Origin of the sequence: Pseudomonas sp. NFACC08-1 (assembly GCF_900106735.1) — a bacterium.
In the GTDB taxonomy this organism is placed as follows: domain Bacteria; phylum Pseudomonadota; class Gammaproteobacteria; order Pseudomonadales; family Pseudomonadaceae; genus Aquipseudomonas; species Aquipseudomonas fluorescens_Q.
On sequence record NZ_FNNL01000016.1, the window covers coordinates 1 to 56,099 of the forward strand.

Consider the following 56,099-nt stretch of genomic DNA (forward strand, 5'->3'; position numbering starts at 1 on the left):
CCCATGAACATCGCGATCGGGATGGTCGCCATTACCGTGAAGATGCCCCACGGGCTCTCGGCCAGGGCCTTGACCACGATCAGCGCCAACACCGCGAGGATGATGATCATGATCAGGAAGCAGCCGAACAGAGCGATGGTGCCAGGGACACGGCCCATTTCTTCACGGACCATGTCACCCAGGGACCGACCGTTGCGGCGGGTGGACAGGAACAGGACCATGAAGTCCTGCACCGCACCGGCCAGCACCACGCCGGCGATCAGCCAGAGCGTGCCGGGCAGGTAGCCCATCTGCGCCGCCAGCACCGGCCCGACCAGCGGCCCCGCGCCGGCAATGGCCGCGAAGTGGTGGCCGAAGAGAATGTGTTTGTTGGTCGGGACGTAGTCCAGGCCATCGTTGTTGAGCACGGCGGGGGTGGCCCGGCGCGCATCGAGTTGCATCACGTTGTTGGCAATGAAGAGGCTGTAGTAGCGGTAGGCGACCAGGTAGATGGCCACGGCTGCGACGACGATCCATAAGGCGTTGATCGCCTCGCCTCGACGCAATGCCACGACGCCCAGGGCGCACGCTCCTACGACGGCCAGCAGTAGCCAGGGTAGATGGCGCAGCAGGCTATTATTGTTTTTCATTTTTATATTCCAGCCAGGGTGACAAGAAAGACAGCCATTGGAGTTTAGCGCTAACCCGGGCAAAGGCCATACCCGACATTCGTCTGTCGGCGGCCGAACGGTGACGATGTCCCGTCAGTTGGGTCTATAGTCAGTGAATCTCCAGAGGGAATGCGTAATGAGCGAACGTCGCCGCTTCGTACGAGTTGACTTCAATGCCAGGACCGAGCTGAGCCAGGGCCCGTTCATCTGGCCGGTAGAGTTGCTGGATCTGTCCCTGAAGGGGTTGCTGATCAAGAAACCCGAACCCTGGCTTGGCGATATCGAGCGCCCCTTCATGGCCGATATTCATTTGAGCCCTGATGCTGAGATCAAAATGGAAGTTCGTTTGGCCCATGATGACCATGGTCACCTGGGCTTCGCCTGCGAGCACATTGACCTGGACTCCATCGCACACCTACGCCGGCTGGTAGCGCTGAACGTGGGCGATCAGGACGAGTTGGAGCGGGAGTTGGCGGCGTTGATCCATATCTGAATCAACGCCGATCCCTTGTGGCGAGGGGATTTATCCCCGCTGGGCTGCGCAGCAGTCCCCAAACAAGCGACGGCAATCGACCTGACACACCGAGTTGTTAGGTTTTAGGGCTGCTGCGCAGCCCAACGGGGATAAATCCCCTCGCCTCAGATAAGTCCATTCTCCACAAAGGGCCTTGTACAGCCTTTAGGGTTATTCGAACAACGCATCCAACGCCTGTTCCAGGCGTGTCACGGCAATGATCTGCAACCCCGGTGGTGCTTCCTTCGGCGCATTGCCCTTGGGCACGATGGCGCGCTTGAAGCCGTGCTTGGCCGCTTCCTTGAGCCGCTCCTGGCCACTGGGCACCGGCCGTACTTCCCCCGACAACCCCACTTCACCGAACACCAGTAGATCATGGGGCAGCGGCCGGTTGCGCAGGCTGGACATGACCGCCGCCATCAGCGCCAGGTCGGAGGCGGTCTCCAGTACCTTGACCCCACCGACCACGTTGAGAAAAACGTCCTGGTCGTGAGTCGGAATCCCACCGTGTCGATGCAGGACGGCCAACAGCATCGCGAGCCGATTCTGGTCCAGGCCCAAGGTGACCCGGCGCGGGTTCGCCAGGTGGCTGTCGTCCACCAGCGCTTGCACTTCGACCAGCATCGGCCGGGTGCCTTCCCACGTTGCCATGACCACGCTACCAGGGACTTCTTCCTGGGCACGCGTCAGAAAGATCGCCGAAGGGTTGGAGACTTCTTTAAGACCCCTGTCGGTCATGCCGAACACACCCAGTTCGTTGACAGCGCCAAAGCGGTTTTTCACGGCCCGCAACAAACGCAGGCGTCCGTCGGATTCGCCTTCGAAATACAACACGGTATCGACCATGTGTTCCAGCACACGTGGTCCCGCCAGTGCGCCTTCCTTGGTGACGTGGCCTACCAGGAAAATCGCCGTGCCGCTCTGCTTGGCGTAGCGCACCAGCAACGCCGCGCTTTCGCGCACCTGGGACACGCCGCCCGGGGCCGATTGCAGCTGTTCGGTAAAAATGGTCTGGATCGAGTCGATCACCATCACCTTGGGTTTTTCCAGGCGCGCCGTGGCGATGATGGTCTCGATGCAGGTCTCGGTCATGACCCGCAACTGGTCCTGGGGCAAGCCCAGGCGCCGGGCGCGCATGGCGACCTGTTGCTGGGATTCTTCGCCAGTGACGTACAGCGCCGGCATGCGGGTGGCGAGGTTGCACAAGGTTTGCAACAAGATGGTGGACTTGCCGATGCCCGGATCGCCGCCGATCAGCACCACCGAACCGTCTACCAGGCCGCCGCCGAGCACGCGGTCCAGTTCACCGGACGCGGTGGAGAAACGCGGGATTTCCTCAACGCTGACTTCGGCCAGGGTCTTGATCTGCGCCTGCTGGCCGGCCCAGCCCGTGCGACCGGTGGGTGCCGCCGCACCGCCGCTTTCCACCATGGTTTCGGTCAGGGTGTTCCAGGCCCCGCATTCGCTACACTGGCCGGCCCATTTGGGAAAGGTCGAGCCGCACTCGGTGCAGCCGTACATGCGCTTTGCCTTGGCCATCTGAACTCCCGGAGAAAAACCGCGATGATAGCCCAGGCAGTGGCTAGCGCGGGGCCGGCATTCTGATTTCACCCTTCGCCAGACCCACCGGGGTATTGCCCAACGGGTCCTGGGCCTGCAGATCCGCCCCCTTGGCCTTCAAGGCATCGAGCAATTCATCACGCTTGAACAGACCGGCGTACATCGCTGCGGTCTGCCCGGCACCGTTGCGTTGGTCCGGGCTGCATTCGGTGGACAGCAAACGACGCGCAATCTGCACTTCACCCTTGAAAATCGCCCCCATCAGCGCCGTGTTACCGCGTTTGTCCTGGGCACAGGCATCGGCGCCAGCGGCCAGCAGCCGCTCCACCGCTGGGCCGTGGCCGTGATAAGCCGCCAAGATCAGCGCGGTGTAGCCCTTTTCATCCTGGGTATTGAGCGAATAACCGGCCTCGATAAAAGTCTCGAGCATCGGCACATCGCCGCGGCGAGCGGCGTCGAAGTAATAGTTTTGCAACTGTTCCTGGACCGCAGCCGGCTCCGTGGGCATTGGTTGATCGGCCAGTACACTGACAGACCAGATCGCAAGCATCGATAAAAGTAATTTACCCATCGTGACGTCTCCTCTGGCATATGACTGCAGGGCCATGGTTGTGGGAGCAAGGCTTGCCCGCGATGCAGACAACGCAGTCTGGTTTCAGCCCCCTGCGCCTGCTTCGCGAGCAAGCTTTGCTCCCACAGGTTGTGCACCTGCCGGCGGTGGTCAGTCGCTCAGTTTTTCCGCCAGAGCCTTGACCCGGGCCAAGTCACCTTTGGCGACACGAGCCACGCCGGTGCCGTACTCAGGGTCAGCCTTGTAGAGGAACGACAGGATGATGTGCTTGCTCTCGTCATCGGTGGTCGCCAAAGAACCGCCGAAGCTGTCGATCAGGTCATCACGCTCTTTCTTGCTGAACGAACGATACAAATCACCGGCCTGCTTGAAGTTCTGCTCACGCTGGATCTTCGCCTGCTGGGTGCTACCGCCCAGCGCGGCCTGGCTGTAGCGTGCCGATTGCGGTTCTTCACGCGGCGTCAGGCGGCTCGGCTGATAATTCACGCCGGTGCTGGTGCTGCCTGGGTTCATCGCGCCGTCCTGGTTACCGTTGTTCACCGCCACTTTGGGGGCATTGATCGGCAGTTGCAGGGCATTGGCGCCTATGCGGTACATCTGCGTATCGGCATAGGAAAACACCCGTCCTTGGAGCAGGCGGTCCTCGGAAGGCTCGATGCCTGGCACCAGATTCGCTGGCGCCATCGCCACCTGCTCGGTTTCCTGGAAGACATTCGCCGGATTGCGGTTCAAGACCATTTGCCCGACTTTGCGCTCAGGCACACCCGGCCAGATCTTGGTCGCGTCCAGTGGGTCGAAGTCAAACTTGGCAAGGTCCTGTGGATTGAGCACCTGGACGTACAAGTCCCACTTCGGGAAGTCGCCCTTATTAATATGATTCACCAGATCATTTGTCATATGGCTGTAATCTTGACCCTGAACTTTCACAACTTCTTTCGGATCGAGATTTTTCAGGCCCTGCAAACTTTTCCAATGAAACTTCACGTAGTGAACTTCACCCTTGGCGTTAACCAGTTTGTAGGCATGTACACCGTTACCGTCCATCTCGCGGTAACTGGCCGGTGTCCCGAAGTTGGAATACAACTCGGTCAGGGTGCGGGTCGATTCTGGAACATGGGAGAAGAAATCGAAGCGACGTGAATCATCGTCCAGATTGGTCCGAGGGTCGGGTTTGAAGGCGTGGACCATGTCCGGAAACTTGATGGCATCGCGGATGAAGAAGGTCGGAAAGTTGTTACCTACCAAGTCCCAATTACCGTCGGCGGTGTAGAACTTCGTGGCGAAACCACGGGGGTCGCGCAGGGTTTCCGGCGAATGATTGCCGTGCACCACGGCAGAAAAACGTACGAACACTGGCGTGACCTGGCCTGCGGCAAAGACCTTGGCCTTGGTCAGATCGCTGAGATCGTCGGAAACCGTGAAGGTACCGTGGGCGCCGGTCCCGCGGGCATGCACCACGCGCTCGGGAATGCGCTCACGGTCAAAGCGCTGGAGCTTCTGGATCAACTGCACGTCTTGCAGCAAGGTCGGGCCGTTGGGGCCTGCCGTTTGCGAGTTCTGGTTGTCGCCGACAGCCGCGCCGTTGTCCCGGGTCAGGGTGGCCGCGTTGACAGACAAGGACAAAAGGCTCGCGGTCAGCACAAAAAAAGCGCGGCGATGGGAATAAGCCCCGTGGCCAAGGGAAGTGTTCATAGGCGTGTTCCTCTGATGTTATAGAGCGCATCCATGTGCGCCATCCAGAGGCTAGTGCCCGAAAAAGGAAAACCTAAATAGAAATGCCGTACCGCGTCGATAGAAAAAACGTTGTGGGGTGCCAGGCTGAAACCGCGTATCACGCGCGATTGATGGCACTTTGAAAACTTTTCACCCAGGACCAGGTCGATAATTGAAGCTTTGTAGGCAGGCGTTTCGAGCAGGACTCGTTGGGCTGATTTACACTGCCAGTCATCTTTCATTTGTTACAAGGAATAGCTCATGGGCGTGCTAAGCGAGTTCAAGGCCTTCGCGGTCAAAGGCAATGTCGTCGACATGGCCGTCGGGATCATCATCGGTGCCGCTTTCGGCAAAATCGTTTCGTCATTCGTTGGCGACGTGGTCATGCCTCCCATCGGCCTGCTGATTGGTGGAGTGGATTTCAGTGACCTGGCCATCACCCTCAAGGCCGCCCAGGGTGATGCGCCTGCCGTGGTACTGGCCTACGGTAAATTCATCCAGAGCACCATCGACTTCATCATCGTGGCGTTCGCCATTTTCATGGGCGTCAAGGCGATCAACCGCCTCAAGCGCGAAGAAGCCGTAGCCCCCAGCGCGCCTCCTGTCCCGACCAAGGAAGAACTGCTGCTGAGTGAGATTCGCGATCTGCTCAAGGCCCAGAGCGAGCGGCCCTGAGGCAGTCAGTCACTGACAGCCTACCAGTAGTTTTCCACCGCTACCTGGCCCGGCCGACGGGTCAGGCTCAGTTGCAGCCCCCTGGCCTTGAGCAACTTGCGCGTGTCATCAATCATCTGCGGATTGCCGCACAGCATCACTCGCGAATGCTCCGGCGCCAGCGCTGCGCCGGCCGCCCGCTCCAGCTCGCCATTTTCGATCAGCGTGGTGATCCGCCCATTGAGCGCCCCCGGATGCTGCTCACGGGTGACGGTCGCAATGAAACGAAACTTGTGAGCGTACTCGGCCAGGTAGTCGCGCTGGGGCAGTTCCTTGATCAGCGCCTGATACGCCAGCTCCTGCGCCTCGCGCACGCTGTACACCAGGATGATCCGCTCGAATTTTTCCCAGGCCTCGAAATCCTGGAGGATAGAAAGAAACGGCGCCACACCCGTCCCAGTAGACAGCAACCACAAATCCCGACCATCGACAAAGCGATCCAGCGTCAGGTAGCCGAAAGCCTGGCGATCCACCAACAGTTCGTCACCCGGCTGCAGGCGGCTGAGCTCACTGGTGAACTCGCCATCGGGAACCACGATGGAAAAGAATTCGAGGAACTCGTCGAACGGCGAAGACACCATGGAATACGCCCGCCAGACGGTGGTTCCGTCCGCCCTGACGACCCCCAGCCGGGCAAACTGACCCGCCCGAAAGCGAAAGCCTCGATCCCGGGTCGTGCGCAAAGTAAACAAATGAGACGTCAACGGCTGGACATCGAGCAGGGTTTGGCGGGTGAACTTCTCTGCGCTGTCGGTCATGAGCCACTCCAATGGGACAAGACTTGCAGTGTCCCGCAAAGCGAGCGTCTTCACCACCGATGACGAGTAATGGCACTTTAACCACAAACAGCGTCTGACCATCAAAATCTTTTACTTAACTTATACAAAACTCACAAAACTGTAAAAAAACCAACTAAAAAGTTTAGCTTCTTAAACATTTCAAAATGTAAGCAAACTAAAAAAAACTCACTACCAATTAAGAATAGTCCTACACTCAAATTTCGCATCATGGATTGGATCCGCATGGACGAATCAAACCCAGGAGAGAGCGATGGACAAGTGGAAGGACTTGTTATTGAGGAAGTTATCCTACGAGAAGGACCTGCAGACGGCCTATCGTCTGGTCCTGAATTTCTTTAACAATCAGGGATTTGAATATTGCGCATTTGCAACCTATCAAGGAAGCCCCGACAAGCACACTAGCAAGGTGAACCTGAATAACTACCCTTATGGATGGGACAGACTTTATGAACAAAATGGCTATGCGTCGAACGATCCATTAGTAGCACATTGCAATCAATCACCACTCCCCATCTTGTGGGATGAGACTGTTTTTGCTCAAGCCCCCAAGTTATGGAGAGAACTTAATCGACAGGGACTCAAGTATGGCTGGACCCAAGCCGTTCATGATGACAAAGGGGCACGTTGCAGCCTGTTCAGCCTGGCTCGGTCCCATTGTCCCATTGATATCGAGGAGCACTATGCAAATCTCGGCTACGCCATCTTCGCCAGTCAAAAGCTGCACGCACTCGCCAGCAAAAAACTGTCTGACGCCCTGGCAGTCCAGCCCAAATGCCACCTGTCACCCAGGGAGATCGAAGTGTTGAGGTGGTCTGCCGAAGGCAAGACCGCGTCGGAAGTGGGCAGGATTCTCTGTCTTTCCGAACGAACCGTGAATTTCCATGTATGCAGTTGCATGCGGAAACTGAACGTCAGCAATAAAATTTCAGCGGTGGCAAAAGCAGCCCAAATCCATGTGATCTGAACAGTGGAGTGACACCACCCGGCTGAAAAACCCGCGAGTAATGTGCAACAAAAAAACGTACCATTTACGGTCCCACTTGAATGATGCCGCTTCCTGCACGCGACGCCGTTCATTCAGGCGGTCCCGCACAGACACCTACCTCCAGGCAGCGGGACATTCGTTGATTTCCAGAGTCCCCAACCATGCCCCTGCTCGACAGCCCCTTCGCCCAACTCGACCTGATCCGCCAACCCGAACAGCAGAACGAACCACTGCAAGCCTTCGATGCGGCCGATGAATACCTGCTCGCGTACCTGGCCGAACAACAGCCAAGCAAGCAGACTCGGGTCCTGGTGCTCAATGATGGCTTCGGTGCCCTGGCGGCCAGCCTGGCCGGCAAGGTCGATGTCACCAGCAGCGGTGACTCCTTCCTCGCGTTGCAAGCACTGGAGAAAAACCTGGTGCGCAACGGCCGCCCCTTCGATGCGGTGCCGACGTTGCCCGCCAGCGCGCCACTGACTGGCCCATTCGATCGTGTCCTGGTCAAAGTACCAAAAACCCTGGCCCTGCTGGAGGAACAGCTGATTCGCCTGCAAGGCCAACTGGCACCAGGTGCCCAGGTGATCGCCGGGGCCATGATCAAGCACCTGCCCCGGGCCGCTGGCGATTTATTGGAGCGGTATATCGGCCCGGTGCAGGCCTCCCTGGCGGTAAAAAAAGCGCGGCTGTTGATTGCTACGCCACAACCCGGCGCTTCACAAGGCAGTGCGCCGATCGTATCGCCCTACCCCACGCGTTACTGGCTGGACGAGCCCAAGATCGAGCTGCTCAACCACGCCAATGTGTTCTGCCGCGAAGGCCTGGACATCGGCACCCGCGCGTTCCTGCCACATCTGCCGAAAAACCTCGGGACGGCCCGGGTCGCGGACTTGGGGTGCGGCAACGGTGTGCTGGCCATCGCCAGTGCCCTGCAAAACCCCGAGGCCCATTACACCCTGGTGGACGAGTCGTACATGGCCGTGCAATCGGCCGCCGAGAACTGGCGTGCGGCCCTGGGCGAGCGCGAAGTGACCCTGCGGGCCGGTGATGGCCTGGCCGGACAAGAGGCGCAGTCACTGGACGTGGTGCTGTGCAATCCGCCCTTCCACCAGCAGCAAGTGGTGGGCGATTTCCTCGCCTGGCGGATGTTCCAGCAGGCTCGCGAAGCACTGGTTGTGGGCGGCGCGCTGTACATCGTCGGCAACCGGCACCTGGGTTACCACAGCAAACTGGCGCGATTGTTCCGCGGTGTCGAGCAAGTGGCCGCCACGCCGAAGTTCGTGATCCTCAAAGCCCGTAAATAAATCGTCCCTGCGCAAGCAAAGCTGGCTCGCGATGCAAGCACCTCGGCTCCCACAGGGCAATCAGTGAGTGGTCAGGCCCGCGGCATTCATGAACATCCGCATCAGGCTGGCGACGATGAACAGCGCCAGCACACTGCCGGCCCAGATCAGCGCCAGCCAACCGAGCCGCTGCCAGAGTGGCTTGCGCTCGGCGGCCTCGATGTCTTTCAAGTCAGGTTTGCCCATGCTCGACGCCCTCAATGGTAACCGTCGTCATGGGTCACCTTGCCGCGGAACACGTAGTAACTCCAGAAGGTGTACACCAGGATCAACGGAATGATGAACAGTGTGCCTACCAACATGAAACCCTGGCTCTGGGGCGGTGACGAGGCGTCCCAGATCGAGATGGACGGCGGCACAATGTTCGGCCACAGACTGATGCCCAAGCCGCTGTAGCCGAGGAAGATCAGCACCAGCGTCAGGATAAAGGGCATGTAATTGGCGTTGCGCGCCACGGCGCGGAACAATCCATACAGGGTCACCAGCACCAGGATCGGCACCGGCAGGAACCAGAACAGGTTCGGCAGGGTGAACCAGCGGGCCGCGATGTCCGCATGGGCCAGCGGCGTCCAGATGCTGACGATGCCGATCACCGCCAGCACCACGAACGCCAGCGGCCGGGCCAGGTCATGCATCTGCTCTTGCAATTTGCCCTCGGTCTTCATGATCAGCCAGGTGCAGCCGAGCAGCGCATAGGCGGCGATCAACGCCAGGCCACAGAACATCGCGAATGGCGTGAACCAGCCCAGGGAGCCGCCGACGAACTGGCGATTGACCACCTCGAATCCGTCGATGAACGCCCCCAGCGCCACACCCTGGAAGAAGGTGGCCGTCAGCGAGCCACCAATGAATGCCTTATCCCAGAGGTGACGCTTCTCAGCCTTGGCCTTGAAGCGGAATTCGAAGGCCACGCCGCGGAAGATCAGGCCGATGAGCATCAGGATCAACGGCAGGTACAGCGCCGAAAGCACCACCGAGTAGGCCAGCGGAAACGCTCCGAACAGCCCGGCACCGCCCAGCACCAGCCAGGTTTCGTTACCGTCCCAGACCGGTGCCACGGTGTTCATCATCACGTCGCGATCGCGCTCGCCCTTGACGAAGGGGAAGAGAATGCCGATCCCCAGGTCGAAGCCGTCCATGATCACGTACATCATGATGCCGAAGATGATGACCACGGCCCAGATCAGCGGAAGATCAATACCCATGATTCAATTCCCCTTGTTCGAGCGTTGGTTATGGTCCATGTCGTCGCCGTCATCGGCGGCCGACAATGGCCGGGCCGGCGTACGTTTCTGACCCGGGCCACCGTCGCTCGGCTCGGTTTCGTGGGCCTCCGGCCCCTTGCGCACCAGACGCATCATGTAACTCAGGCCGGCGCCGAACAGCGCGAAATACACCACGACGAACAGCACCAGGGTGATGCTCATCTGCGCGAAGCTGTGGCCGGACGAAGCATCGGCCGTGCGCATCAAGCCATAGACCACCCACGGCTGGCGGCCGATCTCCGTGGTAAACCAGCCGGCCAGGATCGCGACCAGACCGGACGGCCCCATCCACAGCACCATGTAGAGAAACGGCCGGGATTGATAGATCCGATCGTTGCGGCGCAGCCACAGGCTGCACAGCCCAGTGAAAATCATCAGCAAGCCGAGGCCGACCATGACCCGGAACGACCAGAACACGATGGTCGAGTTCGGTCGGTCCTCAGGCGGGAATTCCTTGAGGGCCGGCACCTGCTTGTCCAGGCTGTGGGTCAGGATCAGGCTGCCCAGGTAAGGAATTTCCACGGCGAACTTGGTTTTTTCCGCTTGCATGTCGGGCCAGCCGAACAGGATCAGCGGGGTCGGTTCATTACCGACGTTTTCCCAGTGGCCTTCGATGGCGGCGATTTTCGCCGGTTGATGCTTGAGGGTGTTCAGGCCATGGAAGTCGCCGATGACCGCCTGTATCGGCGCCACCAGCAAGGCCATCCACATCGCCATCGACAGCATCCGGCGGATGGCCGGGGTATCGCGACCGCGCAGCAAATGCCAGGCCGCCGACGAGCCAACGAAGAACGCTGTGGCCACGAACGCCGCCGTGGACATGTGCAGCAATCGATAAGGAAACGAAGGGTTGAACACCACCGCCAGCCAGTCCACCGGGATCACCCGGCCGTCGATGATTTCGTAACCCTGGGGGGTTTGCATCCAGCTATTGGAGGACAGGATCCAGAAGGTCGAGATCAAGGTGCCGATCGCCACCATGACCGTGGAAAAGAAATGCAAACCGCGGCCGACGCGATTCCAGCCGAACAGCATCACGCCCAGGAAACCCGCCTCGAGGAAAAACGCCGTGAGCACCTCGTAGGTCAGCAACGGCCCGGTCACCGCACCGGCGAAGTCCGAGAAACGGCTCCAGTTGGTGCCGAACTGATAGGCCATGACCAACCCGGACACCACGCCCATGCCGAAGTTGACGGCAAATATCTTCGACCAGAAGTGGTACAGGTCGCGGTAAGTGTCGTCGCGGGTCTTGAGCCACAAGCCTTCGAGTACCGCCAGGTAACTCGCCAGGCCGATGGTGATGGCCGGGAACAGGATGTGGAACGAGATGGTGAACGCGAACTGGATTCGGGCGAGATCGAGCGCCTCCAAACCGAACATAAGTCTTCCTCTGTCAGGTAAAACCGGCTGCGGGCGGGGCTTGCACCAGCCTCCAGGGATATGGAGTGCGATGCTTTTCAAATCGTTCTTTTTTTAAAACCGTCACAACGCAGGACGCTGGCCGGATGGCCGCCAACCCAACGCCCCGAAAGGCATTGATCTGGATCAAGCAATGATCAAAGAGTAGCCGCATTCTCGTCGATGAACGGCGTGGTCGTTTGTCGCGTGACAGGTTGTCTCAGTGCGGGGCGCAGAAGCTGCCGCTGGTGGAAATCCTTTGTGGCGAGGGGATTTATCCCCGTCGAGTGCACAGCACTCGCCAATTTCATCGTCGGCGAAATCTTGGGGGCCGCTTCGCGACCCAGCGGGGATAAATCCCCTCGCCACAATAGTCCCCTCGCCACAAGTCCCCTTGCCCCAGAAATCGTGCATTGTTCCGGATCGATGTTTGGCTAACTATTTTTTCCGCCCGACGTAATTTCCGGTTACAGCTCGGCGATAATCGCGTGGCCTTCCTCACCGGACCCGCCCTAGATGCCCAGCCAAGCGCCGCTGCTGCTCCGTCACCATCGTCCCTTCATCGCCTTCTGGCTGGCCCGGATATTCACCGCCAGCGGCTTCCAGATGCTCACCGTGGCCATCGGCTGGAACCTCTATCAACTGACCGGCAACGTCCTGGACCTTGGCCTGGTGGGGTTGGTGGAGTTTGCCCCGCGCGTGCTGTTCATGCTCCACACCGGGCATGTGGCCGACCGTTATGACCGCCGCAAGGTGGCGGCCATCTGCCAGACATTGCAGGCGATGATTGCCTTGGCGCTGGTGATCGGCAGCGCCACTGACAACGTCACGCGGGAGATGATCTTCATCCTCGCCTTCCTGCTGGGCGCCGCCCGCTCCTTCGAAATGCCCACCACCCAGGCGCTGCTGCCGAGCATCGTGCCGGCTGCGCTGTTTCCCCGTGCCGTGGCCGCCGCGCAATCGGCCCAGCAGTCGGCCACCATCGTCGCCCCGGCGCTCGGCGGCTTGCTCTATGCCTTTGGCAGTGTCTGGGTCTATGGGCCGACGGTGCTGCTCTACATCATCGCCTGTTGCCTGATGCTCAACCTGCCGGCCCGGCAAACGCCGCTGAACAAAGGCAAGGCGACGCTGGATTCGTTGTTGGCCGGGATTCGCTTCATCCGCAGTCGCCCGGACATTCTCGGGGCGATCTCCCTGGACCTGTTCGCGGTGTTGCTCGGCGGCGCGACGGCGTTGCTGCCGGTGTTTGCCAAGGACATCCTGCTCACCGGCCCCTGGGGCCTGGGTCTGTTGCGGTCGGCACCGGCGGTCGGGGCCTTGCTGATGTCGCTGTGGCTGGCGCGGTTTGCCGTGGAGCGCAAAGTCGGCCGGGTGATGTTCACGGCTGTAGGCGTGTTTGGCGTCGCCACCATTGCTTTCGGCCTCTCCACCTCGTTCTGGTTTTCCCTGGCGGTGCTGGTGGTGCTGGGCGCGGCGGACATGATCAGCATGGTGATCCGCGCCTCCTTCGTACAACTGGAAACACCGGATGAAATGCGCGGCCGGGTCAGCGCGGTGAACGGGCTGTTCATCGGCGCCTCGAACCAGTTGGGCGAGTTCGAATCCGGCCTCACCGCCCACTGGTTCGGCACGGTGCCGGCGGTGGTCATGGGCGGCGTCGGTACGCTGCTGGTGACCGGGACCTGGATCAAACTGTTCCCGACCCTGGCCAACCGTGACCGGATGCACGAGCCGGTGGATGCAGCAAAAGCCTAGAGCAACTTGTCGAGGGTGATGGGAAAGTCCCGCACCCGCTTGCCGGTGGCGTGGTAAATCGCATTGGCCACCGCCGCGGCCACCCCGACGATACCGATTTCACCCACGCCCTTGGACCCGAGCGCATTGACGATCTCGTCATGTTCCTCGACGAAAATCACCTCAATGTCGCCAATGTCGGCGTTAACCGGCAGGTGATACTCGGCCAGGTTGTGGTTCATGTGGCGACCCAGGGCGTGGTCCGTCAAGGTTTCTTCGTGCAAGGCCATGCCGACGCCCCACACCACGCCACCGAGAATCTGGCTGCGGGCGGTTTTCGGGTTGATGACCCGGCCGGCGGCGATGGCGCTGACCACACGATTGACCTTCACCGCCCCCAGGTCTTCGTCCACCAGCACCTCGACAAACACCGCCGAGTGAGTGGCCGTGGCGTAGGCCTGGCGTTTTGCATCCGGCTCGGCAGTGACCTGGGCTTGCAACGGCGTCTCGCCGCTTTTCTGCGTCAGCTCCGCGAGCGCAACGCTCGCTTCGCCGAGCCGCAGCTGACCATCGACAAACGTCACTTGCTCAAGGGTCGCGCCACTGAAGGCCGGACATGCCTGGCGGGCCACGGCCAGGAGTTTTTCCTTCAGTGCTTCACAGGCCTGCTGTACGGCGGTGCCTACTGACGATACGGTGAACGAGCCGCCCTGCAGTGGCGCGGTGGGCAACGACGAATCCCCCAGGACAAACGTGACGTCCTCAAGGGAAACGCCTGACGCCTCGGCAGCGATCTGGGTCATGACCGTGTAGGTCCCGGTGCCGATGTCAGTGGTGGCGCTGCTGACAGTCAGCTTGCCATGGGTGTCCAGCGACGCCTGGGCGCTGGCCTTCTGCTGCATGGCTTCCCACACACCACCGGCCATGCCCCAACCCACCAGTTGCCGGCCTTCACGCATGCTGCGTGGTTCCGGGTTGCGCTTGTCCCAGCCGAAACGATGGGCACCTTGGGCATAGCACTCACGCAGTTCCTTGCTGGAATACGGCTTGCCTTCGTTCTCGTTGCGTTCGGCATAGTTGATCAAGCGCAGCTGGATCGGATCGATCGCCAGGGCACAGGCCAGTTCATCCATGGCGCACTCCAGGCCAATCAAGCCGAGGGCGGCACCGGGGGCGCGCATGTCCAGGGGCGTGTAGACGTCCAGCGGCACCAGTTTGTAAGTCAGCTCGACGTTGTCGCAGTGATAGAGCATGCCGCTCCACTCCACCACATGCTCGGTGAAGTCCTCGAAGCGCGAGGTTTGGCCGATAGCGCTGTGCGCCACAGCCAGCAAGCGACCGTTGGCCGCCGCCCCCAGCTGTACGCGCTGGAGGGTTCGCGGACGATAGCCAAAGGTGAACATCTGCTGGCGCGTCAGGCTGACCCGCACCGAGCGCTTGAGGGCCAGTGCCGCCATCACGGCCAACGGCAATTGATATTGCGGGCGCAGCCCGGAACCGAAGGCGCCGCCGACAAACGCGGCAAACACCCGCACCTGTTCTTGCTCCAGGCCGAAGACCTTTTGCACATAGGCCTGGCAGTTCTGCGTGCCTTGGGTCTTGTCGTGGATGTGCAGGGTGCCGTCAGGCTGATACAGCACGGTGGAGGCATGTGGCTCCATGGGGTTGTGGTGTTCAATCGGCGTGCTGTAGGACACATCCACGCTGAGTGCGGAGCTGGCGTACTCGCCCTGAAAATTCCCACGAGGCTTGGGCAGTTCGGCCGGTGCCGGATGGGCGTCATATTGCAAGGTGATCAGATCGGTCCGATGCGCCTCGGCGTCGTATTCGATTTCAACCAGCGAACCGGCATACCGGGCCAGCTCAAGGTTTTCCGCCACCACCAGAGCCAGCGGCTGGCCGCTGTAAAGCACTTGGTCGTTGTACAACGGCCGGAACGGCGAGCCGTCCGCCGCATCGGCATCCTGGTAGGGCTCGTCGTAGCTGGCGATCCTCGGCCGGTTGGTGTGGTCGATGACCGCGACCACGCCGGGCAGTGCCAGGGCTCGGGACGCATCGATGCGCACTACACGACCACGGGCGACCGTACCGGAGACGACGCTGCCGTGCAGCAAGCCGTCCTCGGGGTATTCAGCGGCGTAACGGGCCTGGCCCGTCACCTTGAGCAGGCCGTCGACCCGGTCGAGGGGTTGCCCTATGGATTTGCTCGGAGCGTTCATCAGGCGTGTCCTCCCTGGGGTGCGCAACCCAATGCGGCGTCACTCAAGGCACGGACAATCGCCCGGCGCGCCAGTCTGACTTTGAAGCCGTTGTGCTCCAGCGGCTCGGCGTTTTGCAGCAGCGCGTCGGCAGCGGCGGTAAAGGTTTCGCGGCTGACGGCCTGCCCGGTCAGCCAACTCTCCACGGCCCGGTCGCGCCACGGTTTGTGCGCCACGCCACCGAGGGCCAGGCGCGCCTGGCGAATCACCGGCCCGTCCAGTTCCAGCGCCGCCGCCACCGACACCAGTGCAAACGCGTAGGAGGCGCGGTCACGGATCTTCAAGTAGTGGCTATGCTCGGCAAAACCGGCGGCAGGCAATTCGATAGCGGTGATCAGCTCATCGTCAGCCAGTTGATTGTCCCGTTCCGGGGCGTCGCCGGGCAGGCGATGGAAGTCGGCGAACTCGATGGTCCGCGCCCCGCCCCGGCCCAGGACATGGACCACCGCCTCCAGAGCGGCCAAGGCCACGCACATGTCGGAGGGGTGGGTGGCGACACATTGATCGCTGGCACCGAAAATCGCGTGGATCCGGTTCAAACCGCTCCGGGCCGGGCAACCGCTGCCGGGCCGGCGTTTGTTGCACGGTACGCTCGCGTCATAGAAGTAATAGCAGCGGGTGCGTTGCAGCAGGTTGCCGCCGGTGCTGGCCATGTTGCGCAGTTGCGGCGAGGCACCCGCCAGGATGGCCTGGGCCAGCAGCGGATAGCGGCGCTCGATCCACGGGTGCCAGGCCAGGTCGGCATTGCTCACCAGCGCACCGATCATCACCCCGCCGGAAGGGGTTTCACTGAGGTCCGCCAGGGGCAACCCGGTGATGTCGATCAGGTGCTCGGGACGGGTGATGTTTTCCTTCATCAGGTCCAGCAGGTTGGTGCCGCCGGCGATGAAGCGGGAAACCGGGCTCGACAGATCGACGGCCGCCTGCACGGTGTCGGGCTTGCTGTATTGGAAGGGATTCATTGATCACCTCCCTGCCGGCAAAGTGGCAGAGCCTCTTCAATGGCATCGCGAATGTTGGTGTAGGCGCCGCAGCGGCACAGGTTGCCGCTCATCAACTCGCTGATCTGCCCACGGGTCTTCGCCCGACCCTCGTTGGCCAAGCCCACCGCCGAGCAGATCTGCCCCGGCGTGCAATAGCCGCACTGGAACGCGTCATGGGTGATGAACGCCTGCTGCATGGGATGCAATCCGTCGTCACCGGCAAGGCCTTCGATGGTGGTCAACTCGGCGCCGTCGCACATCACCGCCAAGGTCAGGCAGGCATTGATCCGCTTGCCATCGCGCAACACCGTACAGGCGCCGCATTGGCCGTGGTCGCAGCCTTTCTTGCTGCCCACCAGGTCCAGTTGCTCACGCAGCAGGTCCAGCAAGGTAGTCCAGGGCAACACCTGCAGTTCATGCACCTGGCCATTGAGTGTCAGATGGATCGGATGACGGACGAAGGATGCCTGCGTCGCTTCGGACAGGGTCGCGCTCATGGAACACCTCACGGTTGGTCGTACTCGCGGCGTTTTGGAAAACCGCCGTCATAAGGGGTACGACTTCAGGGTGAGGCGAAGCGTTCAAGGCAATTTCGACGCTCCACAAAGCCTTGTAAACCGCAGGATGCACAGATTCGCCTGGCATGTGCGGTATAAAAATACCGCTTCAAGTGTAATGTATCGCCTTACACTCGATCCCATGGGAAACTGGCAAATCATTTTTCGCTTCATCGGGTCCGATATCGAACTGGTCGATTATCTGGACTACCACTGATCAGGAGGCTGGAACATGCCCATGCACAATCCGCCACACCCAGGCGAAACCTTGCGGTTGGACGTGCTGCCCGAACTGGGTATCACCGTCACCGAACTGGCGCGACACCTGGGTTTCGCCCGGCCTCATCTTTCCCGGATCTTGCATGGTCATGCGCCCGTCAGCCCCGACCTGGCTGTGCGCCTGGAGCGTGCCGGGATCGGCAAGGCCAGGGTCTGGCTGGGCGTCCAGACCGATTACGATTTGTGGCAAGCCGAGCAGCGCGTGCAGCCTGTGATTGAACCTTTCCCACAACACGCTTGATGTCCGTCAGGCCAGCAACTCCGCCGCCACCACGCTCCTCACGCCCTTGCCACTGAGTTGTTCCACCAACGTCAAGGCAAATGCCAGGGCGGCGGCCGAACCCTGGGCCGTGATGCAGTTGCCATCCACCACCACGGGTTGATCGACAAAGCTGCAACCAGACAGTTGCTGGCTCACCGCCGGCAGGCAGGTCATGCGCCGCTGGCGCAGGACGCCAAAGGCCTGTAGCGCCAGGGCCGGGGCTTCGGCGATGGCGGCGAAAAACCGTCCGGTGGCGGCCTGGTCCTTGACCAGCTGTTGCAGCGGCTGATGGTTTGCCAGGTGTTGGGCACCGATGATGCCGCCGGGCAGAACGATCAGGTCGAAATCCTGCACAAGCATGTCCACCAACATGCCATCGGCGGTCAGGCGCGTGCCGCGGGCACAGGTGAGCATCCGCCGCCCTTCGATGCTTGCCACCACCACTTCGATCTGGGCTCGACGCAGCACGTCGATCAGGGTGACTGTCTGCAGGTCATCGACACCTTCGGCGACCGTAATCAGGGCTCGAGGCAGCTTGGTTCCAGGCATCATGGGCGCGCTCTCCGATGGGGTGGTCCCTGAAGCCTAGTCAGGTTTGCCGGGCCGCGTTCAGCTTGTCATGCCGACAGGTCATTTAATGTACAGCTGGGCCGACATCCGATTGCCCGGTGCATTGATCGAAATGTTGCTGAAGTTGAAGGTGCCTTCCTGCTTGCCCTTCAGATCGAAGATGTACAAATAGCCGACGATTCTGGTCTGGGCCGAACAATCGTTGAGATTACCATTGCTGTACGCACACACCGGCGAGCGGGTGCCATCGACCTCGAAACCGTCCAGCGTGACATTGGGCTGCCGACCGTAGCCGACCTCCAGCACGTAGACCTTGATACCCGGCCCATTGTGATCACAACGGGTCTGTGCCTGCCCTGGCGCGATATCCTCGAAGCCACAGGCCGGCGACTCGACCTTGAGCACCTTGACCTCGCTCAAGGGCGGCGCCGACGCGGCATTGGCGGCCTGTCCGGACAACCACCCACCCAGCATGCAACCCACCGCCGCCAGCAGCTTTTTATTCATGCAATACATAGAGACCTCCCGGAACCGCGCGCAGTATGGCCCACTTGGCGCGTTGGCAAAACATCGACGACGATCGCAGCCACAACGCTACGCTGCTGGTATGATGCGCGGCTTTTTCCGACCCGCAGAAAATTCCCGGGCGCCCCTGGCGACCTGTGCTTTGCTGTTGAGGTCGATACATTCACGGCGCCGGGCGCGCCACGGGGAGCAGACATGCTGGAAAGGCTGTTTCAACTCAAGGCACATAACACCAACGTGCGGACCGAGATCCTGGCGGGCGTCACGACCTTCCTGGCCATGGCCTACATTCTGTTCGTCAACCCGAGCATCCTCGGTGAAACCGGCATGGACAAAGGCGCGGTGTTCGTCGCCACCTGCCTGGCAGCGGCCATTGGCTCCACGGTCATGGGCCTGATCGCCAACTACCCGATCGCCCTCGCACCGGGCATGGGCCTGAATGCCTTCTTCACCTACACCGTGGTCCTGCACATGGGTCACACCTGGCAAGTGGCGCTGGGCGCAGTGTTCATCTCCGCCGTACTGTTCTTCATATTGTCGATCTTTCGTATCCGCGAATGGATCATCAATAGCATCCCGCTGCCGCTGCGCTCGGCCATTGCCGCTGGCATCGGCCTGTTCCTGGCGCTAATCGCCCTGAACAACGCCGGCATCGTGGTGAAAAACCCGGCGACCATGGTCGGCCTCGGCGACTTGAAGCAACCGGCGCCGATCCTCGCGACCCTCGGCTTCGTCCTGATCGTCGGCCTCGAAGCGCTGAAAGTGCGTGGAGCGGTGCTGATCGGCATCCTGGCGGTCACCATCGTGTCGATCCTGATGGGATTCACGCCGTTCGGCGGCGTGATCTCCATGCCACCGTCCCTGGCCCCGACCTTCCTGCAATTGGACATCAAGGGCGCCCTGGACATCGGCTTGGTGAGCGTGATCTTCGCCTTCCTGTTCGTCGACCTGTTCGACAACTCCGGCACGTTGATCGGCGTCGCCAAGCGCGCCGGGCTGATGGGCAAGGACGGGCACATGCCGAAGATGGGCCGTGCGTTGATTGCCGACAGCACCGCCGCCATGGCCGGTTCGCTGCTGGGCACGTCCACCACCACCAGCTACATCGAATCGGCAGCGGGTGTCAGCGCGGGTGGGCGCACCGGCCTGACCGCCGTCATCGTGGCGATCCTGTTCCTGCTGGCGCTGTTCTTCTCGCCACTGGCCGCCAGCGTCCCGGCCTTCGCCACCGCGCCGGCCTTGCTGTTCGTCGCCGTGCTGATGACTTCGGGCCTGGCGGAAATCGATTGGGACGACATCACCGTGGCCGCGCCAGTGGTGGTGACCGCCCTGGCGATGCCGTTCACCTATTCCATCGCCAACGGCATCGCCTTCGGTTTCATCGCTTGGACCGCCATCAAACTGGTGTCCGGCCGTGGCCGTGAGTTGAACCCGGCGCTGGTCATCCTGTCGATCCTGTTCGTGATCAAGTTGGGTTGGTTCAACGCATGACTTTTGATTCCCACGCCTACACCGCTCAGCTCCAGGACAAGGTCACCCGCTTGCGTGACCTGTTGGCACCGTTCGATGCACCAGAACCTGCGGTGTTCGATTCGCCGCTGGAGCACTTCCGCCTGCGCGCCGAATTCCGCCTGTGGCGCGAGGCCGGCGAGCGGCATTACGCGATGTTCTCGCAGGACGACAAGCGCACGCCGATCCTCATCGAGCAATTCCCCATCGCCAGCCTGCGCATCAACCAATTGATGCCGCAACTCAAGGCCGCCTGGCAAGCCAGCGCGCCCCTGAGCCACAAGCTGTTCCAGGTGGAGTTCCTGACCACCCTGGCCGGCGATGCGATGATCACCCTGTGTTATCACCGCCCGCTGGACGAGCATTGGCACACCGCCGCCTCGAAGCTGGCGAGCGACCTGGGCGTGAGTATCATTGGCCGCTCCAAGGGCAAGCGCGAAGTGATCGGCCATGACTACGTGGTGGAGAAACTCGAAGTGGGCGGTCGTACCTTCAGCTATCGCCAGCCCGAAGGCGCCTTCACCCAGCCCAATGGCACGGTGAACCAGAAGATGCTCAACTGGGCCTACGAGGCGCTGGGCGATCGCAGCGACGATCTGCTGGAGTTGTATTGCGGCAACGGCAACTTCACCCTGCCCTTGGCCACCCGTGTGCGCAAAGTGCTGGCCACCGAGATCAGCAAGACCTCGGTGAACGCCGCGCTGAGCAACCTCAGCGAAAACGCGGTGGATAACGTCACGCTGGTGCGCCTGTCCGCCGAAGAGCTGACCGAAGCCCTGAACGAAGTCCGGCCGTTCCGTCGTTTGCATGGCATCGACCTCAAAAGCTACGAATTCGGCAGCGTCTTCGTCGACCCGCCCCGCGCAGGCATGGACCCGGACACCTGCGAGCTGACCCGCCGTTTTGACAACATCCTGTACATTTCCTGCAATCCCGAAACCCTCGCGGCCAACATCGCGCAACTGCACGACACCCACCGCATTACGCGTTGCGCGTTGTTCGATCAATTTCCCTGGACCCATCATATGGAATCCGGGGTGTTGCTGACTCGGCGGTAAGCCCTCCTTTTGGGGTGAAGGATTACCCTGTGGCGAGGGAGCTTGCTCCCGCTGGGCTGCGCAGCAGCCCCAAGCTTTTTGCGGTTGCTGCGCAACCGAGCGGGAGCAAGCTCCCTCGCCACAGTTTCCCTCTCCAAATTACCGACCTGTGAGGTCCATGTTCGATCATCGAACACTTAATGGCCAATGACGTCGGCTTTATTTGACCAAATTAACCATCTAGTACAATTTATCTCCAACGGCTGAAACCTGGCCGACACCAACAATAAAAATGTGGAGAAATTGCGATGCCTCCGATCGTTCTGGTGCTCAACGGCCCGAACCTGAACCTGCTCGGCACCCGCGAGCCGGCGACTTATGGCCATGAAACCCTGGCTGACATCTCGGCACTGTGCGGCCGCGCCGCTGAAGAGTTCGGCCTGGCGGTGGAATTTCGCCAGACCAACCAGGAAGGCGAGCTGCTGGACTGGATTCACGGCGCCCGTGGCCGGTGTGCCGGTATCGTCATCAACCCGGCGGCCTGGACCCACACCTCCGTGGCGATCCGCGATGCCCTGGTGGCCAGCGAAGTACCGGTCATCGAAGTCCACCTGTCCAACGTCCACGCCCGTGAAACCTTCCGTCATCACTCCTTCGTCTCATCCGTCGCCATTGGCGTGATGTGCGGGTTTGGCAGCCATGGTTATCGCCTGGCCCTTGAACATTTCAGTCAGCGGTTGAAGGGTTGATGAGCATGTCGAATATCACTGTGCTGGCCGGCCTGATCGGCGCGGGCATCCAGGCCTCTCGCACGCCGGCACTCCATGAGCATGAGGGTGATGCCCAAGGCATGCGTTACCTCTATCGGCTGATCGACCTCGATGCGCTGAAACTCGACAGCGGCGCCTTGGCCGATTTGCTCAAGGCCGCCGAGCGCATGAGTTTTACCGGCCTGAACATCACCTTTCCCTGCAAGCAGGCGATCATCCCGCTGCTCGATGAGCTGTCGCCCGAGGCCCGGGGCATTGGCGCGGTGAATACCGTGGTGCTCAAGGATGGCAAGCGCATCGGTCACAACACCGACTGCCTGGGGTTCGCCGAGGGTTTTCGCCGCGGCCTGGGTGATGTTGCGCGTCGGCGCGTGGTACAGATGGGCGCCGGAGGCGCTGGCGCGGCGGTTGCCCACGCGCTTTTGGCAGAAGGCGTACAGACGCTGAGCATTTTTGACGTCGAGGTCAGTCGTGCCGAGGCCTTGGCCAACAACCTGAACCAACACTTCGGCGTTGGTCGTGCCCGGGCCGGGCATGACCTGTCCGCCGCCATGGCCGAGGCCGATGGCCTGGTGAACACCACGCCCATGGGCATGGCGAAACTACCGGGCATGCCGGTGCCGGTCGAACTGTTGCACGGCCAATTGTGGGTGGCGGAAATCGTTTACTTTCCCTTGGAAACCGAACTGCTGCGCAACGCCCGCGCCCTTGGCTGCCGCACGCTGGATGGCGGCAACATGGCGGTGTTCCAGGCGGTGAAGGCGTTTGAATTGTTCAGCGGCGTCGCGCCAGATGCACAGCGGATGCTGGAACACTTCCAGAGCATGAATCACTAAAGCCCGGGGATTATCCCTGTGGGAGCGGGCTTGCTCGAGAATGCGGTTTGTCCGTCACACATTTGTCGACTGACACACCGCATTCGCGAGCAAGCCCGCTCCCACATTCGGTTCGGCTCAGGGCTGTAGGTAGCGCAACACCGACTCACAAACCATCTGCCGATGCCGCTGCTTGATCGCTTCGTCCGACAAATCGATCTGAAAAATCTCACCGAATGTCTGGCGGTTGGACACCCGGTAAAAGCAGAAGGAACTGATCAGCAAGTGCACATCCAGCGGTTGCAGATCGGGACGGAACACACCCTCTTCGGCACCGCGACGCAGGATCACGCCCAGGGAATCGAGGATGGTGTTGGTCATCGCCTTGATCGCGCCGGACTGTTTCACGTACTCGGCGTTGTGGATGTTCTCGATGCAGACGATGCGCACGAAATCCACATTGCGATCGTGGTGGTCGAAGGTGAACTCCACCAGGCGCCGGATCGCATCGACCGGGGCCAGTTCCGCCAGGTGCAGGCGGCTCTCGGTGGTGCGGATATCACCGTAGAGTTTTTCCAGCACCTCGACGTACAACTGCTCCTTGCTGCCGAAGTAGTAGTAGATCATGCGCTTTGAGGTGTGGATGCGCTCGGCGATGGCGTCGACCCGGGCACCGGCTAGGCCTTGCTGGACGAACTCGACGATGGCTTCCTGAAGAATGTTCTCCCGGGTCTTCTCCGGGTTGTTCTTGCGACTCTTGCGCGGCGCGACGACGGGTTCGTCGAGGGCTGCGGAAAGCTCTGGATTCATAGTCATTGCGGGGCTCACGGCCATCACTGCACAGGCTGGCGATTATGGGCCGCACCGTGCACTGAAGGAAGCCACGACACGGCCCATTACCGCCACGTTTACGATTTCCCTACAACTTGGCGTGTCGCAAACCACCGCTGCGAGACTTGGCCATGGCCGCCAGGCGCACCGCGACATTGGCGGCGCCATAACCGACGTAGCCGTTCTTGCGCTGGATGATCTCGAAGAAAAACCGCCCTTCGAACGGCTCGGTGTAAACGTGGAACAGCTCGCCACCCTGGGCGTCACGGTCGTACAACACGTTGAAGTAGGCCAGCTCGCTGAGGAACTCATCGTCGAAATCGAAACGCGCCGCCAGGTCGTCGTAATAATTGAGCGGAATGTCCAGCAACGGTACGCCCGCCTCTTTGGCACGACTGACCTGAGCGAAGATGTCGTCGCAGTCGAAGGCGATGTGATGCACGCCGGAGCCGCGATAACTCGACAGCGCGTGTGAGATCGCGGTGTTGCGGTTCTCGGAAATGTTCAGCGGCAAGCGGATCGTACTGCAGCGGCTGCGCAGCGCACGGCTTTTTACCAAGCCATAAGGGTCGGGCAGGACGACTTCGTCGTCGGCCTCGAAATCCAGCAGGCTCTTGTAGAACAGTACCCAACTGTCGAGGCTGTCGGCCGGCAGCGCCATCGCCATGTGGTCGATGCGCTTGAGCCCGGCCCCAATGACCGCGCCCGGCTGCAGATTGAAATCAGTGCCGTAGACATCCGCCTGCTGGTCCACCAGATAGATCAGGCTGCCATCCGGTGCGCGCACCGCCGCCAGCTCCAGTTCATTGGGGCCTACCAACCCACGATAGGGCTGGCCTTTGTAGGCCACGGCCCGCTCCAGGGCGCTGGCGCTGTCTTTGACCCGCACGGCGGTGGCGCACAACGACGGCCCATGGGCTTCGAAAAAGCTGTGGGCAAAGGAATACGGTTCGCTGTTGAGAATCAGGTTGATATCGCCCTGGCGCAACAGGCTGACATTCTTGGAACGATGCTGGCCGGCCTTGACGAACCCCAGCCGCTCCAGCCAATGGGACAGCTTGGCGCCGAGGCTATCGTCCACGGCAAACTCAAGGAATTCGATGCCGTCGTATTCGCTGGCCGGCGGCGTGGCGAACAGGATGTCGGTATTGCGCATGGAGGGCGCTTCTGCAGCCAGGCGCTGGCGGGTCTTCTCCTCCAGGTACAGCAGCGAGCGCAGACCATCGGCGGCATTGGCCCGTGGCGGCGCGGCGCGGAAACCGTCGTTGAAGATTTCCAGCGACAGCGGTCCGGTGTAGCCACTCTTGATGATCGGCGCCAGGAAACCCGGCAAGTCGAACTCGCCCTGGCCCGGGAAACAACGGAAATGCCGGCTCCATTCCAGGACGTCCATGGCCAGGATCGGCGCGTCGGCCATTTGCACGAAGAAAATCTTGTCGCCGGGAATCTCGGCGATCGCGCTCGGATCGCCCTTGAGGGACAAGGTGTGGAAGCTGTCGAGCAACACCCCGAGGCTTGGGTGATCGGCCTGACGCACGATGTTCCAGACCTGTTGATAAGTATTCACGTGCCGCCCCCAGGCCAGCGCTTCATAACCGATACGCAAGCCGCGTGCGCCAGCGCGTTCGGCCAGCAGGCGCAGGTCATCGATGAGAATCCGTTCATCGCCGACGCTATCGGCCGAGGCATTGCTGCACACCAGCACCAGGTCGGTGCCCAGTTCCTGCATCAGGTCGAACTTGCGTTCGGCCCGCTCCAGGTTGCGCGACAGGCGATCGCGGCGGCAGCCCTCGAAGTCACGAAACGGTTGGAACAAGGTGATGGCGATGCCCAGGTCGGCGCACATCTGCCTGATTTCCCGAGGGCTGCCATCGTAATAGAGAAGGTCGTTCTCGAAGATTTCCACCCCGTCAAAACCGGCGGCGGCAATGGCTTCGAGTTTTTCCGGCAGGGTACCGCTCAACGACACGGTGGCAATGGAACGCTGCATGACTTCGGCTCCCGGGACAGGCATCGGCTACAAAAGGTGCGCCGCTTTTTAAAGAGTCAGCCGATTATTGAGCTGCCGGTTTCTTTCAGCAATTCAATATGTACCATCCGGTTAGTTTTTTGGGCGATTATCGAACAAAATGCCGATCGCCGAATTGACGATTTTTTGCTCACTGCGCACCATCGCTCCCCACATCGACGCAAGCCCTGATCGCCGACGTCGATGGACAGACCCAGACCGACCATAAGAATTTCAAAAACGGGTACACGCTATGATTCCTTCCCAAAGTTCCCGCCTGGCCACTGGCCTGAGTGCCTCCACCGGCGGCGTCGGAGACAAGATCCGCGGCGCCATGACCGTGGGCAAGACCCGTTGGGGCATGCTCGCCCTGGTGTTTTTCGCCACCACCCTGAACTACATCGACCGCGCCGCCCTGGGCGTCATGCAGCCGATCCTGGCCAAGGAGATGAGCTGGACGGCGATGGATTACGCCAACATCAACTTCTGGTTCCAGGTCGGTTATGCCGTCGGTTTCGTGTTGCAGGGGCGGCTGATCGACCGGATCGGCGTCAAGCGCGTGTTCTTTTGCGCCGTGCTGCTCTGGAGCCTGGCGACCGGCGCCCACGGCCTGGCCACCTCGGCGGTGGGCTTCATGGTCTGCCGCTTCATCCTCGGCCTCACCGAAGCCGCCAACTACCCGGCCTGCGTGAAGACCACACGACTGTGGTTCCCGGCGGGCGAACGGGCCGTAGCCACCGGTATCTTCAACGCCGGGACCAATGTCGGCGCGATGTTCACCCCGATGCTGTTGCCGCTGGTCCTGCACGTGTGGGGCTGGCAGGCCGCGTTCCTGTGCATGGCAGCGCTCGGCGGGATCTGGCTGGTGTTCTGGGGCCTGAAATACTTCAACCCCGAAGACCATCCCACCGTCAAACAATCGGAGCTGGACTACATCCAGGCCCAGGACGAACCGGACCAGGTCCGCGTACCGTTCTCACGCATCCTGCGCATGCGCGGCACCTGGGCGTTCGCCCTGGCCTACTCGATCACCGCGCCGGTGTTCTGGTTCTATCTCTATTGGTTGCCGCCGTTCCTGAACCAGCAGTACAACCTGGGCATCAACGTGACCCAGATGGGCATCCCGTTGATCATCATCTACCTCACCGCCGACTTCGGCAGCGTGGGCGGCGGGATCCTGTCTTCGTTCCTGATCGGTCGCGGCCTCGATCCGATCAAGGCGCGACTGGTGTCCATGCTGCTGTTCGCCTGCTGCATCATCGGCGTGATCATGGCCGCCGGCGCAAGCAACCTGTGGATGGCAGTGTTCGCCATTTCCCTGGCCATCGGCGCGCACCAGGCCTGGACCGCCAACATCTGGAGCCTGGTGATGGACTACACGCCCAAGCACATGATGAGTACGGTGTTCGGCTTCGGCGGCATGTGCGCGGCCATCGGCGGGATGTTCATGACCCAGCTAGTGGGTCACATCCTCACCGTGACCAACAATAACTACACCGTGCTGTTCACCCTGATCCCGGCGATGTACTTCATTGCCCTGACTTGGCTGTACTTCATGGCGCCGCGCAAGGTGCCTACCCTGGAAAACTGATACGGCTGGAGAAGACCTGTGGCGAGGGAGCTTGCTCCCGCTCGATTGCGCAGCAATCGCCTGAAAGCGGGGGCTGCTTCGCAGCCCAGCGGGAGCAAGCTCCCTCGCCACAGTGGACTGTGCTAGCCACAGGGGACTGGGCTGGCCACAAAGGGTTCTGTGGGGCGGTCACTTGCGCCGCTGTTGCCACGCCGCCGCCAACCCACTCAAGCAGATCAGGGCGATGCCCACCACGGTGGTCAGCGTCGGCGTATGGCTGAAAAACAACCAGCCCAGCAGCCCGGCAAACACGATCTGGCAGTACCCGAACGGCGCGAGCAGCGCCGGGGCGGCAAAGCGGAAGGCCTGGGTCAGCATCAGGTGCGCCGTCATCCCGCAGGCGCCCAGCGCCAGCATCATCGCTCCGTGCAACAGGCTCGGCACTTGCCAGAAGAACGGCACCAACGCGCTCATCACCAAGGTGTTGCACAGGCCGGCGAAGAAGTTGCTGGTGGTCGGGCTGTCGATCTCGCTGAGCTTTCGCGTGAGCAGTTGGTAGAAACAGAAGAACAGCGCCGAACAGAACGGCAATATCACCGCCGGGGTGAACAGATCCCCGCCCGGATGGACGATGATCAATACCCCGATAAAGCCGAAGATCACTGCGATCCATTGCCCGCGTGTCACGTGTTCGCCCAGCAATGGCACCGACAACGCGGTGACCAGCACAGGCGCGAGAAAGTTGACCGCCGTCGCCTCGGCCAGCGGGATATACAACAGCGCCGTGGTGAAGAACAGACTGGTGCCCAGCAGGCACAGCGCCCGGCCCAGTTGCCACAAAGGCCGCTTGGTCCGCAGCACCCGCAACCCCGAGCGCGGCAGGAAAATACCCGCCATCAACAATGTGTGCACCACGTAACGTGCCCAGACCACCATGATGATCGGGTAGAAACCCGAGAGATATTTCGACAAGGCGTCATGACTGGAGAACAGAAACGTCGCCACCAGAATAAGCAGGATGCCCTTGAAAGCCTGATTGACACCGGAAAGCGGAGTGCTGACGGTCATGTAGGAATCCTGCGTTGCGTGATGTGGGGTGCAAGGCTTGCCTGTGGCGGACGAGACCGCATTCAGCTGAACAATTCCGAGGCCTGGCTGGCTTGCGATAACTCCTCGGCAAACGCCAGCAAGGTCGGTGCCAGCTCATGCAACCGCGCCCGCGTCATCCGTGCGCTGGGGCCGGCAACACTCAACACGCCGATGACCCGGCCGTCCAATGGATGACGGACCACAGCGGCAATGGCCGACGTGCCGATCGCCGAGCTTTCCTCGACACAGGCATAGCCGTGTTCGCGGGCCTGGTGCAGGTACTGGAGCAGTCCAGCCGGGCTGCGTGGCGCGTTTGGCCCGGCGTCCTCCGGCACTTGCACGGCCTGGCGCGCCACCAGCGCCAACGCCTCGGCGTCACTCATGCAAGCCAGCCAGGCATGGCCCGACGCGGTATAGGACAACGGCGTCTCACGTCCCATGTCCGGGTCGTAGCGCAAGCCGGAACGGGCCCCCTGAGATTTGGCGATCCAGGTCTGGCACTCCCCTTCGATGACACCCAGGCGCACCAGTTCACCCGTTTCCTGTGCCAGGCGATCGAGCACTGGCTGGACGATGTCGGCACCGCTTCGCGACAGATAACGAAAGCCCATGGCGACCAGGCGGGTCGACAAGTGATAACGCAGGTTTTCGGGATTCTGGCGCACATAGCCCAGGCGCATCAGTTCGGCGAGCAAACGGTGGGTGGCACTCTTGGGAATCTGCAACTGTTCGGCCAAGCCTAACAGCGGCCAGCCGCGAGGGTCGCTGGCGAGGCTTTCCAGCACATTGAAAACCCGTTCGATTTGACTGCCGGCCATGGGCGATCCAAAGGTAAGTTCGTCGATTCTAGAATATGCAAAGTGTAATGCAAATTCTGGAACCGGTGCGCCATTCATTCATGCCCTGATGAACCAAACCCCGCGCCGGTTGCCTGAAAGCTCAGGCATCACGCGCATCCTGACGCCTCAAAAGCTAGACTCACCGCAACGGCAGTACAGTGACACCCCGGTCAATCAGAGGAACGCCCACATGTTATGGAAAAAAGGTCGCCGCAGTGACAACGTGGTGGACGCTCGCGGTGACGGTGGGGGCGGTGGCGGGATGCGTTTCGGCGGCGGCAAGGGCTTGAGCCTGACGGCCGTCCTCCTGATCGTCGGCATCGGCTGGATCACCGGCCAGGACCCAATGCAGATTCTCGGGCAACTGGCCGGGCAGATGGATCAATCCGCACCCACCTCTTCACAGACCCGCCAGGCACCGCCGGCCAACGATGAACAGGCCGAGTTCGTGCGCTCGATCCTCGGCGATACCGAAGACACCTGGGGCCAGGTGTTCCAGCAGGCCGGACGCCAGTACCAACAACCGAAACTGGTGTTGTTCAGCGGTCGAGTCAACTCGGCCTGCGGCCTGGCCTCGTCGGCGACCGGTCCGTTCTATTGCCCGGCAGACCGCCAGGTCTACCTGGACATGAGTTTCTTCAAGGAAATGTCCCAACGCTTCGCCGCCGCCGGGGACTTCGCCCAGGCCTACGTCATTGCCCACGAAGTCGGACACCATGTGCAGACGCTGCTCGGCGTGTCGGCGAAAATCCAGGAAGCGCGCCAGCAAGGCCGGCAGATGGAGGGCGATGGTGGCTTGTTGGTACGCCAGGAATTGCAGGCCGATTGCCTGGCTGGTGTATGGGCCAACCATGCGCAAAAACGCCTGAACTGGCTTGAGCCGGGAGACATCGAGGAAGCCTTGAACGCCGCCAATGCCATCGGCGATGACCGCTTGCAGCAACAAGGCCAGGGCCGCGTGGTGCCGGACTCCTTCACCCACGGCACGTCGGCGCAGCGAGTGCGCTGGTTCAAGACCGGGTTCGCCCAGGGCCAGGTCAGCCAGTGCGACACGTTCGCGGCGAAAACCCTGTAGATGAAGTGGGGGACGTTGGTCGGGCTGGTGCTGTGCTGCTCCGTTGCCCAGGCCGAGGAACACGGCGTCAACGTGGTCGCCCAAGGGCGACTGCTGTTCAACGGTGGCGCCATGGCCGTCGGCGTAAGCCCACCGCCAGCGTCCATCCAGCGCGTTTTGATCATCCTCCACGGTCGGCTGCGCAATGCCGACACCTACCTGCACAGCGCCGAAAAGGCCGCCGGGCAGGCCGGGCAACTGGGTACCACCCTGATCATCGCCCCGCAGTTTCTCAACGAACAGGACGTGGCGCGCCATCAACTGCCCAATGACCTCCTGCGCTGGCAAGGCAACGACTGGATGGCCGGTGGCTTATCCACAGGGCCCCATCCAATCAGTTCCTTCCAGGTACTCGACGACATCGTTGCGCGAGTCAGTGACCGACAGCAGTTTCCCGAAGTGAAAGAGATCGTCATCGCCGGCCATTCCGGCGGCGCCCAGGTCGTGCAGCGCTATGCCCTGCTCGCCCACGGCCAATACCGGGTCAGCCCACGTTTTGTCATTGCCAACCCGTCGTCCTATGCCTACTTCGATGCGCAACGGCCCATGGCTTTCGACCCTGCCGGTTGCCCTGGCTTCAATCATTGGAAGTACGGCCTGCAGAACTTGCCAGCCTACGCGGCGGGGCAAACACCCGCGCAACTGGAAGATAACTACGTCAAGCGCGACATCGTCTATTTGCTCGGACAACAAGACACCGACCCGGAACATCCAGCGCTGGATAAAGGCTGCGAAGCACAAACCCAGGGGCCGTATCGGTTACTGCGCGGGCATTTCTTTTTTGACTACCTGACCCGGCGTCATCCCGAGGGGTTGAACCAGCGGCTGATCGAAGTGCCGGGGGTTGGGCATAACGGGGATGGGATGTTGACTTCGCCTGAGGGGCTGAAGGTGTTGTTTGGGCAGTAAGTTTTGTCGCGAATGACTGGGACTTATCACGAGCAAGCTCGTGATAGCGATCGTTCAGTCAACCCAGCGCTCAAGCCAACAGCATCCGCCGCAACTCCCCACAATCGCGCGCATGCCAATCCGTCAGCTCCGGCCACGGGTTATCCGGCAAGTTCACCAACACCGTCCGCGCCCCCGCCGCACGCCCGCAGTCCAGGTCAAAGCGGTAATCGCCCACCATCACCATCGCCTCGGGCGCCACGCTCCAGGCCTCGGCCAACTTCAACAGGCCACCGGGGTGGGGCTTGGGCGGTGCTTCGTCGCGGCCCAGCACATCCTCCACGGCGAAACAGTCCGCCAGGCCGATGGCTTCGAGGGTGACGTGGGCCAGCTCGCGGGCGTTACGGGTGAGGATGCCCAGGCGATAACCGCGCCCAGCCAGCTCCCGCACCAGCTCAACCGCCCCCGGCGCTGGCCTGGAGCCCAGCGCCAGGTCCCGTTCATGCTCCAGCAGCCAAGCATGCTTGGCTGCTGCCTCATCCGCCGGTAACGCGGCCAGGTGGGTCAGGATGTCGTCTTCGGCCGGAATCGCCAGGGCCACGCGAATCGCCGCGAAGTCATGCACGGCGATCGTCAGCGTGCCGTCCATGTCGAACACCCAGTGACGAATCTCGGCCAGGCTCATGCCCAGTCCTTGCGATGGCGAATCAGGCCTTCCTGGGTGACCGAGGCCACCAGTTGTCCGGCGCGGTTGAACACGCTGCCACGGGAGAACCCGCGGGAGTTGCCGGCCCACGGGCTGTCCATGGCGTAGAGCAACCAGTCATCGGCGCGCAGGTCGGCATGGAACCACAAGGCGTGATCGAGGCTGGCGACCTGCATATCTTTGTGCCACACCGATTTGCCGTGGGGCAGCAGCGAAGTGGTCAACAGGCCGAAGTCCGACGCGTAGGCCAGCAGGTATTTGTGCAAGGCCGGCGAATCCGCCAGGGCGCCATCGGCACGGAACCACACGTACTTCACCGGGTCGGCCGGTTGCGGGTTGTAAGGGTCCTTTTCGGTGACAGGGCGAACCTCGATCGGCTTGGGGCACAGCAGTTTTTCGCGCATGTGCTCAGGCAGCAAGTGCGCACGTTGCTGGGTCAGTTCCAGCTCGGACGGCAGGTTCTCCGGCCCGACGACTTGCGGCATGCTGCTCTGGTGCTCGAAGCCCTCTTCGTCGTACTGGAACGAGGCACTGCAAGTGAAAATCGGGTTGCCCTTCTGAATCGCCGTCACCCGGCGCGTGCTGAAACTGCCACCGTCACGCACCCGGTCCACCTGGTAGACCACCGGCAACGCCGCGTCGCCCGGACGCAGGAAATAACCGTGCATCGAATGCACATGGCGCGCCTCTTCCACGGTCTGGCTGGCCGCCGACAACGACTGGCCCAGGACCTGGCCGCCGAACAACTGGCGAAACCCCAGGTCCTGGCTACGCCCGCGAAACAGGTTCTCTTCGATCGGTTCCAGGGTCAGCAGGTCGACCAGATCTTCCAACACGTGGCTCATTCAGACTTTCCTCACACAGCGCAAAAACCGCGCAGTCTATGCTGCGGCGGCGGATCGATAGTGGCCCGGGCCATTTTGGCGGGCATTGTAAACGTCCGTGTCGGCTAACCGTGCAGGGTCTGTAGCCACTGCTCACGATTGATGCGATAGAGCACATGGTGACGCAATGGATGACCAACCGCGAGTGTCGGGTGTTCGAAATCGTCAGCCGGATCATGCTGCATGCCGATGGCCTGCATGACCTTTTGCGACGGCAAGTTATCCACGGCGGTGAACGCCACCACTTCGTCCAGCCTCAACTGGTCGAAGGCACAACGCAGGGCGGTCCACGCCGCCTCGCTGGCATACCCCAGGCCCCAGTGCTCCCGGGCCAGGCGCCAGCCAATTTCGATGGCCGGTGTGAAAGGCGCATCGAACCCGACCACACCCAGCCCGGTGAAGCCAATGAAAGCGCCAGTGTCCTTGCGCTCCAGGGCCCACAAACCAAAACCATGCTCGGCGAAATGCCCTCGCACGCGGCCAATCAGGGCGGCGCTTTCCAGGCGGCTCAGGCGCGCCGGGAAATACCGCATCACCTGCGGGTCGGCGCACATGGCGGCAAATTCCGGCAAATCATCATCGCGCCACTGCCGCAACAGCAGCCGTGCGCTTTCCAGTTCCAGTATCGGCTCCATTTTCACTCCCCTTCCATGCCCCAGAGTCTACATCGCTGGTAGGATCCGTCACTCAATCACCGCTGAAAACACCATGCCACTGCCGCTGATCTATCACGAAGACTACAGCCCCGAGTTCCCGCCGGACCATCGCTTCCCCATGGACAAGTTTCGCCTGTTGCGCGATCACCTGGTGGACAGCGGCCTGACCCGCGATGCGGATCTGCTGCGCCCGTCGCTATGTCCCCCGGACATCCTCGCCCTGGCCCACGACCGCGCTTATATCGAACGCTACATGGGCGGCGAGTTGTCTCGTGAAGACCAACGGCGACTCGGCCTGCCCTGGAGCGAAGCCCTGGCCCGCCGAACGGTTCGCGCCGTGGGCGGCTCACTCCTGGCGGCCGAGCAGGCCCTTGAGCACGGGCTGGCCTGTCATTTGGCCGGCGGCACCCATCACGCCCATTACGACCACCCGGCAGGGTTCTGCATCTTCAACGACCTGGCGGTGATCAGCCGGTATTTGCTGGCCAGCGGCCGAGTTTCGCGGGTGCTTATTTTCGACTGCGACGTGCACCAGGGCGACGGTACCGCCCGAATACTCCATGACACCCCGGACGCCGTGACAGTATCCCTGCACTGCGAAAAGAATTTTCCTGCACGCAAGGCCCAAAGCGATTGGGACATTCCCCTGCCGATGGGCATGGAAGATGGCGCTTATCTGAAGGTGGTGGACGATGCGCTCAACTACCTGCTGCCGCTCTACCAGCCCGACCTGGTGCTGTATGACGCCGGTGTCGATGTGCACAAGGACGACGCCCTCGGTTATCTGAAGCTGACCGATGCAGGCCTCGCCGCCCGGGACGAAAGCGTCATGCGCCATTGCCTGGGGCGCGACATCCCGGTGGTCGGCGTGATCGGCGGCGGCTACAGCAAGGACCGCCAGGCCCTGGCCCGCCGCCACGGGATCCTGCACCACAGCGCACAAAAGGTCTGGGCGTCATCAGGTTGTCATTGAAGTCTGGGCGCGTTACCCACAATGCCTGTGGAGCGGCCTGTGGATAACCTGAGTGAAATGGCCTACAGGCTATGTCGCTTATAGCGTGCGAACGCTTGGCTATTTTTTGATCACCACCGCTCCCACAGGAGTTTGTGCTGATAGAATGCGCCGCTTATTCCACAGCCCCACAATTTGCCATGACCCAAGCCGCCAAGCCCTCCACCCCAAACGTCACCATCATCGGCGGCGGCCCCGCCGGCCTGATGGCGGCCGAGGTGTTGAGCCAGGCCGGGATCCAGGTCGACCTATACGACGGGATGCCATCTGTAGGCAGGAAGTTTCTGCTGGCCGGTGTCGGCGGTATGAACATCACCCACTCGGAAGCTTTTCCGGCCTTTCTGTCCCGTTACGCCGAACGCGCGCCGAACCTCGCCCCCTTGCTGCGGGCCTTCGGCGCGGATGAGTTGTGCACATGGATTCACGGGCTGGGCATCGACACCTTCGTCGGCAGCTCCGGACGGGTATTTCCTACCGACATGAAAGCAGCCCCGCTGCTGCGCGCCTGGCTCAAGCGCCTGCGCGATGCCGGCGTGACGATTCACACCCGCCATCGCTGGCTTGGCTGGCACCCCGACGGCAGCCTGAGGATCGCAGCGCCGGAGGGCGAAAAAACCCTGCAACCTGACGCGACGTTGCTGGCGCTGGGCGGCGGCAGTTGGTCACGGCTGGGCTCCGATGGCGCCTGGATGTTGCCATTGGAACAGCGCGGTGTAGTCCTTGCGCCTTTGCAACCGAGCAATTGCGGATTCGAAGTGCAGGCCTGGAGCGATCTGATGATCAGCAAATTCGCTGGCGCCCCGCTGAAAAACATCGCCATCGGCCTGAACGACGATATACCGCGCCTCGGCGAATGCGTGATCACCGCCACCGGCATCGAAGGCAGCCTGATCTACGCCCTGTCGGCAGCGATTCGCGAAGCCATCAACCAACACGGCAGCGCGACCATTCATCTGGATCTGCTGCCAGGCCGACCTGTGGATAAAATCCAGCAAGCCCTGAGCAAGCCTCGCGGCTCGCGCTCGATGGCCAAGCACTTGCACAGCCAGTTGGGGATCGACGGGGTCAAGGCTGCGCTGTTGCGTGAACTCACGCCAGCTGATTGCTTTGCTGAGCCGGCGCGGCTGGCCCAGGCGATCAAGGCCTTGCCATTGTCCCTGGTGAAAACCCGCCCGTTGGATGAAGCCATCAGCAGCGCCGGTGGCGTGACCTTCGAAGCCCTGGACGAACGCCTGATGCTCAAGCAGATACCCGGCGTTTTCTGCGCCGGGGAAATGCTCGACTGGGAAGCGCCCACCGGCGGCTACCTGCTCACGGCGTGCTTTGCCAGTGGCCGGGCGGCGGGGTTGGGGATGCTGGAATTCTTGAGGCAGTGATCGTTCCCATGCTCCGCGTGGGAATGCAGCCCGGGACGCTCCGCGTCCCAAAGCCGAACGCGGAGCGTCCGTAGAGGCGTTTCCACGCAGAGCGTGGGAACGATCATCGGTCAGTGAACTATCAGGGTTTCTTTTTACGCGGCCCGGTATTGAACACCGGCACTTTTCGCACCGGCTTGGCCGAAGGCTCCACCGGCGCCGAATCGCCGCTGTCCACCCATTTACCCAGGTTGCGCTTGCCGCCGCCACCGGAGGTTTTCGGTTTCTTCGGCTTTTTCGGTTTCTTGATCACCTGGCCGCTGGCATCGGTGTCGGGCACACGGTGCTCAGGCTCGAAGTCTTGTTCCATCTGGCGAGGCAACGTCTGACGGGTCAACATCTCGATGGCTGACAGCAAATTCACTTCATCGGCGCAGACCAGGGAGATTGCCTGCCCTGTAGCGCCCGCCCGGCCGGTACGGCCGATACGGTGGATGTAGTCCTCGGCCACGATCGGCAGGTCGAAGTTCACCACCAACGGCAAATCTTCGATATCCAAGCCACGGGCAGCGACGTCGGTCGCCACCAGGATCTGCACTTCGCTGGCCTTGAAGCGGTCCAGTGCGCGCTGGCGGGTGGCCTGGGGTTTGTCACCGTGGATGCCGTCGGCGTTGACGCCCAGGCCCTGGAGTTTTTCCACCAGCGCATCGACGCCGTTGCGGGTCTTGGCAAAAACCAGCATCTGCTTCCACTTGTTCTTGCGCATCAAGTGCACGAACAATTCCGGCTTGCGCTTCTTGTCCACCGTCACCACCCATTGCTTGACGGTGTTGGCGGCGACGTTGCGCGGGCTCACTTCAATGCTCAGCGGATCGTTGAGCATCTGCCCGGCCAGCAGGCGGATCGCGTCGGAGAAGGTCGCCGAGAACAGTAGGGTCTGGCGCTTCTTCGGCAGGGCCTTGTAGATATTCGCCAGTTCTTCGGAGAAGCCCAGATCGAGCATGCGGTCGGCTTCGTCCAGCACCAGGGTCTGCAACTGGTTGAACTTCAGCGCATTCTGGCGGAACAGGTCGAGCAGGCGCCCTGGCGTGGCGACCAGCAGGTCGACGCCTTTGCGCAACTTCATCATCTGCGGGTTGATGCTGACACCGCCGTACACGGCGTAGGTGCTCAGCGGCAGGTTTTGCGCGTACTGACGCACGCTTTCATGGACCTGCTCGGCCAGCTCACGGGTCGGCACCAGGATCAGCGCTCGCACCGAGTTGGCCGCGACCTTCGGTCCTTCGGTGGTCAGCAACTGCAGCAGCGGCACGGCGAAACCGGCGGTCTTGCCGGTGCCTGTCTGGGCCGCGGCCATCAAGTCGCGACCGGCCAGCACCGCCGGCATGGCTTGGGCCTGCACTGGGGTCGGGGTCTGGTAACCGAGCGTCTCGAGGGCGCGCAGCAAGGGTTCGATCAGGCCAAGAGTGGCGAAAGTCATGGAAGTACCGTAGGAAAAATCAGCGCATGGTGTGCAATGCGCGGCAGTTTACCCTAAATCAGGAGGCGGCCGGCGCAGGCTTGGGTTTGCGCCACTGCGGCAAACCGATCAACACCACGGCGCTGATGATCACCAACATTGCCACACTTTCTTCAGCGCCAATGGTTTCACCCGCGAACACGATCCCCAGCAACACCGCCACGGCTGGGTTGACGTAGGCATAACTGGTGGCCGCCGCCGGGCGCACATGCTTGAGCAGGTACATGTAGGCATTGAAGGCAACGATCGAGCCGAAGCAGGTCAGGTAAGCCAAGGCAAACCAACCTTCCAGCGGCGGCATACTGTCCAGGTGCTCGCCGCTGGCCACACTGCCGATCAACAGCACCACACCGCCTACCAGCATTTCCACGGCACTGGCCATCGCCCCTGCCGGCAACGGCAAGTGTTTGCTCAGCACCGAACCGAAGGCCCAGGAGGCCGCCGCGAATACCAGCAAGGTCGCACCCAACGGGCTGGACTGCAGATTGGAGCCCAGGTTGAGCATCGCGATGCCAATCAACCCCAGTACAATGCCCGCCCATTCCAGACGCGTGTTACGCGCGCCCCAGAAATATCCGCAGAGCAAGGTAAACAAAGGCACCGTCGCCACGGCCAACGCCGCCACCCCGGACGCCACGCCCGTGTGCTCGGCCACACTGACCGCGCCGTTACCGAAACTGAGCAACAGCACGCCGATGATAGCCCCGGCCTTCCATTGCGCCCAGGTCGGCGCCGGTGCCCCGCGCCAGCGCAGGAAGCCGTACATCAGCGAACCGGCCAGCACAAAACGAATCCCGGCCAGCAACAGCGGCGGCCAATGCTCCACACCGATGCGAATCACCAGGTAGGTCGAACCCCAGATGACGTACAAGGCAAAAAAGGCAGCAATCAATGGCAAGGGAAAACGGCGTGGGCCAGGCATGTTCAGCTCGAAGTCAGGACAATGAGAGTCGCTATTCTAGAAAGGCGACAGACGGAAAATAAGTTACAAAACCTGTTTATCCCACCCATACACTTTTCAAAACATGGAGATTGGCGCTATAAACCGCGCTTTCGAAAGTCACGTCACTTGGAAGCCAATACATGGATAAATACGACCGCATGCTGCTCGCCGCCCTGCTGGAAAACGGTCGTGCGTCCTACGCCGAACTGGCCCGTAAAGTGAACCTGTCAGCCCCGGCCGTGGCCGAGCGGGTCAGCAAACTGGAAGCCAGCGGCGTCATCACCGGTTATCAAGCCAAAGTCGACATGGCGAAGATCGGCCTGCCGGTGCAGTGCGTGATCGAATTGCGGATGAACCAGCACGGCAACCAGAAGACCTACGACGAACTGTGCAAGATCCCGCAACTGACCGAGTGCCATCGGGTGACAGGCGACCCGTGCGTGATCATGCAAGCGGCGGTGGGCTCGATGCCGGAACTGGAAGAACTGATCAACCGCATCGCCAAGTTCGGCTTCAGCAAGACTTCGATCGTGCTGTCCAGCGCCATTGAAAAGCGTGTGCCGTTGGGGCAGTTGGAAGGCAATGGGAAATAACCGTCAACCTTGACCAGATCATTCCCACGCTCTGCGCGGGAATGCAGCCCAGGACGCTCCGCGTCCCATCAAGAGCCGAACGCAGAGCGTCCGTTGAGGCATTCCCACGCGGAGCATGGGGATGATCAAACTGTGGAGCAAGCCCGCTCCCACAGTTGGTTGTGGTGTGTTTAGAACCCGCGATGGCGCTTGAGGTGCTCATTGATTTTCGCCGCCGGCACTTTCTGCAGACTGCACAGCAGATCATGGGACAACTCCCGCAGCCCATGCTTTTGCCGCAATTCCGAAGCCAGGTGCGCGGTGAGGTTGGCGGCCATTTCGGCATCGGCCATGGCGCGGTGAGCCTGGCCGGTATGGGGCAGGCCGGCGAACGCGTTGAGCGTGCCGAGCTTGTGGTTCGGCGCCGCCGGCATCAGGCGCCGGGCCAGCAACAGCGAGCAGGCAAAATTCTGCAGGCGGGTGCGCTTGATCCGTCCCAGTTCAAAGTCCCAGAATTTCTGATCGAACGCGGCGTTGTGGGCCAGCAGCGGCGTGATGCCAACGAATTCGTTGACCTCGTTCATCACTTTTTCCGCCGACGGGGCGCTGCGCAGCATGGCGTTGCTGATGCCGGTCAGTTGCTCGATAAACGCTGGGACGCGCACACCGGCATTCATCAGGCTCTGGTAGCGGTCGACGATCCGGCCTTGCTCGAGCATCACCACCGCGATTTCAGTGGCCCGGCAACTGCTGCTCGGGGTGATGCCGGTGGTTTCAAAGTCGATGACTGCGATGCGTTCCAAACCTTTTGAACTCCGTGAAAATCAATTCTTGAGCAGCAACGCGCCTTCGATCGGCACGTAGCGGCTGGCGGCGCGGATCAGCGAGTTGGCGGTCAGACCCGGCACGCCATAGGCCACGGCCTGCACGCCGTGCTTGGTGATGATGCGTTCGAGCAACATGTCGAAATCGCCGTCGCCGGAGGCCAGCACCACTTCGTCGACGTGGTCGGCGGCGTCCATGATGTCCAGCGTGATGCCCACGTCCCAGTCCCCCTTGGCCGAGCCGTCGCTGCGCTGGATATAGGGCTTGAGCTTCACGACAAAGCCCAGGTTGCGCAGGATCTGCTGGAATTGCTGCTGCTTGCTGTCACCGCGATCGATCGCGTAGGCATAGGCCTCGACGATCTGCCCCTGCTTGCTGACATCAGCCCACAGCGCGGCGTAGTTGAAATGGCAACCGTAGGCTTGGCGCACGGTGTAGTAGAGGTTCTGGACATCGGCGAACACTGCAATTTTTTTCACCGCGTTTCCTCTTGGATGCACACGCACACAGGCCACCAGGGCCGAAAAGTCGCCCAGTATGCCAGCCCGAAGGATTGTTCCGCGAATAATCGGCCCGAGGCGCCTGTGCGCCCCGGACGAATGGCAGGTCAGACGAAGGAGTCGTCGTCGCCGAAGGAAGATGAATCGTCACTGTAGTCCGCGTCACTGAACCCGCCCTGGTCGTTGCCGTAGGTGTCGTTGTCAGCCACGCGCGGGTCATCGCCCCAACCGTTGCCTGCGGTATCGTTGACCGGTTGCGCCGGTTCTTCCTTGATGACCTCGACGATTTCCTGCGGTTGCTGGTTACTGTGAAACAGGCTGCTGATGCCTTGGGCCAGCATCACGCCGCCGGCCACGCCCGCCGCGGTTTTCAGGGCGCCGCCCAGGAAGCTGCCCGCGGCCGGGGCCTGCTGCGGTGCGCCATAATTGCCGGGCGGCGCGCCGAAGCCCGGTTGGGGCTGGGCATTGAAGGACGGCTGCGCCGGTTCGCGCCAGCCTCCGCCACTGGATGTCGGTGCGCTTGCCGGGCGTGAGTCCCGGGCACTGCCACCAAAAATGCTCGACAGAAAGCCTCCGCCACCGCTGGGCGCCGATGGCTGGGAACGGGCCCGTTGCAGCTCGGCCTGCAATTGCTCGGTTTGCTGGGTGAGTTGCTTGTTCTGTTCATCAAGGCGCTTGATCGCGGCCTCCTGCACCAGAATCGCCTGGGCCATGAAATAGCCCGCCGCTGGCTGGCTGGCCAGGTGTTCCTTGATCCGCGCCTCGGCCTGGGCGTCGCGCGGGGCTGAATCCTTTTCGGCCTGTTGCAGCCGTGAAAACAGTCCATCGATCAGGGTTTGTTCTTCGCTGTTCATGGCGACCTCATTAGATTGCCGGGTAGAAACCATTCCGATCCCGAAGACCGGTGCCCATCAGTAATGGGGCTCGCCGCAAAGCTTTCAATGGTCTTTACCTGATGTTTACGTTTGCTTGTGCGGGCGCCTGATCGGTTAAAGTGTCGGACCGCTTTTGAACTGCGATACCGACTCATGAATCCGTTTGACGTGCTGCGCGACTCTTTGTATTTCTTCAAGCGCCATCTGGGCCGAATCGCCCAACTGTGCCTGCCGCTGGTCATACTCGAGGCGTTGCTGCAGCAAGGCGTGGACAGCGCCCTCGGCCCCGACGGCTTTCCCGGCTACAGCGTGATCGTCGGGCTGCTGGTGTACCCCTTGTACACCGCCGCGTTGATCCTGTTCCTCGACGCCCGCAGCCGCGGTGAAGCACCACGCCCCCGTGACCTGCTCGCAACGGCCCTCACCCTGTGGCCACGCTTTGCCTTGCTGACGGCGCTCAACACGCTGTTGATCCTGGTGGGGCTGTCGCTGTATTTCCTGCCGGGCTTATGGCTAATGGTGACCCTGGCCTTCAGTGAATACCTGTTGGTCCTCAGGGGACTGCCTCCCCTGGCGGCGATGAAGGAAAGCCTGAACATGTCCCGCGGCAACTTCTGGCGGATCCTGTTGTGCATCCTCTGTGTGATGGGCCCGCTGTGGTTGCTCAAGGGGGTCAGCGTCTCGGTGTACCCGCCGCCCCAGAATCCTTTGCTCAGTTTGCTGATCGAAAGCGTTCACAGCTTCTTGCAACTGTTCACCAGCGTGGTGCTGTTCCGCATGTTCATGTTGATCGAAGCCAAGCCTGACAACCGCTGATCGCACACTGCGAAGGCCCTGGGCTTGGGCTTAAGAACCGCTCTCGGTTATGCTCGGGAGCACTTTCGCGTTTCGCCCATAAGCCGAGCCATGACCCGTCTACTGCGCTACACCTTGCTGGGCCTGCTGTTGATCCTCAGCCTGGCCGCCCTGTCGATCTACGGCCTGACCTGGCGGCCACAGCCTCGGGAAACCTTGCCGGTCAGTTGCACCGCCAACGCAGCACCGCTGGTGCCCGGCCAGGTTTTGAAGGTGATGACCTGGAACGTGCAGTTCCTCGCCGGCAAACGCTACGTGTTCTGGCACGACCTGGCCCAGGGCAACGATGAAAGCCCGACCCTGGAAGACATGGCCTTCAGCCTCGACGAAGTGGCACGGGTCATCCGCGATGAGCAACCGGACGTCGTGCTGCTCCAGGAACTGGACAAGGGCGCCAAGGCCAGCGATTACCAGGACCAGCTCAAGCTGTTGCAGGAGCGGCTGGCCGACCTCTATCCGTGCGGCACCAGCACTTTCGACTGGAAGGCCGACTTCACCCCCGATCCACACATCTTCGGCAGCGTCGGCCGGCAACTGGCGACCCTGAGTCGCTACCGCATCGACCATGCCGAACGGGTACAACTGCCAGTGGCAGACGCCAACATCATCAGCCGTCAGTTCCAGCCCAAAAATGCCTTGTTGGTGAGCTATCTGTCGCTGAGCGGCGGCGGCCAACTGGCGGTGCTCAACACCCATCTGGAACGGGCCACCGAGCCGGACGAAACCCTGCCCAGACAAATCACCGCCGTGGCCAAGGCCTTGGATAAATTCGAATCCGCTGGCACACCCTGGCTGATCGGCGGCGACTTCAACCTGCTGCCCCTGGGCCAGTACCGGCGACTGCCGTCCGAGCAACGCACGCCCTACTCCGCCGACAGCCCCTTGCACCTGTTGTGGGACAAATACCCGATGATCCCCACCAACAACGAGGCCAGCGGCATCGACCGCGCACACTGGCTGACCCACTACCCGAACGACCCCGGCCTCAACGGCCCCGACCGTACTGTCGACTACCTCTTCTACAGCCCGCGCATCAAGCGGGTCGAAGCCCAGGTGCGACAGGACGATACCTTGCGAATCTCCGATCACTTGCCGGTGATTGCACGGTTCCTATTGCCGGCTGCACCTTAGCAGGATTCACCTAAGCCCCCTGTGGTAGCCGAGCTTGCTCGGCTCCCACAGAATTTGTATTGCATACCCTGAATTGCCTCAGCTTATTTACGCGGCTTGACCCGCGCCGTCGCCTCCGCCACCAGCGGATCATCCGGCCAGTAGTGCTTGGGGTAGCGCCCCTTGAGGTCCTTCTTCACCTCGGCGTAGGTGCTGCGCCAGAAGTTCGCCAGGTCCTGGGTGACTTGCACCGGTCGGCGCGCCGGTGACAGCAGGTGCAGCTTGACCACCTGCCGCCCGCCAGCGATGCGCGGGGTGTCGGCCAGGCCGAAGAGCTCCTGCAAGCGCACCGCCAGGATCGGCGGATGCTCGCTGTAGTCCAGGCGGATCGACGACCCCGAAGGCACGCTCAAATGGTGCGGCGCCAGTTCATCCAAACGTTGCGGCAGGGGCCAGGGCAACAGGTTGTGAACGATGCTCGACAAGTCCAGGTTGGCAAAATGGCTGAGGCGCGAGACTCGGCCCAGATACGGTATCAACCAATGTTCGAGGCTGCCCAGCAACGCACTATCGCTGACATCCGGCCATTGGCTCTCGCCCTTGGCGTCCAGGTCCAGGCGACGCAGCAGCGCCACCCGCGCCTGCCATTGCCGCAGTTCCGGGGTCCAGGGCAATAATTCCAGGCCCTTGCGCCGCACCAGATTCACCAAGGCCTGGCTACGGGCAGACTCATCCAGGCCGGTCAGCGGTTCGCGGCTGAGTACCAGTTCGCCAACCTTGCGCTGGCGCTCGGCGCGCAGCACGCCTTCGCGCTCGTCCCAATCCAACTGATCCACCGTGTGCACCTGCTCGGCCAATACCGAGTCGAACAGTGCCGGGTCGAAATCCGTCGCCAGGTAGATCCGTTCTTCCCGCTGCCCCTGGCGGCTGCCCAGGTCGGCGATCACCAGCCACGCTTGCTTCATCAGACTGTCAGCCTCGGCAAACAGCGCCGCACGGCCGTTGGCCAAACGATATTCCGCGCCGCCGGGGCGGCGCTGCTGGGCGACGCGGTCCGGATAGGCCAACGCCAGCAACGCACCGAGCCAGCGCGGGTGATCGGGATCGGCGACGGCTTCTTCGGCCTTGCCTCGTAAATAGCCGCGATATTGCCGGGCCAGTTGTCGTGCCCGCTGCACCCCGCCCTGGGCACCGCGCGCTGCTCGCTCTTCACCGGACAGCAAGGCCAGGCGACTGTGCAGATCCGCGCCGGCGCCGCGCAGAATATCGCGCTCGCCCAACAGTGCGGCGACGTTGCAGGCCATGTCCGCCAGCCCCAGCGCCTGACCGCGCAACAACAGATGAGCGATACGCGGATGGGCCGGCAGCTCGGCCATGGCCTGGCCGTGGCGGGTCAGTTGCTCGCCCTCCAGCGCGCCGAGGCGTTGCAGCAGATCCTGGGCCTGGGCATAGGCGGCGGTGGGCGGGATGTCGAGCCAGACCAATTGCGCCGGCGTCACGCCCCAGCGCCCCAACTGCAGGGCCAATCCGGCCAGATCCGCCGACAGAATCTCCGCGCTGCCATAGGCGGCCAATTGTTCATGCTGGTCTTCGGACCACAATCGATAGCAGACACCAGGCTCCAGACGCCCGGCCCGACCGGCCCGCTGGGTGGCGCTGGCTCGGGAAATGCGCTGGGTGTCGAGCCGGGTCATGCCGCTGCCCGGGTCGAAACGCGGCACCCGGGCCAGTCCGGCGTCGATCACCACTCGCACGCCATTGATGGTCAGGCTGGTTTCGGCGATGTTGGTGGCCAGTACCACTTTGCGCTGGCCGGGCGGCGCGGGGTCGATGGCAGCGCGCTGAGCGGCGAGGTCCAGTTCACCGTGCAGCGGACAGAGCAACACATTGCCGCCCTCGCCCAAGGCCTCGGCCAGTTGCTGATGGACCCGGCGAATCTCCGCCTGCCCGGGCAAGAACACCAAGACGCTGCCGGTTTCATCGTGCAGTGCTTCCAGCACGGTCTGCACCAGCCGCGGCTCGACGAACTCGCCGGGCTGGAACGGCCGCCCCCAACGCACCGTCACCGGGAACATGCGGCCTTCGCTGCGCAGGATTGGCGCATTGTCCAGCAACCCGGCCAGGCGCTCACCTTCCAGGGTGGCGGACATCAGCAGGATCTTCAGTGGCAGGTCTTCGCGAAACAGCTCCCGACCGTTGAGGCTCAAGGCCAGGGCCAGGTCGGCGTCGAGACTGCGCTCATGGAATTCATCGAAAATCAGCAGCCCTACGCCTTCCAGCGCCGGGTCGTCCTGCAAGCGCCGGGTGAGGATGCCTTCGGTGACCACTTCAATGCGGGTCTTGGGGCCGACCTTGCTGTCGAGGCGAATCCGGTAGCCGACGGTTTCACCGACCTTTTCCTTAAGCTCGCTGGCCAGTCGCTCGGCCGCCGCCCGTGCCGCCAGGCGCCGGGGTTCGAGCATCAGGATGGTCTGCCCGGCCAGCCAGGGCTCGTTCAGCAAGGCCAGGGGAACACGGGTGGTTTTACCGGCACCAGGCGGCGCTTCGAGCACGGCTTCGTGGCGCGATGCCAAGGCTTGACGCAGGGCGGGTAAAACTTCATCAATCGGCAAAGAAATCATGCTGGCTCCAAAACAGAGGGCCGAGTATAACGGCGAACTGTTTAGCGTGGTCTGGACTCCAACCAGCAACGCCTTTACCTGTTCAGGAGATTGCTATGCGTATTCCCTTTCGCGTGATCGGTGGCGTGCTGGTCGCCTCCCTGCTGACTCAAATCAGCGCCTGTGGCTCGATCTTCTACCCGGACCGTCGCGGCCAGATCGACGGCAAGATCGACCCGGCCATCGCCGCCCTCGATGCCGTCGGCCTGCTGTTCTACATCATCCCCGGCCTGATCGCCTTCGCGGTGGACTTCGCCACCGGCGCCATTTACTTCGAGCCGGGCAAAAGCGTCCAGATCGAGCCAGAAAAACTCAAGCCGGCCATCAACCCCGACGGCACCGTCAATAACCACGTGTTGCAGGCGATCCTGGAACGCGAACTGGGCCGCAGCTTCCCGCTGGACGATCCTCGGCTGATCCAGCACAAGGGCAGCGCGCAACAACTGGCCGCCCTCGGCCTCAAGCCCGCCGCATGACAAGCGCTACTGAAGGAACGACCGCGCCATGACCACCAGCACCGAACACGCCCGCCTGCTGCGCCTGGCCACCCGGGCTTCGGTGGCCGTGGCGCTCATCCTGGTCGTCGCCAAGGCGCTGGCCTGGTGGCTGAGCGGCTCGGTGAGCATGCTTGCCGGCCTGACCGACTCGGCATTGGACGGCGTCACCTCGCTGCTCAATCTGCTGGCGGTGCATTACGCCCTGCGTCCCGCCGATGATGATCATCGTTACGGCCATGGCAAGGCCGAATCCCTGGCCGGCATGGCCCAGGCGCTGTTTATCGGCGGCAGTGCCTTATTGATTGCCTTGCAGGCTTTCGAGCGGCTGAAAAACCCGGTGCCGGTGGATGCCCCCTGGCTGAGCGTCGGCGTGATCGTGTTTTCCCTCGGGCTGACCCTGGCGCTGCTGGCGTTGCAGCATCGGGTCATCCGCGCCACCGGTTCCAACGCCGTGCGTGCCGACTCGCTGCACTATCGCTCCGACTTGTTGCTTAACGGCAGCATCCTGGTGGCGCTGGTGCTGGCCGGGTTTGGCTGGTATCAACTGGACGCCTGGTTCGGCCTGGGGATCGCCATTTACATTCTGTGGAGCGCCGTCCAGATCGCCCGGGAAAGTTTCGCCGTACTGATGGATCAGGAACTGCCGCCCGACGTCAGCCAGCACATGCTGGAACTGGCCTGTGCCGTGCCGGGCGTCGTAGGCGCCCATGACCTGCGCACACGGATTTCCGGTAACCACTGGTTCGTGCAGTTGCACCTTGAACTGCCGGGGGAATTGACCCTGTCAGTGGCCCACGGCATCAGCGACCAGGCCGCCGACGCGATCCATCGCGCCTACCCGAAAGCCGAAGTGCTGGTTCACGCTGATCCGCTGGAAGTGGTCAACGGCGCCAAGGCCTGATCCCCGAGGCCCGACACAGAACCTGTGGCGAGGGAGCTTGCTCCCGCTCGGTTGCGCAGCGACCGAAAAATCTTGGGGCCGCTTCGCAGCCCAGCGGGAGCAAGCTCCCTCGCCACAAAAGGGGATCTGCGCTAAATCAATAAGTCACCTGATACCCACGGCTGCTCAAGCAACTGCCCTGGGCCTGGCGATAGGTCTGCACCACTTCCGGCGCCGGCGGGTAGGTGTAGCGACGTGGATCGAAACCACTCTGCTGCACCGCCCAGCGATAGCAATCGTACCCGTCCTGGTTGACCTGCTCGGGCGACTGGCCGTTGGCCGGATACGCCACCACATCGAAACTGTTGCCCTGGGGTTGCGGCTGCGGGTTGGCGACCGGCGCATCGACCACGACGTAATCCTGGGTGTTGGCTTCGTAGATGTAATAGGCGCCGGCGGCAAGAAAGAACAGCGAACTGCCGATCCACACCTCCCGAGCGTAATCCGGCAGATACCGGGTACGAATGCCCCGCGGTGGCGCGACCACGACATAGCGCGGCCCTTGCGGGCGATACCAGTAGCCGCCGGAATAGAAATAATCCTGGCCGCGATAAGGCACGCGGTAGTTGCGATCCGGGAAACGGTCGATCACGTACCCCGGGCGGTACTGCGGGCCCGGGCCCCAGCCATTGCCATGCCCGTCCGGGCGGCCGGGCCAATGCTGTTCAGGGCGGTTGTCATGGCTTGGGCGTGGCCCGCCGCTGGGATAGCCATCGCTGCGACGCGGGATATCACGGTAATACCCCGGTTGCGGTTCGCGGGTCTGGGTCACGCTGTCGGGCCGGCCCTGGATCGGCAGGTTGTTGCCGGGCTGCGGCTGCGGCTGCGGACGGCCATGGGCGTTGGGATCCTGGGGCGGACGCTCATACCGCTGTTCGCCACCCTGGTATTGAGGTTGTGGCCTGACCTCGAACTGACGGCTGTTGTCGCCCCGAATGATTTCGTTGTTTTGCGACCGTTGCTGCGCCGGGTAACCCTGGCCGTTGCCACCGCGCCCGTCCGGGCCGCGATTGCCATCCGGGCCGCCACGGTTTTGCTGATCGTCGGCCATTCCCTGCGCACTGACACTTGCCCACAACAGACCAACACCTGCCAAACGCCAGATGCGCGACTTCATGAAATTCCTCACAACGGTTCAGGGCCTGATGATAAGACTCGGAAAAGCCCAGGCCGGTTCTGCGATAGGTTATCAGCCACGGGGTTTATTTCGCAGGCATTAAAAAAGGGAGACCCGTCGGCCTCCCCTTGAGAATTTCGTCCGTGCTCGACGCTTATGACGTCGGCTCACCTCACGCCGTCTTCTGGACAGTGTGCAGCTCGGGGGTCTGCCAACACCGGTGGGTGCCGCGACCGCAGCCGGCCTGATTGGGCGGGCTGCACTGGACTGTTTGTCCGAGCAGTGATCTTGGTGATAAGAATAAGCCTGGGGCGCCGGCAGAGGATTGCTAAGATTGCGGAAATAAACATCACTTGCGCAATTTTTAACCCTGGATAGATAATCTTCCGCAATTATCCAGATAAAGGCCCGACCGATGAGCAAACTCGACCGTTACGACCTGAGCATTCTGGCGGAATTGCAGCGCGATGCGCGCATCTCCAACCAGGAACTGGCCGAACGCATCGGCCTGTCGCCCTCCCCCTGTTCGCGACGGGTCAAGCAATTGGAGGATGACGGCTACATCACGCGCCAGGTTGCCCTGCTCGACCGCAAAATGCTGGGCCTGAGCCTGACCGCCTACGTATTGATCGGCATGGACCGTCACACCCCCGAGCGTTTCGAGAACTTCGAAGCGGCCATCCGCAACCTGCCGCAAGTGCTGGAATGCAGCCTGGTCACCGGGATGGACGCGGATTACCAACTCAAGGTGGTGGTACCGGATATGGACCATTACCAGAAACTGCTGCTGGGGCATCTGACCCGGATCGATGGCGTCACCAGCGTGCGTTCGAGCTTTGTACTGAACCAGGTGCTCAACAGCACCGAGTTGCCTTTGACTCACCTGCGCAGCTGACCGCTTTTTGTGGCGAGGGAGCTTGCTCCCGCTGGGTTGCGAAGCGACCCCAAGCTTCGGCCGGATTGCCAGTGGACCGGTTTGCGACTGCTGCGCAGTCGAGCGGGAGCAAGCTCCCTCGCCACAGCCCAGCCGATGAATAGCTGCGACACACCGCCGCAGGCCAATCCCGCGTCCGCGCCTCATGCCTTATACTCGCCGCGCCTTTTCAACCCCGCTTACGCCGGAGTGTCCTGATGGATCCTGCTGTTTTCGAAGAGTGGATGATGACCGGCCTGGTCAGCATCCTGATCATTTTCATGGGTTTCATCGTCTGGGACCTGGCGAAGAAATCCAAGGCCGGGCGTTTCGGCTCGTTCATTCTGTTTTTTGTGCTGGGGTTGGGCGTGGCGGCGTTCGTGATCAAGAGCGTGGTGATCGGCCTGATCGAGTCCGGGACGTTATAAGCGCGCCGGCACTTCCCTCCACTGGCCCTGATCGAGTCCTTCGAGGGTCCAGTCGCCGATCCTGACCCGCACCAAGCGCAGTGTCGGCAGGCCCACCGCGGCGGTCATGCGCCGTACCTGGCGGTTGCGCCCTTCGCGGATCACCAGTTCCAACCAACTCGTGGGTACGCTTTTACGAAAGCGCACCGGCGGGTTGCGCGGCCATAACTGCGGCTCGTCCAACTGGCGCGCCTCGGCTGGCAAGGTCATGCCGTCGTTCAACGCCACCCCATCGCGCAAACGCTGCAACTGTTCGGCATTCGGTTCGCCTTCCACCTGCACCCAATAAGTCTTGGCCAGCTTGTGCTTGGGGTCGGCGATACGCGCCTGCAACTGCCCATCATTGGTGAGCAACAGCAAGCCTTCGCTGTCACGATCCAGCCGCCCGGCCGGGTAGATGCCCGGTACGTCGATAAAATCCTTGAGCGTCGCCCGCCCTTCACCGTCACTGAATTGCGTCAGCACATCGAAGGGTTTGTTGAACAGGATCAGCTTCGGCTCGGCCGGCGGGGCCTTGGCCACACGGCGCGGGGCGGAGGCTGGAAGCTTCGCGCCAGGGCGACGGGAAGCGGGGCGTGGAGGACGGGGCATGGTGGCACGGCATCTAACGGTCAGGACCGCCAATGCTAGTGGTCTGACCGCTAAATAACCACCGCCGTATCAACGGAACGGCGGCTCGTCGAAGCTGCGCAGCTTGCGCGAATGCAACGAGTTGAGTTCCGTGCGCAACAGGTCCAACGCCTCGATGCCAATCTTCAGGTGCTGGTTGACCGCTCGCTCATAGAACGCGTTGGCCGAGCCCGGCAGCTTGATTTCGCTGTGCAGCGGCTTGTCCGAAACACACAGCAACGTGCCGTACGGCACCCGCAAGCGATAACCCTGGGCGGCGATGGTGCCGCTTTCCATGTCCACCGCCACGGCGCGGGACAGGTTGATCAACGGGCGCTCCTGGGCCCAGCGCAATTCCCAGTTACGGTCGTCGTAGGTCAGTACGGTGCCGGTGCGCAGGCGTTTCTTCAACTCGTCGCCCTTTTCGCCAGTGACGTTGGCCGCCGCTTGCTGCAAGGCCATCTGCACTTCGGCCAGGGCCGGAATCGGAATGTTCGGCGGCACCACGCGGTCGAGGATCCCGTCGCGGCGCATGTAGGCGTGGGCCAGCACGTAGTCGCCAATGGTCTGGGACTGCCGCAGCCCGCCGCAGTGGCCGATCATCAGCCAGCAATGGGGCCGCAGCACGGCCAGGTGGTCGGTGATGTTCTTGGCGTTGGACGGGCCGACCCCGATGTTCACCAGGGTCACGCCATGGCCATCATTGGTTTGCAGGTGATAGGCCGGCATCTGGTAACGGTGCCAGACCACGCCGGCAGCGATGGCCGATGCTTCTCCATGGTCCATGTTCTTGTCGATGATCACGTTGCCCGGCAGGACCATGCGCACAAAGCGCGGGTCGCTGCGCAGTTGCTCCAGGCCATGGACGATGAACTGGTCGACATAGCGGTGGTAGTTGGTCAGCAGGATCCACGGCTGCACATGGCGCCAGTCGCTGCCGGTGTAGTGCACCAGCCGGCGCAGGGAAAAATCCACCCGCGCCGCGTCGAACAGCGCCAGGGGCAGCGGGTCGGTGTTTTCCCAATCATAGAGGCCGTCGGCAATGCCATCGGTGGCGGCCGACAGGTCGGTGCTGGGGAAAACTCGTGCCAGCACGGCGGCGGTCACGCCGGAGCCGGCCAGTTCGTCGCCCTGCTCCACCACGTACGGGTACGGAATGTTCTGCTCGCTGACGCCCACTTCCACGGTGACGGTAAAGTCGTGCATCAGCGGGACCAGCTGCTCCAGCAGGTATTTACGGAAGGCGCCGGGGTGGGTGACGGTGACACTGTAGGTGCCGGGCAACTGGACCTTGGCATAGGCGCGGGTGGTTTGCGGGACTTCGCCGTGGCAGTGGTAGGTCAGGCGCAAGGCGGGATAGCGAAACAACGCCCTTTGCTCGGCATCCGGCTCGACGCGATCCTTGAGATAACGCATCAGCGCCTGGTTCAACGCGGTGGTCGCACGTTCGTGCAGGGCCGCCAGACGATCCACGGCTTGTTCGGCGGTTTGAACGACAATAAACGCTTCGGTCACGATCAGCTTCCTGTGTTCTGACTTGCAGGCCTTCATCTTGCCTGCATCGCCGCCCGACGGGAACAGTGGCGTAATGGACTCGATCGATTCCCTGTGGGAGCGAGCTTGCTCGCGATGGCGGTGTATCAGTCACCCAGATGCTGGATGGACCGACGCCTTCGCGAGCAAGCTCGCTCCCACAGGGGTATGTGTTGTGTCTAAAAGCCGTGTGGGGTGGAGCGCGTCACGATCGCTTCGACATTCAAGCCCCGAGGCAAGGCACCGTACACCCGGCCGACCGAACCCAGGCGACTGGCAATGAAGGCATCGCTGACGTCGCTGTTGCCCGCCTCGAGCAACAGCTTGGCTTGCAGGCCCACGGCGATGTCTTCGGTCAATTGCCGGGCGCGGTACTGGATATCGTCGGTGTCCTTGAACGCGGCGTGCAATTGGTGGATGTGGCCAGCCAGGCGTTTGTCGCCGTGGCCGTCGCCCAATTCGCTGAACAATACCTCCAGCACGCCGGGCTCCTTGGACAAGGCGCGCAGCACATCCAGGCATTGCACGTTGCCGGAGCCTTCCCACGTCGAGTTGACCGGCGCTTCGCGGTACAGACGCGGCAGGATGCTGTCTTCGACGTAGCCGGCACCGCCCATGCATTCGGCGGCTTCGTTGATCATCGCGGGGGCGCGCTTGCAGATCCAGTACTTGCCCACGGCCGTCACCAGCCGGGCGAACTTGGCCTCATGCTCGTCATTCAAATGGTCCAGCGCCCGGCCCATGCGCAAGCTCAAGGCCAGGGCGGCCTCGCTTTCCAGCGCCAGGTCAGCCAGGACATTCTGCATCAGCGGCTGTTCGCTCAACAGCTTGCCGCCGACCTTGCGGTGCGCGCAGTGATGACTGGCCTGGGTCAACGCCTGGCGCATCAGGGCGCTGGAGCCGACCATGCAATCGAAGCGGGTCATGGCCACCATCTCGATGATCGTCGGTACGCCGCGGCCTTCTTCACCGACCATCCAGGCCAGTGCGCCACGGAACTCGACTTCGCTGGAGGCGTTGGAACAGTTGCCCAGCTTGTTCTTCAGCCGCTGGATGTAGAACTGATTGCGGGTGTCGTCGGGGCGATGGCGCGGCAGCAGGAAACAGGTCAGGCCCTTGTCGGTCTGGGCCAAGGTGAGGAAGGCATCGCACATCGGCGCCGAACAGAACCATTTGTGGCCCACCAGCTCATAGGCCTGGCCCGGGCCGCTGGCGCCCACCGGATAGGCTTTGGTGGTGTTGGCCCGCACATCGGTGCCGCCCTGCTTTTCGGTCATCGCCATGCCCAGGGTCACCCCGGCCTTGTGGGCCATGCCGACATTGCGCGGGTCGTATTCGGTGGCGAGCACCTTGGGCAGCCAGTGCTCGGCCAGGTCCGGCTGCAAGCGCAGCGCCGGCACGCTGGCGAAGGTCATGGTCAGCGGGCAGCCGGTGCCGGCTTCGGCCTGGCTGTGCAGATAGGTCATCGACGCCCGGGCGACATGCGCGCCGGGTTGCGGATGCGCCCAGGGCAAACTGGGCAGGCCGTGCTCGACGGCGGTGCGCATCAACTGGTGATAAGCCGGATGGAACTCCACCAGGTCGATGCGATGGCCGTAACGGTCGTGGCTGGAGAACACCGGTTTGTTCTGGTTGGCCAGGAAGCCCGCTTCCATCAACGGCCCGCCGGCCAGCGCCCCATACGCATCGATCCGCGCCTGCGCCCAGCCCGCCCCAAAGTACTGCGACCACTGCTGCAGCGGCAGGTCGATGCGGTACAGGTTGGCGCCATCCAGGGACGGCGGTTGGTTGGTGACGTCGTGGGTTTCAGCGAACTGGTGCAGGTTCATGACAGGGCTCCTCGATCGGGCAGGGATTCAGTTAAGCACCACCTCCAAGCCGGACAAAGTGTCATATCCGCCTAAATATCGGCGCTTTCACCCTGTCTCGGGCACAGCACCCGGCGCTGGAGCATCGCCTGCAGTGCCTCGAATTTCACGGGTTTGTTCAGGTAATCGATCTGAGCGCCCGAGGGGCAGCATTCGCGCGCCACATTCGGGCTGACCACCAGCACCGGCAGTTCCTCGCAGCCGGGCAAGGTGTGGATCTGGCAGCCGAGCGACACGCCGTCCAGCGGCGGCAACTGGCAGTCGAGCAGCACCGCATCAAAGCGCTCGCCGTGCAGCAGATCCAGCGCGGCGCGGCCACTGTCGGCGGTGCGCACCCGATAACCGAGCTTGAGCAACATGCCGCGCATGACCAACTGATCGATGCTGTTGTCATCGGCCAGTAGCACCGTGCAATCCTGCGGCAGGCGCGAGCCTTGGCGGCCACCGAAGGAAAACGGCGTCGGGACCGCCGCTGGCAAGGCCACGTCAAACTCCACGTCCAACTGGAAACGGCTGCCACGACCGGGTTCGGAGGTATGGGTCAGGCGTCCGCCCAGCAATTCCACCAGTTGCCGGCAGATGGCCAGGCCCACGCCGAGACCGCCGTATTCGCGGGTCATCGAGCCGTCGAGTTGGAAGAAGCGCTGGTACAAGGTCGCTTCCCCCAGGTCGGTAAAACCGATTCCGGTGTCGATGACAGCAAAGGACAGCACCAGCCGATCAAGCGCCGTCGGCCTGCCGCTGACTCGCAGGGCCAGGCCGCCAACCCGGGTGAACTTGATGGCGTTGTCCAGCAGGCATTCCAGGCTCTGGGCCAGTTTGCCACTGTCGCCAAGCAACCGGTCCGCCAGGCCAGGGGCCACGTCGACCTTGAAATCCAGGCCCTTGGCCGCCGCATTGGCGCCGAACTGCACCTGCAGCGCATCGACCACCCCACGCAGGCTGAACGGTGCCGGATAGACCTTGAGCTTGCCGGCCTGCAACTCGGTCAGGGTGAGGATGCCGTTGACCATGCGCATCATGTCCCGCGCCGAACCAGCGGCGGTCTGTTGATACTGGGTCAGCTCCTCATCCATCTCGACGGTTTCCATCAGCTCAAGGGAACCGATCACGCCATTCATCGGCGTGCGCAGTTCATGGGTCAGGGTGGCGAGGAATTCATCCTTGAGCTTGTTGCCGTGGGCCAGTTGCTGGTTGAGCACTTCGAGTTTCTGCCCGGCGTCCAACAGGGTCTGGGCCTGCTGCTCGCGCATGGCATTGATGCGGTCGGCCAGGGCCAAGGACAACAGTGCCACTTCGATGGCCGAGCCGATCTGGCTGGCGTACATGGTCAAAAAGACATTCGGCAGGTAACCGAGCACCATCAACGTATTGACAATGCCCCCCAGCAGAAACGCCGACCAGGCAATGATGAAATAACGCGCCACCCGCAGACCACGCCACCAGGCGAACAGGCCGGCGGCGAAGATCACCACGGTGAACAGCAGCGCCAACACCGTCGCCAGGCGCAGCGCCAGGGCATAACTGGTCATCAGCGACAGGCCGACCACCACGGCGCTGTAGGCGATCAGCGCCAGCAGCAAGCGGTCCAGCCAACGGCTGTGCTGGGCGGTTTGCAGGAAACTGCGGGCGAACTGGCTGCCAAACAGGCCCGCGCAGCCGATGAAGAACGGCGTCGCGGCGTTGGCCCACCAGGGGTTGTCCGGCCAGAAATACTCCACGGCGGCACCGTTGACCGACAACTGGTACAGGCCGAACGAGGCAATGTAGAAGATGTAATAGAGGTAGCTGGTATCGCGCACGCTCAGGTAGATGAACAGGTTGTAGACCAGCATCCCCAGCAGCACGCCATAGATGATCCCCAGTACATACAAGCGCACCGGCTGTTGTTCGAGGTAAGCGGTGCTCGACCACAGCGTCAGCGGCGCCTGGATCGAACCCTGGCTTTGCAGGCGCAGGTAGAGGGTCTGCCGTTGTTCGGGCTTGAAAGCCAGGCTGAACAGGTAGTTGTTCTGGCGGATCTCGCGGCTGGCGAACGGCAAGGCATCACCGGTCTGGCGAACCAGGCGATAGCCCCCCGACGCATCGGGCAAATACAAGTCGAGGTGGTCCAGCGGCGGGTATGCCAGCTCCAGCAGCCAGGTACGCTGGGCGTCCGGATTGGCAGGACGGTAGTGCAGGTCGATTTTCAACCAGAAGGCTGATCGCGAGTAACCGGCGTTCAGCGTGGCTTGGTCGTGGGCTTTGAAAGCACCGGCGCCAGCCTGGGCCAGGACATCGTCAATAGAGGCCGTGCCGCTCGCATCTTCGAACACCTGCAGGGCATGGCCCAAGGGCAGGTTTTGGGTGAATTCATCGAATTCGAGAGCACTTGCCAGAGGGGACAAGCACAGCAACAACATCAGCAAATAGCGCATTTAAGCCCCAGCGCGGCCTGTCCGGTTGAGTCAGGAAGCCCCCCATTCCCTGAGTAGACGTAAAACCGGCATTACCTGTTATGAGTTGGATCCATCTCTAGCATAGCCGTTGATGGCC

54 protein-coding genes are annotated in these 56,099 nt (G+C 62.0%); 23 read left to right on the top strand and 31 right to left on the bottom strand.

Annotated elements, in window-relative coordinates; translation table 11 throughout:
* Nucleotides 1-629, bottom strand: a 629-nt coding sequence (locus tag BLU76_RS25685; protein ID WP_305882131.1) for a carbon starvation CstA family protein, incomplete at its 3' end; no start/stop codon positions are given.
* Between the two features lie 157 nt (nt 630-786).
* On the opposite strand from BLU76_RS25685, the gene BLU76_RS25690 reads away from it, so the two are divergent.
* Nucleotides 787-1,143 (top strand): PilZ domain-containing protein, encoded by a 357-nt coding sequence (locus tag BLU76_RS25690; protein ID WP_063324284.1) that lies wholly within the window; start codon nt 787-789, stop codon nt 1,141-1,143.
* Nucleotides 1,144-1,335: 192 nt separating this feature from the next.
* Here BLU76_RS25690 and radA read toward each other — a convergent pair whose 3' ends face one another.
* The 3 genes from radA to katB form a co-directional block, all read right to left on the bottom strand.
* Nucleotides 1,336-2,703: a DNA repair protein RadA gene (radA, locus tag BLU76_RS25695; RefSeq protein ID WP_003185644.1), complete on the bottom strand. Its 1,368-nt coding sequence runs from the start codon at nt 2,701-2,703 to the stop codon at nt 1,336-1,338.
* Between the two features lie 43 nt (nt 2,704-2,746).
* The gene (locus BLU76_RS25700) at nt 2,747-3,295 is read right to left on the bottom strand and encodes an ankyrin repeat domain-containing protein (protein WP_092224941.1); all 549 of its coding nucleotides are present in this window, start codon (nt 3,293-3,295) and stop codon (nt 2,747-2,749) included.
* Nucleotides 3,296-3,445: 150 nt separating this feature from the next.
* The gene (gene katB / locus BLU76_RS25705) at nt 3,446-4,987 is read right to left on the bottom strand and encodes a catalase KatB (RefSeq protein WP_092224943.1); all 1,542 of its coding nucleotides are present in this window, start codon (nt 4,985-4,987) and stop codon (nt 3,446-3,448) included.
* A gap of 282 nt (nt 4,988-5,269) precedes the next feature.
* Between katB and mscL the strand changes: the two genes are divergently transcribed.
* On the top strand, nt 5,270-5,683 hold the full coding sequence (gene mscL / locus BLU76_RS25710; protein WP_092224945.1) for a large-conductance mechanosensitive channel protein MscL: 414 nt from the start codon (nt 5,270-5,272) through the stop codon (nt 5,681-5,683).
* A 20-nt stretch (nt 5,684-5,703) separates the two neighbouring features.
* On the opposite strand, the gene BLU76_RS25715 is transcribed toward mscL, so the two are convergent.
* Nucleotides 5,704-6,480, bottom strand: a complete 777-nt coding sequence (locus BLU76_RS25715) for a ferredoxin--NADP reductase (RefSeq protein WP_092149866.1) — start codon at nt 6,478-6,480, stop codon at nt 5,704-5,706.
* Between the two features lie 292 nt (nt 6,481-6,772).
* On the opposite strand from BLU76_RS25715, the gene BLU76_RS25720 reads away from it, so the two are divergent.
* Nucleotides 6,773-7,486: an autoinducer binding domain-containing protein gene (locus tag BLU76_RS25720; protein ID WP_092224947.1), complete on the top strand. Its 714-nt coding sequence runs from the start codon at nt 6,773-6,775 to the stop codon at nt 7,484-7,486.
* A 182-nt stretch (nt 7,487-7,668) separates the two neighbouring features.
* Nucleotides 7,669-8,808 (top strand): methyltransferase, encoded by a 1,140-nt coding sequence (locus BLU76_RS25725; RefSeq protein WP_092224949.1) that lies wholly within the window; start codon nt 7,669-7,671, stop codon nt 8,806-8,808.
* Between the two features lie 60 nt (nt 8,809-8,868).
* On the opposite strand, the gene BLU76_RS25730 is transcribed toward BLU76_RS25725, so the two are convergent.
* The 3 genes from BLU76_RS25730 to BLU76_RS25740 are packed head-to-tail and all read right to left on the bottom strand — an operon-like array spanning nt 8,869 to nt 11,492.
* Nucleotides 8,869-9,033 carry a DUF2474 domain-containing protein gene (locus tag BLU76_RS25730; RefSeq protein WP_086936717.1) on the bottom strand — a complete coding sequence of 55 codons (165 nt, stop codon included), beginning with the start codon at nt 9,031-9,033 and terminating at the stop codon, nt 8,869-8,871.
* An 11-nt stretch (nt 9,034-9,044) separates the two neighbouring features.
* Nucleotides 9,045-10,052 (bottom strand): cytochrome d ubiquinol oxidase subunit II, encoded by a 1,008-nt coding sequence (gene cydB / locus BLU76_RS25735; RefSeq protein ID WP_092224951.1) that lies wholly within the window; start codon nt 10,050-10,052, stop codon nt 9,045-9,047.
* Between the two features lie 3 nt (nt 10,053-10,055).
* A complete protein-coding gene (locus BLU76_RS25740) occupies nt 10,056-11,492 on the bottom strand; it encodes a cytochrome ubiquinol oxidase subunit I (RefSeq protein WP_092224953.1) in 1,437 nt (478 codons plus the stop codon).
* Between the two features lie 534 nt (nt 11,493-12,026).
* On the opposite strand from BLU76_RS25740, the gene BLU76_RS25745 reads away from it, so the two are divergent.
* On the top strand, nt 12,027-13,265 hold the full coding sequence (locus BLU76_RS25745) for an MFS transporter (protein WP_092224955.1): 1,239 nt from the start codon (nt 12,027-12,029) through the stop codon (nt 13,263-13,265).
* Here the strand turns inward: BLU76_RS25745 and BLU76_RS25750 are convergent.
* The 3 genes from BLU76_RS25750 to BLU76_RS25760 are packed head-to-tail and all read right to left on the bottom strand — an operon-like array spanning nt 13,262 to nt 16,982.
* A complete protein-coding gene (locus BLU76_RS25750; protein WP_092224957.1) occupies nt 13,262-15,463 on the bottom strand; it encodes a xanthine dehydrogenase family protein molybdopterin-binding subunit in 2,202 nt (733 codons plus the stop codon). The two genes, BLU76_RS25745 and BLU76_RS25750, sit on opposite strands and share 4 nt — an antisense overlap.
* Nucleotides 15,463-16,464, bottom strand: a complete 1,002-nt coding sequence (locus tag BLU76_RS25755) for an FAD binding domain-containing protein (RefSeq protein ID WP_092149886.1) — start codon at nt 16,462-16,464, stop codon at nt 15,463-15,465. The genes BLU76_RS25750 and BLU76_RS25755 overlap by 1 nt, the downstream gene beginning before the upstream one ends.
* Entirely contained in the window at nt 16,461-16,982 is a 522-nt protein-coding gene (locus BLU76_RS25760) for a (2Fe-2S)-binding protein (protein WP_092224959.1), read from the bottom strand. The genes BLU76_RS25755 and BLU76_RS25760 overlap by 4 nt, the downstream gene beginning before the upstream one ends.
* Here BLU76_RS25760 and BLU76_RS32015 point away from each other — a divergent pair.
* On the top strand, nt 16,981-17,259 hold the full coding sequence (locus tag BLU76_RS32015) for a hypothetical protein (RefSeq protein ID WP_256572706.1): 279 nt from the start codon (nt 16,981-16,983) through the stop codon (nt 17,257-17,259). The two genes, BLU76_RS25760 and BLU76_RS32015, sit on opposite strands and share 2 nt — an antisense overlap.
* A gap of 15 nt (nt 17,260-17,274) precedes the next feature.
* Complete coding sequence (locus BLU76_RS25770) at nt 17,275-17,562, top strand: HigA family addiction module antitoxin (protein ID WP_092149894.1); 288 nt, start codon at nt 17,275-17,277, stop codon at nt 17,560-17,562.
* 6 nt (nt 17,563-17,568) lie between these two features.
* Here BLU76_RS25770 and BLU76_RS25775 read toward each other — a convergent pair whose 3' ends face one another.
* A complete protein-coding gene (locus tag BLU76_RS25775; RefSeq protein ID WP_092149897.1) occupies nt 17,569-18,135 on the bottom strand; it encodes a DJ-1 family glyoxalase III in 567 nt (188 codons plus the stop codon).
* A gap of 78 nt (nt 18,136-18,213) precedes the next feature.
* A complete protein-coding gene (locus BLU76_RS25780) occupies nt 18,214-18,669 on the bottom strand; it encodes a DUF4879 domain-containing protein (protein WP_092224961.1) in 456 nt (151 codons plus the stop codon).
* A 204-nt stretch (nt 18,670-18,873) separates the two neighbouring features.
* Here BLU76_RS25780 and BLU76_RS25785 point away from each other — a divergent pair, with 204 nt between their 5' ends.
* The 4 genes from BLU76_RS25785 (at nt 18,874) to BLU76_RS25800 (ending at nt 22,830) form a co-directional block, all read left to right on the top strand.
* Nucleotides 18,874-20,169: an NCS2 family permease gene (locus BLU76_RS25785; RefSeq protein WP_092224964.1), complete on the top strand. Its 1,296-nt coding sequence runs from the start codon at nt 18,874-18,876 to the stop codon at nt 20,167-20,169.
* Nucleotides 20,166-21,245: a tRNA (uridine(54)-C5)-methyltransferase TrmA gene (gene trmA / locus BLU76_RS25790; protein ID WP_092149906.1), complete on the top strand. Its 1,080-nt coding sequence runs from the start codon at nt 20,166-20,168 to the stop codon at nt 21,243-21,245. The genes BLU76_RS25785 and trmA overlap by 4 nt, the downstream gene beginning before the upstream one ends.
* Nucleotides 21,246-21,532: 287 nt before the next feature.
* Nucleotides 21,533-21,973 (top strand): type II 3-dehydroquinate dehydratase, encoded by a 441-nt coding sequence (gene aroQ / locus BLU76_RS25795; protein WP_003205806.1) that lies wholly within the window; start codon nt 21,533-21,535, stop codon nt 21,971-21,973.
* 5 nt (nt 21,974-21,978) lie between these two features.
* Entirely contained in the window at nt 21,979-22,830 is an 852-nt protein-coding gene (locus tag BLU76_RS25800) for a shikimate dehydrogenase (protein WP_371856981.1), read from the top strand.
* A gap of 117 nt (nt 22,831-22,947) precedes the next feature.
* Here the strand turns inward: BLU76_RS25800 and BLU76_RS25805 are convergent, their stop codons facing one another.
* Both BLU76_RS25805 and quiC read right to left on the bottom strand, forming a co-directional pair.
* Complete coding sequence (locus tag BLU76_RS25805) at nt 22,948-23,625, bottom strand: TetR/AcrR family transcriptional regulator (protein WP_063324270.1); 678 nt, start codon at nt 23,623-23,625, stop codon at nt 22,948-22,950.
* A gap of 103 nt (nt 23,626-23,728) precedes the next feature.
* Nucleotides 23,729-25,630, bottom strand: a complete 1,902-nt coding sequence (gene quiC, locus BLU76_RS25810) for a 3-dehydroshikimate dehydratase QuiC (protein WP_063324269.1) — start codon at nt 25,628-25,630, stop codon at nt 23,729-23,731.
* A gap of 271 nt (nt 25,631-25,901) precedes the next feature.
* Between quiC and BLU76_RS25815 the strand changes: the two genes are divergently transcribed.
* Complete coding sequence (locus tag BLU76_RS25815) at nt 25,902-27,239, top strand: MFS transporter (RefSeq protein ID WP_092149915.1); 1,338 nt, start codon at nt 25,902-25,904, stop codon at nt 27,237-27,239.
* A gap of 168 nt (nt 27,240-27,407) precedes the next feature.
* Here the strand turns inward: BLU76_RS25815 and BLU76_RS25820 are convergent, their stop codons facing one another.
* Complete coding sequence (locus BLU76_RS25820) at nt 27,408-28,286, bottom strand: DMT family transporter (RefSeq protein ID WP_092224967.1); 879 nt, start codon at nt 28,284-28,286, stop codon at nt 27,408-27,410.
* Nucleotides 28,287-28,348: 62 nt separating this feature from the next.
* Entirely contained in the window at nt 28,349-29,125 is a 777-nt protein-coding gene (locus BLU76_RS25825) for an IclR family transcriptional regulator (protein WP_092149921.1), read from the bottom strand.
* A 211-nt stretch (nt 29,126-29,336) separates the two neighbouring features.
* Between BLU76_RS25825 and BLU76_RS25830 the strand changes: the two genes are divergently transcribed.
* Nucleotides 29,337-30,221 carry a KPN_02809 family neutral zinc metallopeptidase gene (locus tag BLU76_RS25830; protein WP_003205817.1) on the top strand — a complete coding sequence of 295 codons (885 nt, stop codon included), beginning with the start codon at nt 29,337-29,339 and terminating at the stop codon, nt 30,219-30,221.
* A complete protein-coding gene (locus tag BLU76_RS25835; protein WP_092224969.1) occupies nt 30,222-31,169 on the top strand; it encodes an alpha/beta hydrolase in 948 nt (315 codons plus the stop codon).
* 70 nt (nt 31,170-31,239) lie between these two features.
* Here BLU76_RS25835 and BLU76_RS25840 read toward each other — a convergent pair whose 3' ends face one another.
* The 3 genes from BLU76_RS25840 to BLU76_RS25850 form a co-directional block, all read right to left on the bottom strand.
* Nucleotides 31,240-31,833 carry an HAD family hydrolase gene (locus BLU76_RS25840; RefSeq protein WP_092149927.1) on the bottom strand — a complete coding sequence of 198 codons (594 nt, stop codon included), beginning with the start codon at nt 31,831-31,833 and terminating at the stop codon, nt 31,240-31,242.
* The gene (gene tesB / locus BLU76_RS25845; protein ID WP_003205823.1) at nt 31,830-32,699 is read right to left on the bottom strand and encodes an acyl-CoA thioesterase II; all 870 of its coding nucleotides are present in this window, start codon (nt 32,697-32,699) and stop codon (nt 31,830-31,832) included. The genes BLU76_RS25840 and tesB overlap by 4 nt, the downstream gene beginning before the upstream one ends.
* A gap of 104 nt (nt 32,700-32,803) precedes the next feature.
* Nucleotides 32,804-33,373 carry a GNAT family N-acetyltransferase gene (locus tag BLU76_RS25850; RefSeq protein ID WP_092224971.1) on the bottom strand — a complete coding sequence of 190 codons (570 nt, stop codon included), beginning with the start codon at nt 33,371-33,373 and terminating at the stop codon, nt 32,804-32,806.
* 73 nt (nt 33,374-33,446) lie between these two features.
* On the opposite strand from BLU76_RS25850, the gene BLU76_RS25855 reads away from it, so the two are divergent.
* Both BLU76_RS25855 and BLU76_RS25860 read left to right on the top strand, forming a co-directional pair.
* Nucleotides 33,447-34,367, top strand: a complete 921-nt coding sequence (locus BLU76_RS25855) for a histone deacetylase family protein (protein ID WP_092149930.1) — start codon at nt 33,447-33,449, stop codon at nt 34,365-34,367.
* Between the two features lie 179 nt (nt 34,368-34,546).
* Nucleotides 34,547-35,782: a TIGR03862 family flavoprotein gene (locus BLU76_RS25860; protein ID WP_092224973.1), complete on the top strand. Its 1,236-nt coding sequence runs from the start codon at nt 34,547-34,549 to the stop codon at nt 35,780-35,782.
* A gap of 121 nt (nt 35,783-35,903) precedes the next feature.
* Here the strand turns inward: BLU76_RS25860 and BLU76_RS25870 are convergent, their stop codons facing one another.
* Both BLU76_RS25870 and yedA read right to left on the bottom strand, forming a co-directional pair.
* The gene (locus BLU76_RS25870; protein WP_092224977.1) at nt 35,904-37,241 is read right to left on the bottom strand and encodes an RNA helicase RhlE1; all 1,338 of its coding nucleotides are present in this window, start codon (nt 37,239-37,241) and stop codon (nt 35,904-35,906) included.
* Between the two features lie 58 nt (nt 37,242-37,299).
* On the bottom strand, nt 37,300-38,202 hold the full coding sequence (yedA, locus tag BLU76_RS25875; RefSeq protein ID WP_092224979.1) for a drug/metabolite exporter YedA: 903 nt from the start codon (nt 38,200-38,202) through the stop codon (nt 37,300-37,302).
* A 161-nt stretch (nt 38,203-38,363) separates the two neighbouring features.
* On the opposite strand from yedA, the gene BLU76_RS25880 reads away from it, so the two are divergent.
* Complete coding sequence (locus tag BLU76_RS25880; protein WP_025215612.1) at nt 38,364-38,816, top strand: Lrp/AsnC family transcriptional regulator; 453 nt, start codon at nt 38,364-38,366, stop codon at nt 38,814-38,816.
* Between the two features lie 170 nt (nt 38,817-38,986).
* Here the strand turns inward: BLU76_RS25880 and BLU76_RS25885 are convergent, their stop codons facing one another.
* From BLU76_RS25885 to BLU76_RS25895, 3 genes are all read right to left on the bottom strand, one after another.
* Nucleotides 38,987-39,598 (bottom strand): 3'-5' exonuclease, encoded by a 612-nt coding sequence (locus tag BLU76_RS25885; protein WP_053189903.1) that lies wholly within the window; start codon nt 39,596-39,598, stop codon nt 38,987-38,989.
* 21 nt (nt 39,599-39,619) lie between these two features.
* Nucleotides 39,620-40,099, bottom strand: coding sequence for a LabA-like NYN domain-containing protein (locus tag BLU76_RS25890; RefSeq protein ID WP_063324258.1), 480 nt, complete (start codon nt 40,097-40,099; stop codon nt 39,620-39,622).
* 128 nt (nt 40,100-40,227) lie between these two features.
* Nucleotides 40,228-40,974: a DUF2076 domain-containing protein gene (locus tag BLU76_RS25895; protein ID WP_092224981.1), complete on the bottom strand. Its 747-nt coding sequence runs from the start codon at nt 40,972-40,974 to the stop codon at nt 40,228-40,230.
* A 174-nt stretch (nt 40,975-41,148) separates the two neighbouring features.
* Between BLU76_RS25895 and BLU76_RS25900 the strand changes: the two genes are divergently transcribed.
* Together BLU76_RS25900 and BLU76_RS25905 are read left to right on the top strand one after the other, a co-directional pair.
* A complete protein-coding gene (locus BLU76_RS25900; protein WP_092224983.1) occupies nt 41,149-41,811 on the top strand; it encodes a hypothetical protein in 663 nt (220 codons plus the stop codon).
* A 90-nt stretch (nt 41,812-41,901) separates the two neighbouring features.
* Nucleotides 41,902-42,981 carry an endonuclease/exonuclease/phosphatase family protein gene (locus tag BLU76_RS25905; protein WP_092224985.1) on the top strand — a complete coding sequence of 360 codons (1,080 nt, stop codon included), beginning with the start codon at nt 41,902-41,904 and terminating at the stop codon, nt 42,979-42,981.
* 83 nt (nt 42,982-43,064) lie between these two features.
* Here BLU76_RS25905 and hrpB read toward each other — a convergent pair whose 3' ends face one another.
* Entirely contained in the window at nt 43,065-45,581 is a 2,517-nt protein-coding gene (hrpB, locus tag BLU76_RS25910) for an ATP-dependent helicase HrpB (RefSeq protein WP_092224987.1), read from the bottom strand.
* 95 nt (nt 45,582-45,676) lie between these two features.
* On the opposite strand from hrpB, the gene BLU76_RS25915 reads away from it, so the two are divergent.
* Nucleotides 45,677-46,096 carry a polyribonucleotide nucleotidyltransferase gene (locus BLU76_RS25915; RefSeq protein ID WP_092149960.1) on the top strand — a complete coding sequence of 140 codons (420 nt, stop codon included), beginning with the start codon at nt 45,677-45,679 and terminating at the stop codon, nt 46,094-46,096.
* A 28-nt stretch (nt 46,097-46,124) separates the two neighbouring features.
* Entirely contained in the window at nt 46,125-47,018 is an 894-nt protein-coding gene (locus BLU76_RS25920; protein ID WP_092149963.1) for a cation diffusion facilitator family transporter, read from the top strand.
* 136 nt (nt 47,019-47,154) lie between these two features.
* Here BLU76_RS25920 and BLU76_RS25925 read toward each other — a convergent pair whose 3' ends face one another.
* On the bottom strand, nt 47,155-48,174 hold the full coding sequence (locus BLU76_RS25925; protein WP_092224989.1) for a DUF6515 family protein: 1,020 nt from the start codon (nt 48,172-48,174) through the stop codon (nt 47,155-47,157).
* A 415-nt stretch (nt 48,175-48,589) separates the two neighbouring features.
* On the opposite strand from BLU76_RS25925, the gene BLU76_RS25930 reads away from it, so the two are divergent.
* The gene (locus BLU76_RS25930) at nt 48,590-49,069 is read left to right on the top strand and encodes an Lrp/AsnC family transcriptional regulator (protein ID WP_025215622.1); all 480 of its coding nucleotides are present in this window, start codon (nt 48,590-48,592) and stop codon (nt 49,067-49,069) included.
* A 236-nt stretch (nt 49,070-49,305) separates the two neighbouring features.
* Nucleotides 49,306-49,515, top strand: a complete 210-nt coding sequence (locus tag BLU76_RS25935; protein WP_007937369.1) for a DUF2788 domain-containing protein — start codon at nt 49,306-49,308, stop codon at nt 49,513-49,515.
* Here BLU76_RS25935 and BLU76_RS25940 read toward each other — a convergent pair.
* From BLU76_RS25940 to BLU76_RS25955, 4 genes are all read right to left on the bottom strand, one after another.
* Complete coding sequence (locus BLU76_RS25940) at nt 49,510-50,076, bottom strand: pseudouridine synthase (RefSeq protein ID WP_161951762.1); 567 nt, start codon at nt 50,074-50,076, stop codon at nt 49,510-49,512. The genes BLU76_RS25935 and BLU76_RS25940 overlap by 6 nt on opposite strands.
* Before the next feature lie 138 nt (nt 50,077-50,214).
* Nucleotides 50,215-51,714: an AMP nucleosidase gene (gene amn, locus BLU76_RS25945; protein ID WP_170862101.1), complete on the bottom strand. Its 1,500-nt coding sequence runs from the start codon at nt 51,712-51,714 to the stop codon at nt 50,215-50,217.
* A 161-nt stretch (nt 51,715-51,875) separates the two neighbouring features.
* Nucleotides 51,876-53,525 (bottom strand): acyl-CoA dehydrogenase family protein, encoded by a 1,650-nt coding sequence (locus BLU76_RS25950; RefSeq protein WP_092224991.1) that lies wholly within the window; start codon nt 53,523-53,525, stop codon nt 51,876-51,878.
* A 71-nt stretch (nt 53,526-53,596) separates the two neighbouring features.
* Complete coding sequence (locus BLU76_RS25955; RefSeq protein ID WP_092224993.1) at nt 53,597-55,981, bottom strand: hybrid sensor histidine kinase/response regulator; 2,385 nt, start codon at nt 55,979-55,981, stop codon at nt 53,597-53,599.
* Nucleotides 55,982-56,099: the final 118 nt, after the last annotated feature.

Bases quoted from the DNA above. Each gene is read 5' to 3' on its own strand.
- BLU76_RS25690 (WP_063324284.1), top strand. From the start codon at position 787: ATGAGCGAACGTCGCCGCTTCGTACGAGTTGACTTCAATGCCAGGACC.
- radA (WP_003185644.1), bottom strand. From the start codon at position 2,703: ATGGCCAAGGCAAAGCGCATGTACGGCTGCACCGAGTGCGGCTCGACC.
- BLU76_RS25700 (WP_092224941.1), bottom strand. From the start codon at position 3,295: ATGGGTAAATTACTTTTATCGATGCTTGCGATCTGGTCTGTCAGTGTA.
- katB (WP_092224943.1), bottom strand. From the start codon at position 4,987: ATGAACACTTCCCTTGGCCACGGGGCTTATTCCCATCGCCGCGCTTTT.
- mscL (WP_092224945.1), top strand. From the start codon at position 5,270: ATGGGCGTGCTAAGCGAGTTCAAGGCCTTCGCGGTCAAAGGCAATGTC.
- BLU76_RS25715 (WP_092149866.1), bottom strand. From the start codon at position 6,480: ATGACCGACAGCGCAGAGAAGTTCACCCGCCAAACCCTGCTCGATGTC.
- BLU76_RS25720 (WP_092224947.1), top strand. From the start codon at position 6,773: ATGGACAAGTGGAAGGACTTGTTATTGAGGAAGTTATCCTACGAGAAG.
- BLU76_RS25725 (WP_092224949.1), top strand. From the start codon at position 7,669: ATGCCCCTGCTCGACAGCCCCTTCGCCCAACTCGACCTGATCCGCCAA.
- BLU76_RS25730 (WP_086936717.1), bottom strand. From the start codon at position 9,033: ATGGGCAAACCTGACTTGAAAGACATCGAGGCCGCCGAGCGCAAGCCA.
- cydB (WP_092224951.1), bottom strand. From the start codon at position 10,052: ATGGGTATTGATCTTCCGCTGATCTGGGCCGTGGTCATCATCTTCGGC.
- BLU76_RS25740 (WP_092224953.1), bottom strand. From the start codon at position 11,492: ATGTTCGGTTTGGAGGCGCTCGATCTCGCCCGAATCCAGTTCGCGTTC.
- BLU76_RS25745 (WP_092224955.1), top strand. From the start codon at position 12,027: ATGCCCAGCCAAGCGCCGCTGCTGCTCCGTCACCATCGTCCCTTCATC.
- BLU76_RS25750 (WP_092224957.1), bottom strand. From the start codon at position 15,463: ATGAACGCTCCGAGCAAATCCATAGGGCAACCCCTCGACCGGGTCGAC.
- BLU76_RS25755 (WP_092149886.1), bottom strand. From the start codon at position 16,464: ATGAATCCCTTCCAATACAGCAAGCCCGACACCGTGCAGGCGGCCGTC.
- BLU76_RS32015 (WP_256572706.1), top strand. From the start codon at position 16,981: ATGGAACACCTCACGGTTGGTCGTACTCGCGGCGTTTTGGAAAACCGC.
- BLU76_RS25760 (WP_092224959.1), bottom strand. From the start codon at position 16,982: ATGAGCGCGACCCTGTCCGAAGCGACGCAGGCATCCTTCGTCCGTCAT.
- BLU76_RS25770 (WP_092149894.1), top strand. From the start codon at position 17,275: ATGCCCATGCACAATCCGCCACACCCAGGCGAAACCTTGCGGTTGGAC.
- BLU76_RS25775 (WP_092149897.1), bottom strand. From the start codon at position 18,135: ATGATGCCTGGAACCAAGCTGCCTCGAGCCCTGATTACGGTCGCCGAA.
- BLU76_RS25780 (WP_092224961.1), bottom strand. From the start codon at position 18,669: ATGTATTGCATGAATAAAAAGCTGCTGGCGGCGGTGGGTTGCATGCTG.
- BLU76_RS25785 (WP_092224964.1), top strand. From the start codon at position 18,874: ATGCTGGAAAGGCTGTTTCAACTCAAGGCACATAACACCAACGTGCGG.
- trmA (WP_092149906.1), top strand. From the start codon at position 20,166: ATGACTTTTGATTCCCACGCCTACACCGCTCAGCTCCAGGACAAGGTC.
- aroQ (WP_003205806.1), top strand. From the start codon at position 21,533: ATGCCTCCGATCGTTCTGGTGCTCAACGGCCCGAACCTGAACCTGCTC.
- BLU76_RS25800 (WP_371856981.1), top strand. From the start codon at position 21,979: ATGTCGAATATCACTGTGCTGGCCGGCCTGATCGGCGCGGGCATCCAG.
- BLU76_RS25805 (WP_063324270.1), bottom strand. From the start codon at position 23,625: ATGACTATGAATCCAGAGCTTTCCGCAGCCCTCGACGAACCCGTCGTC.
- quiC (WP_063324269.1), bottom strand. From the start codon at position 25,630: ATGCAGCGTTCCATTGCCACCGTGTCGTTGAGCGGTACCCTGCCGGAA.
- BLU76_RS25815 (WP_092149915.1), top strand. From the start codon at position 25,902: ATGATTCCTTCCCAAAGTTCCCGCCTGGCCACTGGCCTGAGTGCCTCC.
- BLU76_RS25820 (WP_092224967.1), bottom strand. From the start codon at position 28,286: ATGACCGTCAGCACTCCGCTTTCCGGTGTCAATCAGGCTTTCAAGGGC.
- BLU76_RS25825 (WP_092149921.1), bottom strand. From the start codon at position 29,125: ATGGCCGGCAGTCAAATCGAACGGGTTTTCAATGTGCTGGAAAGCCTC.
- BLU76_RS25830 (WP_003205817.1), top strand. From the start codon at position 29,337: ATGTTATGGAAAAAAGGTCGCCGCAGTGACAACGTGGTGGACGCTCGC.
- BLU76_RS25835 (WP_092224969.1), top strand. From the start codon at position 30,222: ATGAAGTGGGGGACGTTGGTCGGGCTGGTGCTGTGCTGCTCCGTTGCC.
- BLU76_RS25840 (WP_092149927.1), bottom strand. From the start codon at position 31,833: ATGAGCCTGGCCGAGATTCGTCACTGGGTGTTCGACATGGACGGCACG.
- tesB (WP_003205823.1), bottom strand. From the start codon at position 32,699: ATGAGCCACGTGTTGGAAGATCTGGTCGACCTGCTGACCCTGGAACCG.
- BLU76_RS25850 (WP_092224971.1), bottom strand. From the start codon at position 33,373: ATGGAGCCGATACTGGAACTGGAAAGCGCACGGCTGCTGTTGCGGCAG.
- BLU76_RS25855 (WP_092149930.1), top strand. From the start codon at position 33,447: ATGCCACTGCCGCTGATCTATCACGAAGACTACAGCCCCGAGTTCCCG.
- BLU76_RS25860 (WP_092224973.1), top strand. From the start codon at position 34,547: ATGACCCAAGCCGCCAAGCCCTCCACCCCAAACGTCACCATCATCGGC.
- BLU76_RS25870 (WP_092224977.1), bottom strand. From the start codon at position 37,241: ATGACTTTCGCCACTCTTGGCCTGATCGAACCCTTGCTGCGCGCCCTC.
- yedA (WP_092224979.1), bottom strand. From the start codon at position 38,202: ATGCCTGGCCCACGCCGTTTTCCCTTGCCATTGATTGCTGCCTTTTTT.
- BLU76_RS25880 (WP_025215612.1), top strand. From the start codon at position 38,364: ATGGATAAATACGACCGCATGCTGCTCGCCGCCCTGCTGGAAAACGGT.
- BLU76_RS25895 (WP_092224981.1), bottom strand. From the start codon at position 40,974: ATGAACAGCGAAGAACAAACCCTGATCGATGGACTGTTTTCACGGCTG.
- BLU76_RS25900 (WP_092224983.1), top strand. From the start codon at position 41,149: ATGAATCCGTTTGACGTGCTGCGCGACTCTTTGTATTTCTTCAAGCGC.
- BLU76_RS25905 (WP_092224985.1), top strand. From the start codon at position 41,902: ATGACCCGTCTACTGCGCTACACCTTGCTGGGCCTGCTGTTGATCCTC.
- hrpB (WP_092224987.1), bottom strand. From the start codon at position 45,581: ATGATTTCTTTGCCGATTGATGAAGTTTTACCCGCCCTGCGTCAAGCC.
- BLU76_RS25915 (WP_092149960.1), top strand. From the start codon at position 45,677: ATGCGTATTCCCTTTCGCGTGATCGGTGGCGTGCTGGTCGCCTCCCTG.
- BLU76_RS25920 (WP_092149963.1), top strand. From the start codon at position 46,125: ATGACCACCAGCACCGAACACGCCCGCCTGCTGCGCCTGGCCACCCGG.
- BLU76_RS25925 (WP_092224989.1), bottom strand. From the start codon at position 48,174: ATGAAGTCGCGCATCTGGCGTTTGGCAGGTGTTGGTCTGTTGTGGGCA.
- BLU76_RS25930 (WP_025215622.1), top strand. From the start codon at position 48,590: ATGAGCAAACTCGACCGTTACGACCTGAGCATTCTGGCGGAATTGCAG.
- BLU76_RS25935 (WP_007937369.1), top strand. From the start codon at position 49,306: ATGGATCCTGCTGTTTTCGAAGAGTGGATGATGACCGGCCTGGTCAGC.
- amn (WP_170862101.1), bottom strand. From the start codon at position 51,714: ATGAAGGCCTGCAAGTCAGAACACAGGAAGCTGATCGTGACCGAAGCG.
- BLU76_RS25950 (WP_092224991.1), bottom strand. From the start codon at position 53,525: ATGAACCTGCACCAGTTCGCTGAAACCCACGACGTCACCAACCAACCG.
- BLU76_RS25955 (WP_092224993.1), bottom strand. From the start codon at position 55,981: ATGCGCTATTTGCTGATGTTGTTGCTGTGCTTGTCCCCTCTGGCAAGT.